The sequence below is a fragment of the Escherichia sp. 93.1518 genome (assembly GCF_013368915.2).
Lineage (GTDB): Bacteria > Pseudomonadota > Gammaproteobacteria > Enterobacterales > Enterobacteriaceae > Escherichia > Escherichia ruysiae.
On record NZ_JABWMT020000027.1, the window covers coordinates 1 to 56650 of the forward strand.

The 56650-nt window shown below is 47.2% G+C and carries 60 protein-coding genes, 5 tRNA genes, 3 pseudogenes and 1 riboswitch (1 of these 69 cut by a window edge); of the genes and pseudogenes, 35 read left to right on the plus strand and 33 right to left on the minus strand.

Features of this window, described 5'->3' with window-relative positions; translation table 11 throughout:
* The first annotated feature begins 129 nt into the window (after positions 1-129).
* Positions 130-1245, plus strand: coding sequence for a porin (locus HEN21_RS17450; protein ID WP_176252121.1), 1116 nt, complete (start codon positions 130-132; stop codon positions 1243-1245).
* An 86-nt stretch (positions 1246-1331) separates the two neighbouring features.
* Here HEN21_RS17450 and HEN21_RS17455 read toward each other — a convergent pair whose 3' ends face one another.
* Complete coding sequence (locus HEN21_RS17455) at positions 1332-1736, minus strand: universal stress protein (RefSeq protein ID WP_105286918.1); 405 nt, start codon at positions 1734-1736, stop codon at positions 1332-1334.
* 572 nt (positions 1737-2308) lie between these two features.
* Between HEN21_RS17455 and hchA the strand changes: the two genes are divergently transcribed.
* Both hchA and HEN21_RS17465 read left to right on the plus strand, forming a co-directional pair.
* Complete coding sequence (gene hchA, locus HEN21_RS17460) at positions 2309-3160, plus strand: glyoxalase III HchA (protein ID WP_105286917.1); 852 nt, start codon at positions 2309-2311, stop codon at positions 3158-3160.
* Positions 3161-3458: 298 nt separating this feature from the next.
* Positions 3459-4517 (plus strand): glycosyltransferase family 9 protein, encoded by a 1059-nt coding sequence (locus tag HEN21_RS17465; protein ID WP_016158471.1) that lies wholly within the window; start codon positions 3459-3461, stop codon positions 4515-4517.
* A gap of 95 nt (positions 4518-4612) precedes the next feature.
* On the opposite strand, the gene HEN21_RS17470 is transcribed toward HEN21_RS17465, so the two are convergent.
* Positions 4613-4688 (minus strand) — tRNA-Asn (locus tag HEN21_RS17470).
* A 100-nt stretch (positions 4689-4788) separates the two neighbouring features.
* Positions 4789-5586 carry a DgsA anti-repressor MtfA gene (mtfA, locus tag HEN21_RS17475; RefSeq protein WP_176252120.1) on the minus strand — a complete coding sequence of 266 codons (798 nt, stop codon included), beginning with the start codon at positions 5584-5586 and terminating at the stop codon, positions 4789-4791.
* 93 nt (positions 5587-5679) lie between these two features.
* On the opposite strand from mtfA, the gene HEN21_RS17480 reads away from it, so the two are divergent.
* From HEN21_RS17480 to amn, 3 genes are all read left to right on the plus strand, one after another.
* Positions 5680-5769, plus strand: a tRNA-Ser gene (locus tag HEN21_RS17480).
* Between the two features lie 342 nt (positions 5770-6111).
* On the plus strand, positions 6112-7428 hold the full coding sequence (shiA, locus tag HEN21_RS17485; RefSeq protein WP_176252119.1) for a shikimate transporter: 1317 nt from the start codon (positions 6112-6114) through the stop codon (positions 7426-7428).
* A gap of 102 nt (positions 7429-7530) precedes the next feature.
* Positions 7531-8985 carry an AMP nucleosidase gene (gene amn, locus HEN21_RS17490; RefSeq protein ID WP_001060211.1) on the plus strand — a complete coding sequence of 485 codons (1455 nt, stop codon included), beginning with the start codon at positions 7531-7533 and terminating at the stop codon, positions 8983-8985.
* An 84-nt stretch (positions 8986-9069) separates the two neighbouring features.
* On the opposite strand, the gene HEN21_RS17495 is transcribed toward amn, so the two are convergent.
* Both HEN21_RS17495 and yeeO read right to left on the minus strand, forming a co-directional pair.
* Positions 9070-9145, minus strand: a tRNA-Asn gene (locus HEN21_RS17495).
* A 100-nt stretch (positions 9146-9245) separates the two neighbouring features.
* Positions 9246-10733 carry a toxic metabolite efflux MATE transporter YeeO gene (gene yeeO, locus HEN21_RS17500; protein WP_286192495.1) on the minus strand — a complete coding sequence of 496 codons (1488 nt, stop codon included), beginning with the start codon at positions 10731-10733 and terminating at the stop codon, positions 9246-9248.
* A 160-nt stretch (positions 10734-10893) separates the two neighbouring features.
* Between yeeO and HEN21_RS17505 the strand changes: the two genes are divergently transcribed.
* The 4 genes from HEN21_RS17505 (at position 10894) to HEN21_RS17520 (ending at position 13154) form a co-directional block, all read left to right on the plus strand.
* Positions 10894-10969: transfer RNA gene (locus tag HEN21_RS17505), tRNA-Asn, on the plus strand.
* A gap of 166 nt (positions 10970-11135) precedes the next feature.
* Positions 11136-12398 carry a tyrosine-type recombinase/integrase gene (locus HEN21_RS17510; protein ID WP_176252508.1) on the plus strand — a complete coding sequence of 421 codons (1263 nt, stop codon included), beginning with the start codon at positions 11136-11138 and terminating at the stop codon, positions 12396-12398.
* A 126-nt stretch (positions 12399-12524) separates the two neighbouring features.
* A complete protein-coding gene (locus HEN21_RS17515; protein WP_176252507.1) occupies positions 12525-12842 on the plus strand; it encodes a type II toxin-antitoxin system RelE/ParE family toxin in 318 nt (105 codons plus the stop codon).
* A 3-nt stretch (positions 12843-12845) separates the two neighbouring features.
* The gene (locus tag HEN21_RS17520) at positions 12846-13154 is read left to right on the plus strand and encodes an addiction module antidote protein (protein WP_016248851.1); all 309 of its coding nucleotides are present in this window, start codon (positions 12846-12848) and stop codon (positions 13152-13154) included.
* A gap of 63 nt (positions 13155-13217) precedes the next feature.
* On the opposite strand, the gene HEN21_RS17525 is transcribed toward HEN21_RS17520, so the two are convergent.
* The gene (locus HEN21_RS17525) at positions 13218-13487 is read right to left on the minus strand and encodes a helix-turn-helix domain-containing protein (protein ID WP_176252506.1); all 270 of its coding nucleotides are present in this window, start codon (positions 13485-13487) and stop codon (positions 13218-13220) included.
* Between the two features lie 95 nt (positions 13488-13582).
* A complete protein-coding gene (locus tag HEN21_RS17530; RefSeq protein ID WP_176252505.1) occupies positions 13583-13849 on the minus strand; it encodes a helix-turn-helix domain-containing protein in 267 nt (88 codons plus the stop codon).
* Positions 13850-13968: 119 nt separating this feature from the next.
* Between HEN21_RS17530 and HEN21_RS17535 the strand changes: the two genes are divergently transcribed.
* Positions 13969-14217 (plus strand): helix-turn-helix domain-containing protein, encoded by a 249-nt coding sequence (locus tag HEN21_RS17535; protein ID WP_176252504.1) that lies wholly within the window; start codon positions 13969-13971, stop codon positions 14215-14217.
* Between the two features lie 476 nt (positions 14218-14693).
* On the opposite strand, the gene HEN21_RS17540 is transcribed toward HEN21_RS17535, so the two are convergent.
* Entirely contained in the window at positions 14694-14936 is a 243-nt protein-coding gene (locus HEN21_RS17540) for a hypothetical protein (RefSeq protein WP_176252484.1), read from the minus strand.
* Positions 14937-15158: 222 nt separating this feature from the next.
* Here HEN21_RS17540 and HEN21_RS17545 point away from each other — a divergent pair, with 222 nt between their 5' ends.
* On the plus strand, positions 15159-16043 hold the full coding sequence (locus HEN21_RS17545) for an integrase domain-containing protein (RefSeq protein WP_176252503.1): 885 nt from the start codon (positions 15159-15161) through the stop codon (positions 16041-16043).
* 44 nt (positions 16044-16087) lie between these two features.
* A pseudogene (locus HEN21_RS23115) lies at positions 16088-16174 on the plus strand (NadS family protein); the annotation flags it as partial.
* 262 nt (positions 16175-16436) lie between these two features.
* Here the strand turns inward: HEN21_RS23115 and HEN21_RS17550 are convergent.
* From HEN21_RS17550 to nac, 4 genes are all read right to left on the minus strand, one after another.
* Positions 16437-17123 carry a retron system putative HNH endonuclease gene (locus tag HEN21_RS17550; RefSeq protein ID WP_286192496.1) on the minus strand — a complete coding sequence of 229 codons (687 nt, stop codon included), beginning with the start codon at positions 17121-17123 and terminating at the stop codon, positions 16437-16439.
* Positions 17124-17187: 64 nt separating this feature from the next.
* Positions 17188-18426, minus strand: coding sequence for an AAA family ATPase (locus HEN21_RS17555; RefSeq protein ID WP_176252501.1), 1239 nt, complete (start codon positions 18424-18426; stop codon positions 17188-17190).
* Positions 18427-19102: 676 nt separating this feature from the next.
* Positions 19103-20053 (minus strand): HTH-type transcriptional regulator Cbl, encoded by a 951-nt coding sequence (gene cbl, locus HEN21_RS17560; RefSeq protein ID WP_001011049.1) that lies wholly within the window; start codon positions 20051-20053, stop codon positions 19103-19105.
* 100 nt (positions 20054-20153) lie between these two features.
* Positions 20154-21071 (minus strand): nitrogen assimilation transcriptional regulator NAC, encoded by a 918-nt coding sequence (nac, locus tag HEN21_RS17565; RefSeq protein ID WP_176252500.1) that lies wholly within the window; start codon positions 21069-21071, stop codon positions 20154-20156.
* A 326-nt stretch (positions 21072-21397) separates the two neighbouring features.
* Here nac and HEN21_RS17570 point away from each other — a divergent pair.
* Positions 21398-21473 (plus strand) — tRNA-Asn (locus tag HEN21_RS17570).
* A 55-nt stretch (positions 21474-21528) separates the two neighbouring features.
* On the opposite strand, the gene ldtA is transcribed toward HEN21_RS17570, so the two are convergent.
* The 7 genes from ldtA to pduF form a co-directional block, all read right to left on the minus strand.
* Positions 21529-22464 (minus strand): L,D-transpeptidase, encoded by a 936-nt coding sequence (gene ldtA, locus HEN21_RS17575; protein ID WP_176252499.1) that lies wholly within the window; start codon positions 22462-22464, stop codon positions 21529-21531.
* 61 nt (positions 22465-22525) lie between these two features.
* The gene (cobT, locus tag HEN21_RS17580) at positions 22526-23605 is read right to left on the minus strand and encodes a nicotinate-nucleotide--dimethylbenzimidazole phosphoribosyltransferase (RefSeq protein WP_176252498.1); all 1080 of its coding nucleotides are present in this window, start codon (positions 23603-23605) and stop codon (positions 22526-22528) included.
* Between the two features lie 11 nt (positions 23606-23616).
* Complete coding sequence (gene cobS, locus HEN21_RS17585) at positions 23617-24360, minus strand: adenosylcobinamide-GDP ribazoletransferase (protein ID WP_176252497.1); 744 nt, start codon at positions 24358-24360, stop codon at positions 23617-23619.
* The gene (gene cobU / locus HEN21_RS17590) at positions 24357-24902 is read right to left on the minus strand and encodes a bifunctional adenosylcobinamide kinase/adenosylcobinamide-phosphate guanylyltransferase (RefSeq protein WP_176252496.1); all 546 of its coding nucleotides are present in this window, start codon (positions 24900-24902) and stop codon (positions 24357-24359) included. The genes cobS and cobU overlap by 4 nt, the downstream gene beginning before the upstream one ends.
* Positions 24903-25036: 134 nt before the next feature.
* A complete protein-coding gene (locus tag HEN21_RS17595) occupies positions 25037-25471 on the minus strand; it encodes a cobalamin biosynthesis protein (RefSeq protein WP_176252495.1) in 435 nt (144 codons plus the stop codon).
* A gap of 218 nt (positions 25472-25689) precedes the next feature.
* Positions 25690-25864: riboswitch (cobalamin riboswitch) on the minus strand.
* A gap of 87 nt (positions 25865-25951) precedes the next feature.
* On the minus strand, positions 25952-26866 hold the full coding sequence (gene pocR, locus HEN21_RS17600; protein ID WP_000622041.1) for a transcriptional regulator PocR: 915 nt from the start codon (positions 26864-26866) through the stop codon (positions 25952-25954).
* 202 nt (positions 26867-27068) lie between these two features.
* Entirely contained in the window at positions 27069-27878 is an 810-nt protein-coding gene (gene pduF, locus HEN21_RS17605; RefSeq protein ID WP_001000031.1) for a propanediol diffusion facilitator PduF, read from the minus strand.
* 511 nt (positions 27879-28389) lie between these two features.
* On the opposite strand from pduF, the gene pduA reads away from it, so the two are divergent.
* The 19 genes and pseudogenes from pduA to HEN21_RS17700 all read left to right on the plus strand — a co-directional run bounded on the left by pduA (position 28390) and on the right by HEN21_RS17700 (position 42908).
* Positions 28390-28674: a propanediol utilization microcompartment protein PduA gene (gene pduA, locus HEN21_RS17610; RefSeq protein ID WP_001183614.1), complete on the plus strand. Its 285-nt coding sequence runs from the start codon at positions 28390-28392 to the stop codon at positions 28672-28674.
* The gene (gene pduB / locus HEN21_RS17615) at positions 28671-29483 is read left to right on the plus strand and encodes a propanediol utilization microcompartment protein PduB (protein WP_000097476.1); all 813 of its coding nucleotides are present in this window, start codon (positions 28671-28673) and stop codon (positions 29481-29483) included. The genes pduA and pduB overlap by 4 nt, the downstream gene beginning before the upstream one ends.
* 18 nt (positions 29484-29501) lie before the next feature.
* Positions 29502-31166, plus strand: a complete 1665-nt coding sequence (gene pduC / locus HEN21_RS17620; protein WP_001256911.1) for a propanediol dehydratase large subunit PduC — start codon at positions 29502-29504, stop codon at positions 31164-31166.
* Positions 31167-31175: 9 nt separating this feature from the next.
* On the plus strand, positions 31176-31832 hold the full coding sequence (locus HEN21_RS17625; protein WP_000405042.1) for a propanediol/glycerol family dehydratase medium subunit: 657 nt from the start codon (positions 31176-31178) through the stop codon (positions 31830-31832).
* Between the two features lie 14 nt (positions 31833-31846).
* The gene (gene pduE, locus HEN21_RS17630) at positions 31847-32365 is read left to right on the plus strand and encodes a propanediol dehydratase small subunit PduE (protein ID WP_001090589.1); all 519 of its coding nucleotides are present in this window, start codon (positions 31847-31849) and stop codon (positions 32363-32365) included.
* 9 nt (positions 32366-32374) lie between these two features.
* On the plus strand, positions 32375-34207 hold the full coding sequence (locus HEN21_RS17635) for a diol dehydratase reactivase subunit alpha (protein WP_176252494.1): 1833 nt from the start codon (positions 32375-32377) through the stop codon (positions 34205-34207).
* Positions 34197-34547, plus strand: coding sequence for a glycerol dehydratase reactivase beta/small subunit family protein (locus HEN21_RS17640; protein WP_175118905.1), 351 nt, complete (start codon positions 34197-34199; stop codon positions 34545-34547). The genes HEN21_RS17635 and HEN21_RS17640 overlap by 11 nt, the downstream gene beginning before the upstream one ends.
* 19 nt (positions 34548-34566) lie before the next feature.
* A complete protein-coding gene (gene pduJ, locus HEN21_RS17645; protein ID WP_176252493.1) occupies positions 34567-34842 on the plus strand; it encodes a propanediol utilization microcompartment protein PduJ in 276 nt (91 codons plus the stop codon).
* 23 nt (positions 34843-34865) lie between these two features.
* Positions 34866-35288: a BMC domain-containing protein gene (locus tag HEN21_RS17650; protein WP_085460831.1), complete on the plus strand. Its 423-nt coding sequence runs from the start codon at positions 34866-34868 to the stop codon at positions 35286-35288.
* Between the two features lie 2 nt (positions 35289-35290).
* A complete protein-coding gene (locus HEN21_RS17655; protein ID WP_000361049.1) occupies positions 35291-35923 on the plus strand; it encodes a phosphate propanoyltransferase in 633 nt (210 codons plus the stop codon).
* Positions 35920-36411 carry a microcompartment protein PduM gene (gene pduM, locus HEN21_RS17660; protein WP_001017044.1) on the plus strand — a complete coding sequence of 164 codons (492 nt, stop codon included), beginning with the start codon at positions 35920-35922 and terminating at the stop codon, positions 36409-36411. Before HEN21_RS17655 ends, pduM begins: the two co-directional genes overlap by 4 nt.
* Before the next feature lie 3 nt (positions 36412-36414).
* Positions 36415-36690: a propanediol utilization microcompartment protein PduN gene (pduN, locus tag HEN21_RS17665; protein WP_000549827.1), complete on the plus strand. Its 276-nt coding sequence runs from the start codon at positions 36415-36417 to the stop codon at positions 36688-36690.
* Between the two features lie 11 nt (positions 36691-36701).
* Entirely contained in the window at positions 36702-37709 is a 1008-nt protein-coding gene (pduO, locus tag HEN21_RS17670) for a two-domain cob(I)yrinic acid a,c-diamide adenosyltransferase PduO (RefSeq protein WP_176252492.1), read from the plus strand.
* Positions 37706-39090, plus strand: a pseudogene (gene pduP, locus HEN21_RS17675) (CoA-acylating propionaldehyde dehydrogenase PduP). Before pduO ends, pduP begins: the two are co-directional and overlap by 4 nt.
* A 10-nt stretch (positions 39091-39100) precedes the next feature.
* On the plus strand, positions 39101-40213 hold the full coding sequence (locus HEN21_RS17680) for a 1-propanol dehydrogenase PduQ (protein WP_176252491.1): 1113 nt from the start codon (positions 39101-39103) through the stop codon (positions 40211-40213).
* Positions 40210-41553: a 4Fe-4S dicluster domain-containing protein gene (locus tag HEN21_RS17685; protein WP_176252490.1), complete on the plus strand. Its 1344-nt coding sequence runs from the start codon at positions 40210-40212 to the stop codon at positions 41551-41553. Before HEN21_RS17680 ends, HEN21_RS17685 begins: the two co-directional genes overlap by 4 nt.
* A 2-nt stretch (positions 41554-41555) precedes the next feature.
* The gene (gene pduT, locus HEN21_RS17690) at positions 41556-42110 is read left to right on the plus strand and encodes a propanediol utilization microcompartment protein PduT (protein WP_105285089.1); all 555 of its coding nucleotides are present in this window, start codon (positions 41556-41558) and stop codon (positions 42108-42110) included.
* Positions 42110-42460, plus strand: coding sequence for a propanediol utilization microcompartment protein PduU (gene pduU, locus HEN21_RS17695; RefSeq protein WP_000209216.1), 351 nt, complete (start codon positions 42110-42112; stop codon positions 42458-42460). Before pduT ends, pduU begins: the two co-directional genes overlap by 1 nt.
* Positions 42461-42464: 4 nt before the next feature.
* Positions 42465-42908, plus strand: a complete 444-nt coding sequence (locus tag HEN21_RS17700; protein ID WP_001189425.1) for a EutP/PduV family microcompartment system protein — start codon at positions 42465-42467, stop codon at positions 42906-42908.
* 101 nt (positions 42909-43009) lie between these two features.
* Here the strand turns inward: HEN21_RS17700 and HEN21_RS17705 are convergent, their stop codons facing one another.
* The 10 genes and pseudogenes from HEN21_RS17705 to HEN21_RS17745 form a co-directional block, all read right to left on the minus strand.
* Complete coding sequence (locus HEN21_RS17705) at positions 43010-43339, minus strand: DUF496 family protein (RefSeq protein WP_000450409.1); 330 nt, start codon at positions 43337-43339, stop codon at positions 43010-43012.
* Between the two features lie 171 nt (positions 43340-43510).
* Positions 43511-44569 (minus strand): FUSC family protein, encoded by a 1059-nt coding sequence (locus HEN21_RS17710; RefSeq protein ID WP_001200874.1) that lies wholly within the window; start codon positions 44567-44569, stop codon positions 43511-43513.
* Positions 44570-44778: 209 nt separating this feature from the next.
* Complete coding sequence (sbmC, locus tag HEN21_RS17715; protein WP_001105400.1) at positions 44779-45252, minus strand: DNA gyrase inhibitor SbmC; 474 nt, start codon at positions 45250-45252, stop codon at positions 44779-44781.
* Positions 45253-45371: 119 nt separating this feature from the next.
* The gene (gene dacD, locus HEN21_RS17720) at positions 45372-46538 is read right to left on the minus strand and encodes a serine-type D-Ala-D-Ala carboxypeptidase DacD (RefSeq protein ID WP_010348818.1); all 1167 of its coding nucleotides are present in this window, start codon (positions 46536-46538) and stop codon (positions 45372-45374) included.
* A 344-nt stretch (positions 46539-46882) separates the two neighbouring features.
* Positions 46883-47134, minus strand: a pseudogene (locus HEN21_RS23620) (S24 family peptidase); the annotation flags it as partial.
* Between the two features lie 145 nt (positions 47135-47279).
* Positions 47280-47567, minus strand: a complete 288-nt coding sequence (locus HEN21_RS17725; protein WP_176252489.1) for a hypothetical protein — start codon at positions 47565-47567, stop codon at positions 47280-47282.
* Positions 47568-50153 carry a phage tailspike protein gene (locus tag HEN21_RS17730; RefSeq protein WP_032229949.1) on the minus strand — a complete coding sequence of 862 codons (2586 nt, stop codon included), beginning with the start codon at positions 50151-50153 and terminating at the stop codon, positions 47568-47570.
* A gap of 379 nt (positions 50154-50532) precedes the next feature.
* Positions 50533-51456: a phage antirepressor N-terminal domain-containing protein gene (locus tag HEN21_RS17735; RefSeq protein WP_176252487.1), complete on the minus strand. Its 924-nt coding sequence runs from the start codon at positions 51454-51456 to the stop codon at positions 50533-50535.
* Positions 51457-51519: 63 nt separating this feature from the next.
* A complete protein-coding gene (locus HEN21_RS17740) occupies positions 51520-51741 on the minus strand; it encodes a hypothetical protein (RefSeq protein WP_021571696.1) in 222 nt (73 codons plus the stop codon).
* Entirely contained in the window at positions 51738-51890 is a 153-nt protein-coding gene (locus tag HEN21_RS17745; protein ID WP_000410309.1) for an Arc family DNA-binding protein, read from the minus strand. The genes HEN21_RS17740 and HEN21_RS17745 overlap by 4 nt, the downstream gene beginning before the upstream one ends.
* Before the next feature lie 109 nt (positions 51891-51999).
* On the opposite strand from HEN21_RS17745, the gene HEN21_RS17750 reads away from it, so the two are divergent.
* Complete coding sequence (locus HEN21_RS17750; RefSeq protein WP_000170104.1) at positions 52000-52254, plus strand: Arc family DNA-binding protein; 255 nt, start codon at positions 52000-52002, stop codon at positions 52252-52254.
* Between the two features lie 12 nt (positions 52255-52266).
* Here HEN21_RS17750 and HEN21_RS17755 read toward each other — a convergent pair whose 3' ends face one another.
* Both HEN21_RS17755 and HEN21_RS17760 read right to left on the minus strand, forming a co-directional pair.
* Positions 52267-52686 (minus strand): hypothetical protein, encoded by a 420-nt coding sequence (locus HEN21_RS17755; RefSeq protein WP_024232777.1) that lies wholly within the window; start codon positions 52684-52686, stop codon positions 52267-52269.
* Between the two features lie 4 nt (positions 52687-52690).
* Positions 52691-53134, minus strand: a complete 444-nt coding sequence (locus HEN21_RS17760; protein ID WP_000954425.1) for a Panacea domain-containing protein — start codon at positions 53132-53134, stop codon at positions 52691-52693.
* Between the two features lie 374 nt (positions 53135-53508).
* On the opposite strand from HEN21_RS17760, the gene HEN21_RS17765 reads away from it, so the two are divergent.
* Positions 53509-53838, plus strand: coding sequence for a hypothetical protein (locus HEN21_RS17765; protein WP_000895335.1), 330 nt, complete (start codon positions 53509-53511; stop codon positions 53836-53838).
* On the opposite strand, the gene HEN21_RS17770 is transcribed toward HEN21_RS17765, so the two are convergent.
* Both HEN21_RS17770 and HEN21_RS17775 read right to left on the minus strand, forming a co-directional pair.
* Positions 53839-55998, minus strand: a complete 2160-nt coding sequence (locus HEN21_RS17770) for a DNA transfer protein (RefSeq protein ID WP_080181806.1) — start codon at positions 55996-55998, stop codon at positions 53839-53841.
* On the minus strand, positions 55998-56650 hold the 3' portion of the coding sequence (locus tag HEN21_RS17775) for a DNA transfer protein (RefSeq protein WP_097418054.1). The gene runs 697 nt beyond the window's last position; only the last 653 of its 1350 coding nucleotides appear in the window; the start codon falls outside the window, past its right edge; its stop codon occupies positions 55998-56000. Before HEN21_RS17775 ends, HEN21_RS17770 begins: the two co-directional genes overlap by 1 nt.

A 56650-nucleotide genomic window follows, 5' to 3' on the forward strand; every position in this document is an offset into this window, starting at 1 on the left:
AAATACATTTGTTACATGTAATCTTTAAAATAAAATGAACTTCATAGAATAGTATCCAAATGTGCTTTTTTTTGGATAACGGCACTTATTGTTATATTCATGAAGATTATAATCACAAGGGAATACATAATGAAAAGAAAAGTTCTGGCAATGCTGGTCCCGGCGTTATTAGTTGCTGGCGCAGCAAATGCGGCTGAAATTTATAATAAAAATGGCAATAAAGTTGATTTCTACGGCAAGATGGTCGGCGAGCGCATCTGGTCGAACACTGATGATAATAACAGCGAAAACGAAGATACTTCCTATGCTCGTTTCGGTGTTAAAGGTGAAACTCAAATCACCAGCGAACTGACTGGTTTTGGTCAGTTTGAATACAACCTCGACGCCAGCAAACCTGAAGGTTCTAACCAGGAAAAAACCCGTTTAACCTTCGCTGGTTTGAAATATAACGAACTCGGATCTTTCGACTATGGTCGTAACTACGGTGTCGCCTACGACGCTGCAGCTTATACCGATATGTTAGTTGAATGGGGTGGTGATTCCTGGGCTTCCGCTGATAACTTTATGAACGGTCGTACCAACGGTGTTGCAACCTATCGTAACTCCGATTTCTTTGGTCTGGTCGATGGTCTGAATTTTGCAGTTCAGTATCAAGGGAAGAACAGCAACCGTAGCGTTACAAAACAAAACGGTGATGGCTATGCGTTGTCTGTAGACTACAACATCGAAGGTTTTGGTTTTGTAGGTGCATATAGCAAATCTGACCGTACTAATGAGCAAGTTGCTGATAGAAACGGTTCTAATGCAGAATTATGGTCTTTGGCAGCAAAATATGATGCTAACAATGTCTACGCTGCTGTGATGTATGGTGAAACTCGTAATATGACACCGACATCAGTTAATACAGGTGGCTTCGACAACGACGGCAACTCGATAATGCATGATCAACTGATCAACGAAACTCAGAACTTTGAAGCCGTTGTTCAGTATCAGTTCGACTTTGGTCTGCGTCCTTCCTTGGGTTATGTTTACTCCAAAGGTAAGGATATCAAAGGCGTCCCAGGCCATAGATATGTTGACGCCGACCGCGTGAACTACATCGAAGTAGGCACCTGGTACTTCTTTAATAAGAATATGAACGTTTATACAGCGTACAAATTCAATATGCTGGATAAAGATGACGCGGCAATTACTGGCGCAGCAACTGATGACCAGTTTGCAGTTGGTATCGTTTACCAGTTCTAATCAGCCAACGCGCCTCGGCGTGTTACTGTAAAACCTAATACCCGCCTGAGTTCGTCACTCATCGAACTCAGGCTTTTTTATCGTCATCAAATCAGCAACAGCGGCACGCTAAACTGCCGTAGCATATCGACAAAACCCAATTCCTGAGTAGCTCCCAGCACAATAACATCTTCCAGTTGCTGTTCAGCCAGCTCTTTCACTCCTTCCGGAAGAGTACCAAAATAAACATAGGTATGGATAAACCCTTCAGGCAAAACCAACTGTTCTGCCAGTGTAGCTAAACGGCGCAAAGCCTGGTCACGTAGCACATATTCCAGACGATGCATGTCAGAAACATATCCCCGCTCCAGTATCCTTACATACTCCGGTATAAAGCCAAGCAAATGAACATGCCCTGATGAAACATTGGCGAAAAATTGCGCATGACAAAACGCTTGCTCTCTATCATCCCGGGAAAAGACATTCACCGGAATAACAATATTTCGGTACATAGAAAATCCCTGAAAACATCTGAATATAAAAAGAATTTACATTATTATTAATTTATCTGTTAAATTTTATACTTACGCCATAAATACAGCATCATTGGGCACATTAAATCAGCTGCGCCTTAGCCACTCCTGGCAGAGCAGCTCCAGGCAGCTCCTGTAATTATCACATCTGATGACATGTAATTAATCATATCTGTCATCAGTTAAACCTTAATCTGGATCATCATTTTTTCGCGACTAACGGCCTTACAGGGCAGTTTCATCATTATTTTTTTGCTAAAAATCTTATCGACGAATCTTGCAATCCCCCACTATGATGAGGGTATGCAATCTCATCTTTTCTGAAAAATGAACTAAAATACATTGCTACACTTTGAGTTTTTTATTGCAAATAAGGTGGAATCGGTGAGATCACTATTCGATAATAGCTGTGTGTTTACCCAACCGTATTTAACATCCTCCCCTACCGCTTTCGGTATATTGACTCATTTTACGCTCCTGGTTAAATATAGCACCCAGCTCAGTCGCGAATATAGTGACTAACCTACCTAAGTAACAATAAGGAATACACTATGACTGTTCAAACAAGTAAGAATCCGCAGATCGATATTGCTGAAGATAATGCGTTCTTCCCTTCAGAATTTTCGCTTAGCCAATATACCAGTCCGGTATCTGACCTTGATGGTGTGGACTATCCAAAACCGTATAGCGGCAAGCACAAAATTCTGGTGATCGCCGCTGACGAACGCTATTTGCCGACCGATAACGGTAAACTGTTCTCAACGGGCAACCATCCGATTGAAACGTTGCTGCCGCTGTATCACCTGTATGCAGCAGGTTTCGAGTTTGAAGTTGCGACCATTTCCGGCCTGATGACGAAGTTTGAATACTGGGCTATGCCGCACAAAGATGAAAAAGTGATGCCATTCTTTGAGCAACATAAATCTTTGTTCCGCAATCCGAAGAAATTAGCAGATGTTGTCGCCAGCTTGAACGCAGACAGCGAGTACGCAGCAATTTTTGTTCCCGGCGGTCATGGCGCTCTCATTGGCTTACCGGAAAGCAAAGAAGTTGCAAGCGCTTTAAAATGGGCAGTTGAAAATGACCGTTTTGTTATCTCCCTCTGCCATGGTCCGGCTGCGTTTCTGGCGCTTCGCCATGGCGATAACCCACTAAACGGTTATTCCATTTGTGCGTTCCCTGACGCCGCAGATAAACAAACGCCAGATATTGGCTATATGCCTGGTCATCTGACCTGGTACTTTGGTGAAGAACTGAAAAAAATGGGAATGAATATCATCAATGATGATATTACTGGCCGGGTACATAAGGATCGTAAACTTCTCACCGGAGACAGTCCTTTTGCGGCAAATGCACTGGGTAAACTCGCAGCACAGGAAATGTTGGCTGCGTACCAGGGTTAATCGGACATCACTTACGGTATAGTAAAAAAGTGGGGGTATTTCCCCCACTTAGATAATCACTCTGATTGCTGACGTTTTATCTCTTCTCTTACCTTCACTTAGCATCGACTTCAGATTGAAATGTACATTGAAGCTATGCAATACAAGTATTTTTGCGATACAAACATAATTTAATTGAATAATTAAAAATTAATAATAGAAATAAATTATGTATTATCTCGCTATTTAGCGATTTTAGAAAACGACTATCTCTGATAAACTCCATCACGTTTTAACCAGTAGGGAAGCGAGGTTGGAAATGTCGTTAGTGTCAATTTTTAGACGCATTGCATTCAGTTATTATGATTATTCATGTAAAAATATCAATATTGCAAATACTGAATTTGTGGTCATTCACATCCCCGACCAAATTGGTGATGCAATGGCTATTTACCCCATAATTAGATCGCTGGAATCACATAAAATAAAACATTTATTGATTGTCACATCTACAATTAATAAAGCCGTTTTTGATTCGCTTTGTCTTAAGGAGACTAAATTAACATTAGTCAGTATGACAATGCAGGATCATGCCAGCTTTAGCGAAATAAAAATTCTGGCGCAAAGTATAAGAGAGCAATACGGTACACCGGATCTCTGCATTGAAGCTATGCGCAAGAAAAACCTGAAGACAATGCTGTTCATAAGTCATTTAAAAGCCAAAACCAATTTACAAGTTGTGGGTTTAACAATGAAATGTTATTCCTCCTTATGTAAATCGGCGTCGAAAATGGACCAGTCTCTTCGGGCGCCAGTACCAATGACATGGGCATTCATGATGCGAGAAGCTGGTTTTCCGCCTGTCCGCCCCTTATTTGAACTGCCTATCAGTGAAGAGGTAAGAAACGAAGTGCGTTATGAACTTACCTCATTGGGTGCATATATTGCTCTTAATCTTGATGGTAGTGTTCAGGAGCGAACTTTTTCAGGCTCAATGGCTAAAAAGCTAATAACCATGATTAAAAATGAAATAAATATGCCAATTGTCATTGTTCATGGCCCGAATGGTACTGAAAAAGCAGTAGAACTAGCGCAGTGTTTTGACAATGTCTATAATTTATCATTACCGCCTTCAATACCACGTTCTGCCGCCGTCATAAAAGATGCTTTTCTCGCAATAACACCTGATACTTCTATTTTACATATGACAAGTGCTTATAATATTCCTGTCATCGCAGTATATGCCGATTATAAAACACGCTGGCCTGCTATGGCAGATATTTCAGAGACGATTGTGGTAGGGAAAAATATTGATCACATCAATCTGGATGAATTCAGAAATACGATAAAAAGAATTATCGCAAAAATTCAGCCCTGATGTAGTTATCAGATTTAAGGGAGGTTAGATACGAACCCGGTTATGGCTAACGTTGAAAAGCAAAAAGCCTGCTCGAAAGCAGGCTTTTCAAAATCTGGCTCCTCTGACTGGACTCGAACCAGTGACATACGGATTAACAGTCCGCCGTTCTACCGACTGAACTACAGAGGAATCGTGAGAACGAGGCGAATATTACTGAGTGGCACTGCGAGTGTCAACACTAAAATTCACACGTTATTTCAATCGGTTAATTAAGCAACAAAATTGATATTTAATGAGCATCTGGTGCTGAATATGTGCCTCGTTCATTCGCATTTCGCAGTCTTTGCAGCGGTTCCTGCTGATAAAATTGGCAGAAACGTTGCCACAGCGAGGGGAAGCGAGGAGCAAAAAGCTCCGGGGCGCTAAAAAAGTATTCGGAAAGCACGGCAAAACATTCTGCAGGGTCACTGGCGGCATAAGCATCGATGCTGGAGGCATTTTCGCCCACTAATTCAATTTCGTCCTGAATGTTATTCATCGCCGCGTGAAGATCGTGTTCCCAGCCCGCGACTTCACGTAAAGGAATAAAGGGGACACCACTGGCGCGATCGCCGTTCCGGGTGTCCAGTTTATGTGCAACTTCGTGGATAATCAGATTAAACCCAGAGGCATCGAAAGAATCCTGTATATCGAGCCAATTCAATACGATGGAGCCTTGCTGCCAGCTTTGACCTGACTGAACGATGCGTTGATTATGTACCAGTCCTATATCGTCTTCCCATTCATCATCTACCACAAATGGCGCTGGGTAAATTAACACTTCATGGAAACCATCCAGCCATTCCAGCCCCAGCTCCATAACAGGTAAACAAAACAGCAAGGCGATACGACCGCTTTTCAAAGCGTCAAGTTCAACCCCTTGTAAAGGAACCAACCGTTTTTGTTGCAAAAAACGTCCAGCAAGAGTGACTAATTTGTTTTGCTCCTGCTCAGTCAAACTTGTCAAAAGAGGTATCGACAAAGCTTCCTTCCACGGAATTGCATCATCATGAACGGTTTCTTGTACTTTCCAGGGCCACTTAATCATCGTTTTGCTCGCAAACTCGTCACTTGAACAAAATTGCACGGACAGGGACTGTTAAAATGCCAAATTTCCTGGCATCATTGCAACAATCTGAACGGAGAGATGCCGGAGCGGCTGAACGGACCGGTCTCGAAAACCGGAGTAGGGGCAACTCTACCGGGGGTTCAAATCCCCCTCTCTCCGCCAATCATTCAAGCAATTAGCCCATCCCGTGTCAGTGACACAAATCTCATTGAGAAAATTCGAAAAATTCATCTGCGAAAATAACGCCAGCAAGTAGCCAGTGCTACCTTAGCGATCACATTTTTCTGTCTTTTGATTTCTAATACGCACCTGAATCCACAATTTTCTTCGTTTCCAGCACATTACAGTAGCCCCTATCCGTCCTCCATGCTCATTTTCGGGTATAAAAATATTTGCAGATGCTCTCTGTCGCGGTAGTCTCATAAGGTTCGTTTATAGATCGACGGCAATGTGAGTTACCTTTTTCCATACTAATTATAAAAAGACAGTACAGACAGGAACACTATGGACTCCACGCTCATCTCCACGCGTCCCGATGAAGGAACGCTTTCGTTAAGTCGCGCCCGACGAGCTGCGCTAGGCAGTTTTGCCGGTGCCGTCGTCGACTGGTACGATTTTTTACTCTATGGCATTACTGCCGCACTGGTATTTAATCGAGAGTTTTTCCCGCAAGTGAGTCCGGCAATGGGAACCCTCGCAGCGTTTGCCACTTTTGGTGTCGGATTCCTTTTCCGTCCGCTTGGAGGTGTCATTTTCGGTCATTTTGGCGACCGCCTGGGGCGTAAACGCATGTTGATGCTGACTGTCTGGATGATGGGGATCGCAACAGCATTGATTGGTATTCTTCCTTCATTCTCGACTATTGGCTGGTGGGCACCGATTTTACTGGTGACGCTGCGTGCTATTCAGGGATTTGCCGTCGGCGGCGAATGGGGAGGCGCAGCATTGCTGTCCGTTGAAAGCGCGCCGAAAAATAAAAAAGCCTTTTACAGTAGCGGTGTACAAGTTGGCTACGGTGTAGGGTTGCTGCTTTCAACTGGACTGGTTTCGCTGATTAGTATGATGACCACTGACGAGCAGTTTTTGAGCTGGGGCTGGCGCATTCCTTTCCTGTTTAGCACCGTACTGGTGCTGGGGGCATTGTGGGTGCGTAATGGCATGGAGGAATCCGCTGAATTTGAGCAACAGCAACATAATCAAGCGGCAGTGAAAAAGCGAATCCCTGTTATCCAGGCACTGTTACTACATCCAGGGGCTTTTCTGAAGATTATTGCGCTGCGACTGTGCGAGTTGCTGACGATGTATATCGTTACCGCCTTTGCGCTTAACTACTCAACTCAGAATATGGGGCTGCCACGCGAATTATTCCTGAATATTGGTTTGCTTGTGGGAGGGTTAAGCTGCCTGACAATTCCCTGTTTTGCCTGGCTTGCCGATCGTTTTGGTCGCCGCAGGGTTTATATCACTGGCGCAGTTATCGGAACCTTAAGCGCGTTTCCTTTCTTCATGGCGCTCGAGGCTCAATCCATTTTCTGGATAGTCTTCTTCTCCATTATGTTGGCGAATATTGCGCATGACATGGTGGTTTGTGTGCAGCAACCGATGTTCACAGAGATGTTTGGTGCCAGTTATCGCTACAGCGGCGCTGGGGTCGGATATCAAGTTGCCAGTGTGGTTGGTGGTGGGTTTACCCCTTTTATTGCCGCCGCCCTCATTACTTATTTTTCCGGGGACTGGCATAGCGTCGCAATTTATTTGCTGGCTGGATGCCTGATTTCCGCAATAACCGCTTTGTTGATGAAAGACAATCAACGCATCTGATGGTCTGGCGAAGATCATTCGATCTTCGCCTTACACTTTTGTTTCACATTCCTGTGACATACTATCGGATAGTGCGGTAATTGTATGGAACAGGAGACACACATGAATAATAAGGGCTCCGGTCTGACCCCAGCTCAGGCACTGGATAAACTTGACGCGCTGTATGAGCAATCTGTAGTCGCTTTACGCAATGCCATTGGAAAATATATTAAAAGTGGTGAATTGCCTGATGAAAACGCCCGCAAGCAAGGTCTTTTTGTCTATCCATCACTGACCGTGACCTGGGACGGCTGCGCCACAAACCCTCCCAAAACACGCGCATTTGGACGTTTTACTCACGCTGGCAGCTATACCACCACTATTACCCGCCCTGCTCTCTTTCGTTCGTATCTCAATGAACAACTAACGTTGCTGTATCAAGATTATGGTGCGCACATCTCCGTGCAACCCTCGCAGCATGAAATCCCCTATCCCTATGTCATTGATGGCTCTGAACTGACACTTGATCGATCGATGAGCGCCGGGTTAACACGTTACTTCCCGACAACAGAACTGGCGCAAATTGGCGATGAAACTGCAGACGGCATTTATCATCCAACGGAATTTTCTCCGCTATCGCATTTTGATGCGCGCCGGGTAGATTTTTCCCTCGCGCGGTTACGCCATTATACCGGCACGCCCGTCGAACATTTTCAGCCATTCGTTTTGTTTACCAACTACACACGTTATGTGGATGAATTCGTTCGTTGGGGGTGCAGCCAGATCCTCGATCCTGATAGTCCCTACATTGCTCTTTCCTGTGCTGGAGGGATATGGATCACCGCCGAAACAGAAGCACCTGAAGAAGCGATTTCTGACCTCGCATGGAAAAAACACCAGATGCCAGCATGGCATTTAATCACTGCCGATGGTCAGGGTATTACTCTGGTGAATATTGGCGTGGGTCCGTCAAATGCTAAAACCATCTGCGATCATCTGGCGGTGCTACGCCCGGATGTCTGGCTGATGATTGGTCACTGCGGTGGATTACGTGAAAGCCAGTCCATTGGTGATTATGTACTTGCACATGCTTATTTACGTGATGACCACGTTCTTGATGCAGTTTTGCCGCCCGATATCCCTATTCCCAGCATTGCTGAAGTGCAACGCGCGCTTTATGACGCCACCAAATTGGTCAGTGGCAGGCCGGGTGAGGAAGTTAAACAGCGGCTACGTACTGGCACTGTGGTAACTACTGATGACAGGAACTGGGAATTGCGTTACTCGGCTTCTGCGCTTCGTTTTAACTTAAGTCGGGCCGTAGCGATTGACATGGAAAGTGCAACCATTGCAGCACAAGGATACCGTTTCCGCGTGCCATACGGGACGCTACTGTGTGTTTCAGATAAACCATTGCATGGTGAGATTAAACTTCCCGGCCAGGCTAACCGTTTTTATGAAGGTGCAATTTCCGAACACTTGCAGATTGGCATCCGGGCAATTGATTTACTGCGCGCTGAAGGCGATCGACTGCATTCCCGTAAACTACGAACCTTTAATGAGCCGCCGTTCCGATAATGGGCTCAGATCCTTTGCGTCAGGAAAAGATGTGAAGGATTTTAAAAGCAAAAAGCCCGCTATCAAAGCGGGCTTTTCAAAATCTGGCTCCTCTGACTGGACTCGAACCAGTGACATACGGATTAACAGTCCGCCGTTCTACCGACTGAACTACAGAGGAATCGTGAGAACGGGGCGAATATTAACGATGCCTATCCGCATTGTCAAAGCCTGTTTTTTAATTTTGAAATCGTTTGCTGAAATATTCTGCGTTTTGTCGTTTATTCCGACACGACTGGCTTTTTTTCACACTTTTCATGTTCAGTGCGAGGATATTTCCATAGCCAGCGCCCAGTCACCATCCGCCAGTAAAACAACACAGCACGCACGGCCCAATCGGCAAACATCCCCATCCAAACGCCAACCACGCCCCAGCCAAGCATAATTCCCAGCGCATAACCTACTACCACTCGGCATCCCCACATGCTCAACATAGAAACCCACATGGCATAGCGGGCATCACGAGCACCTTTAAAACCCGCAGGTAATACCCATGAGGCGGACCAAATAGGCATAAACAACGCGTTTAGCCAAATAAGAATCACAACCACGTGTTTAACCTGGGGATCCTGGGTATAAAACGACGCCATAACCCCGGCAAAAGGAGCCGTTAACCAGGCTATCGCTGTTAACCCAAGGGTGGACAACCAGAAAACATGCCTCAACTGTATTTCTGCTTGCGCTATCTGCCCTACTCCCAGCCTTCGACCAGTAATTATCGTAGAAGCAGAACCGAGCGCACTCCCAGGTAAATTGATAAGAGCCGCAATCGAAAAAGCGATAAAATTCCCGGCAATAACGCTGGTTCCCATACCGGCAACAAACATTTGTGTTAATAACCGACCACTGGTAAATAATACTGATTCAACACTCGCGGGAATACCAATTCCCATAACTTCCCAGATAATGCTGAAATTCAATGGCTTAAAATAGCTCTTTAACGAGATTCGTAGCGCAGGATTAAAGCCAATCGCCAGTACCCACAAAATTGCAATTGCGCCAATATAACGGGAAATAGTTAATCCCAGCCCAGCCCCAACAAACCCCAACCCCTGCCAGGAGAAAAGCCCGTAAATCAATACACCGCTAATAATAATATTAAAAATATTCATGCTACCATTTATAAGTAACGGTATTTTCGTATTCCCGGCACCACGAAGTGCCCCACTGCCAATCAAGGTGATGGCAGCGGCTGGATAACTGAGCACCGTCAGTTCCAGATAAGTCAACGCCAGTGCTTTAACCTCTGTCGTGGCATCACCTGCAACAAAATCGATAATTTGCTCACCAAAATGATGAATGAGAATTGCCAACAGCACGGCAAATAACGTCATGATCACCAGTGATTGCCGTGTTGCTACTCTGGCTCGCCGTCGATCACGTTTACCGAGACTAAATGCCACAACGACAGTAGTACCAAGATCGATAGCAGCGAAAAAGGCCATAATGACCATATTGAAGCTGTCCGCCAACCCAACGCCCGCCATCGCATCTTTTCCCAGCCAACTGACCAGAAAAGTGCTCAGCACGCCCATCAACAGGACACAGGCATTCTCCATAAAGATAGGAACAGCAAGCGGAGTTATTTCGCGCCAGAACAACACTTTGTAACTCTTACGTTTTGAGTGCCAGCGAGTGTGGCGAACAACCTGGCGTAAAGCTGAGGGGATATTCAAAGCCGACCTTAATTGCAGAAAGTGAAACCACATTTCAAATAATGAGGGAGAATCAGAAAAGCTGCAAAGATTTTCGCCGACAAATTGTCTGCAAATGCAACAAACTGTTGATAGAAACGGCAAACGGTTGAGGAATTTAAAAAACAGGTTTGACAAAAGATTTTTCGCCGTTAAGATGTGCCTCAACAGCGATTCCTCTGTAGTTCAGTCGGTAGAACGGCGGACTGTTAATCCGTATGTCACTGGTTCGAGTCCAGTCAGAGGAGCCAGATTCTAGTTTTGAGACATCTCTATGAGTCTCAAGATGGTTAAAAAACAAGAACCTATCTTTACCCGGTTGTCTCGCAAGAGGCTACCGGGTTTCTTGACATCCATAGTTTTTGGGGGCCTAATCGGGGGCCTCACGGTTCGGTGAGCAAACGGAGCCCCCACGCTATGGCATTAACAGACACCGCTATTTGCAAGACTAAACCCTCTGACAAACCCTTCAAAATGACAGACAGTTCTGGACTGTACCTGTTGATCAAACCTAATGGCTCAAAACTCTGGTATATGAAGTACCGCATCGACGGGAAAGAGAAGAAGTTAGCCTTTGGCCCCTACCCGGAGATCTCGCTGTTGCAGGCTCGCCGCCTGCGCGAAACGGCACGCAATAACATTCATGCAGGCGTCGATCCGGCGGCGGTGAAGCAGACGGAGAAACAGAAGCGGAAAAACGGGCAGACGTTCAGCCAGATCGCCACCAACTGGCATGGCGAGCACAAACGCTGGTCTGAGCATTACGCGAAAACCGTTATGCGCAGGCTGGAGATGTATGTTTTCCCGGATATCGGAGATCGCCTTATCGAGGAAATCGAAACGGAAGATTTGTTGTTCACACTGCGTAAGGTGGAGAGCAAAGGTTTTCTGGAAATCACCGCGCGGCTGAAAAACTACGTCACCGATATCATGCACTACGCGATGAAAAAGAAACTGCTCAAAGCGAACCCGGCGCTGTATCTGGACGGTGAGTTTGCCGCGCCAGAAACGAATCACTACCCGGCCCTGTCGCTGGATAAATTGCCTGAGCTTTTAACCCGCACGGATAGCTACTGCGGCAGGCTGATGACAAAATATGCGCTCAAGCTGTCGCTGATGTTTTTTGTACGCTCCAGCGAGCTACGCTTTGCCCGCTGGAGTGAAATCGACTGGCAGCAAAAACTGTGGGTGATCCCGGAAGAACGCGAGCAGATTGAGAACGTGCGTTTCTCGTACCGTGGCTCGAAAATGAAAATTCAGCATATCGTACCGCTGTCGGATCAGGCGATTGCGATCCTGAAACAGATTGAAGCCCTCTCCGGGCATCTGGCCTTTATTTTTCCCGGCGAATATGACCAGGACAAATGCATGAGCGACAACACCGTCAATAAGGCGCTGCGCGTGATGGGCTATGACACCAAAAAGGATGTTTGCGGTCACGGCTTCCGGGCGATGGCCTGCAGTGCGCTGAGTGAATCGGGATTATGGAGCAAACAGGCCATTGAAAAGCAGATGAGCCACCAGGAAACCAACAGCGTTCGCGCCGCGTATATTCACAAGGCTGAATATCTGGAGGAACGGATCGAGATGATGCAGTGGTGGTCTGATTATCTTGATGCAAATAATGACGGGTATATTTCGGCTTACCAGTATGCCCGACGGCTGAAACAGGCGTCGTAAGTTAACAAAACATCAGAGGGGGAAAAGGTATATTCCCCCTTTGTGCGTTTCAAATGTCGATGCTGACTGTAGCTTTTAAACTAAATCACTGGATAAAAAGTAGCTTTTAAGCTACTATCTCATCATATGAAAACAATAAAAACCTACATAACTGCCGACGGGCGGGATCTGTATGCAGAGTTTTTTAAAGGGTTACGCGACCCCATTGCGAAGGCAAAGATCGCTTCCCGGATCAACCGGATGGCTTCGGACAATTTTGGCGACCACAAGCCCTGCCGGGAAGGTGTCTGGGAACTCAGGATAGATCAAGGGGCTGGATATCGGGTCTATTACAGCCTGGTGGAGGGGGAAGTTGTCCTGCTGCTTCTGGCTGGCGACAAGCGCACGCAGGATGCAGATATAGATGAGGCTATTCGCTGCCTCAAAGACTATTTGAAGAGGTGATGTATGGCGAAAGAACGTTTATATGATGATGTCATGGTGGAGGCGCTCAGAGAAGATCCGGCCTTTGCTCAGGCCTATCTGCATCAGGCATTTCTTGATATGGATGAAGATGGCGGCCAGGAGGCTTTTTTACTCGCGTTACGCCACGTTGTTGAAGCGCGTGGAGGAATGGCGACGGTTGCCCAGAAAGCCGGTGTATCGCGTGAATCGCTGTACCGCACGCTCTCCCCGACCGGCAACCCGACACTAAAAACACTCCGCAGCGTTGTCCACGCCGCAGGTTTTCAGTTCTCTGCGCTGGCAAGTGCCTGAACGGATTTACATTTACTGTTAAGGAACCCTGCCTCACCAGCGGGGTTTTTTATTTTCTGCGATCTACCTTTCAGTAGCATCCTTTGCCCATCGGGCATGAAGCTCCAGCACTGCCTGAGCAAAATTATCATCAACCGTGTAGAAATAGCACTCTGGAACGTTAAGTACTTTAGCAAACGCGCACATCATTTCGAATGTCGGTCGGTGTATTCCACTTTCATATTGAGAAATACGGGAACGAGCCGTAGCTTCTTCAATACCTGCCAGTACACCTAACTTTTCCTGAGTGAGATTAGCACTTAAACGAGCGGTTTTAAGACGAACAGGCAACATAGCTATACCACCAATAAGGATATTGACAGCATGTTTAGCATTGCTTTACAGGAGAGTTGCTTAGACTTTCTGAACAAAGGGCTAATAACATCTTCTTACTTTTTTGAATAATGATAGTGGGTTAAATAAAGCGCCAGAATCATTTCAGCAAATTCATCATTAACCGTATAAAAATAACACTCCGGCACATTCAGTACCTTTGCGAACGAACACATCATTTCAAATGTTGGGCGATGTATCCCACCTTCGTACTGGGATTCGCGAGAACGCGCTGTTTCCTCTTCAATACCCGCAAGCACTCCCAATTTTTCCTGAGTCATAGCGGCTCGTAACCGGGCTGTTTTAAGTCGAAAAGGAATCATCTGTTACGCCATCAATGATCATACATTGACTTACTGTTTAGCATTACTTAACATCGTAGTTGTTTAGATATGCTGAACAAATGATATTTATCTGAAACAACAATATAAGGGTGATGGAGATGGTTAATCAGGACTGGCACCCGGCAGATATCATCGCCGGGTTAAGAAAGAAAGGAACGTCACTGGCTGAGGTATCACGTAAAGCGGGGTTGAGTTCTTCCACACTGGCAAATGCACTTTCCCGCCCGTGGCCACGTGGAGAAAAACTCATTGCTGATGCGCTGGAGATATCACCAGAAATAATCTGGCCTTCAAGATACTTTGATGACAATGGTAATCGCCTAGAAAGGATCATGCGAAAGCGATGAACCTGATACAACAAAATCGGCTCTCCCGGTGTGTGGTCAGCCTGTGGCTGAGCGCACACCGGGAGACGACAAGCGAAGCGCGGCAGTGTGCCATTCACAAATTCCCCTTTCTGCGCCAGAAATAACGGTGTAATCTCCCTCCTGCATCATAGTTGTCTAAGACAACGCCCCATGCTTCACGGTCTGAAAGAAGCGCCTGTTTACAGGATGACCAGCCCTTACTGGCGTTGATCTCTGAAAACGCCGGAGACGCCAATCCCTCGCGTCTGAGACTGAAGCTTATACACCGGACGGCTTCATCGTCATCGCTTAACGGCAACGGCCTTCACTGGCTGAACGGCTTACTCATATCCTGCTGATTACCAACGCCCTTTACATGACGCTCTGCGGCCCGCATTGCTGAAGGCTTTGCTGCCGCGTGGCCGTCATCCTGCACCCCGGACGATTCTGTCGTCATCGCTTAACAATAACGGCCTTCACTGGCTGAACGGCTGATTCATACCCTGCTGATTACCGGCACCTTTTACATGACGGGTTGCGGCCTGCATTGCCGAAGGCTTTGCTGCCGCGTGACCGTCATCCTGCACCAGAAACGCAACGTTTACGCCCTGCACCAGACGAGGCGTCACTTTGATCGCGTCAGCGAAAAAGCAAAGTGACGCCGCACAACACACCGCCGCAAGCCCCGGATTATCCGGCCTGCGCCATATTCCCGCCAACTGACATGCCCTTTCCGGGCCAGAGTAAAGGAGAAAAAGATCGATACCGAGGGGGGCAAGACGCCCCGGAGAATTTCCTGCTTCGGCAGGCAGTCTGTACCGCGTACAGCCTGAAACTCCCTAAACCTCAACAAACTGCCACTCCGGCGTGAAGGTATCGTTCTGGCGCAGCCAAAAAGCACACGCCGGAGACTGTTTGTTTTTGTAGGTCAGGGGGAAGTTATGAGCAAATTAAGCAGTGAAATGAAGGCGCTGGCGAAAAAAGCGGGCGGTAGCTTCAAAACGGTGAATGACCGTATCCATATTACAAAACGGTTCAGTGAGCATTTACGGGCGCTGAATATCCAGATCCAGCGGGTGGAGCAGATCAAGGTTCGCCATATTGAATGCTACATTGGGGAACGGCTGGAGCAGGATATCGGTTTACGCACGCTGCAAAATGAGATGGCAGCGTTACGGGCCGTGCTGAGACAGGCGGGACGCCGCCAGGTGGTGGAGCACCCGCGCCTGACCAATAAGGCGCTGGGGCTGTCGGGCGCTTCACGCAACGGTACACGCCGCGCCATCACGCCGGAACATTATGAAAAAGTGATGGAGAACGCCCGTACACAGGATGCGGGGCTGGCGGCAGCGGTGGAGATCGCGCGGCTGATGGGATTACGCTCGCAGGAAGCGGTACAGAGTTCACAGTCGCTGAAAACGTGGCTGAAAGCCATTGAGCGTGGCGAAACCCGGCTGAAAGTGGTGTTCGGCACCAAAGGCGGGCGTCCGCGTTATACGACGATTCTGGACGCTGGCGCAGCCAGACAGGCGCTGGAAAATGCCCTACCTGTCGCAAAACAGCGTAATGGAAAACTGATCGACAAACCCGACCTTAAAACAGCGATGGATCACTGGCACAAACAGGCGGTTAAAATGGGGCTGACGGGTGAATTTTCCCCGCACTCCCTGCGTTATGCCTGGGCGCAGGATGCGATCCGCCATTATCTGGCGCAGGGATTCAGCGAGAAGGAATCACTGGCGCTAACGGCAACGGATTTGGGCCACGGTGACGGGCGCGGGCGCTGGGTGAAGCAGGTGTACGCGCAGGGCTGGACGGAGGAATGATGACCTTCATGAATGGCGTAGAAGAAATCGTTACGCAATAAACCCTGGGAACCAGCGTCAATATCATCAAAAGTTGGGAATCCAGACGGCGTAACCCGACCAAGCTGGCTGCAAAAGTGCTGGCGGCCTAGGTTAATCCCGCTTTCTTTCGGGAACTAGCGGCGTATTGATGGGGTTATGAGCGGAAATGCTTCTCGCTCATAACCGCTGGCGGCTATGAGCGAGGAGCAGACGTTGGTACTAATCTTTCAACAATGAAAAATCGCTAATAAAGCCGTGACATTTCATTGTGTCTATACCACCTTACTCTGCTTTTAGTTTTCAAATAAAAGCGGAAAGTGAAAGATGTCTTTCCGCAACCCAGCTCCGCTCCTCAGCCGCACCTAGAGATCTTCACAAGTTTTCGCTAGTGTATTCCTGCAGACGTTGCTTGGCTTCCTGATATATTTCAGAATTAGCGAGCAGATAGGCACAAAAGTTTGAGAGTCTCGCACTAGGCTGCGACAGCTCTTCAATCGTGCGTAGCGCATCGTTTATCTTTCCTGCTCGTTTCTGCTTATTTGGTGAAGTACGTGCCAAGTCAAACTCTTCCATTGCCTCACGGATGTCAGCCTCAAAAATGCGAAAGCTTACTAAAATATCGCCTCTTGCCGAAAAAAGTCTTTTATCCGACAATCCACACACTTCAATAGTTTTTTTTGCAATGTCATGGTTAACCCCTGCTTTGGGCTCAATCATTATATCTGTATACGTAAAGCAATCACAGGGGTCAAGGTCATAAGGATTTATTATTGGTTGTTGCTGCGTGTCGTGATTAAGTTTTTTGTTATTACATGCCTTACAACTATAAAGGAGATTTGTCCACTCAAAGGCTTTATTCGTATATATAGATTTTGGATAGAAGTGTTCAACCTCGGCAAAACCAGTTTCGGCAGGAATGCCTTCGCAAAAAGCACATTTATGAAAAGAGCTTTCTTTCAGTGCGTTACGTATATCGTCATGACGATAATGCTTTAATGCTGCCTCTTTTTCAGTGACTGGTATTTTCTTGTACTCATCGTACTTATCGACCAGTTCCATAATACTCTGGGTCCATGCTACACGATTGTCACATAAAACCTGTGGTTCAGGTGGTTTAATCAATTTAATCATTTGCTTTTGCTTCCATGCCTGCTATGCGGGTCTTGAGTATGATTAACACCGCATCACCCGGATGACTGATAGATTCAAGACGGGCGTAGTTTTCTTTGAGAGCATCAAGGTTATTCTCCTTGATGTTTTCATAGCAGGATTTCACCAGTATTTCATAATCTTTATTGTCAAGACTTCTCACGCCCATTAGCTCAGTCAAAATTAAATCGGTACTCCAACCTGAATATGCTTTGTCCAAAGGTTGAAATTCATATATTTCATCAGGATATGATGGTGGAAGCATGATTATTTCATTTTCTTTCGCCGAGGCCAGGAGATGGGGAGAGTGAGTTGTCACAATGAATTGTATATTAGGAAATATTGCCGCAATGCCTTGCCTTACAGTCAACTGCCATTCCGGGTGAAGGTGGTTGTCCAACTCATCTATTAGCACAGTTCCACACGCTGTTGTTACATCTCTTTCACCTACTGGTAAGCAAGCCTCTATCCATTCAAATATTGCAATAATAATATATAAAATGGCCTGAAACCCTGATGAAAGTTCCTCAAGGAAGCATTCTTTGCCATAAATTGAAAATATAGGTTCGAGATCACGTCCTGTTTCAATATACTGGAATGAACTGTTAAATGGTCCAACCATTGGTAACGATTTAATCAAATGTTCCCAGTTTGCTTTTTCTTCTTTTGCCCAAGACTTATCTATTACAAAGTATCGATTGATAAGCCACTGTTTTACATCTCGATAAGAATTATTGTAGAGGAAATTTAGTGCGTTAGAACAATAGTCATTTATGCTGGCTTTACTGTCTTTTTCTTTAGAAACACCATTTATGCTTTTATAGCTAATTTTTCTTTGCGCACCAATAACTAATGGAGGTAACTTATATATATTTCCAACATCATTAATATGAAATGACTGCCGCCCTTCTTCAGATGGAGGTGTGATATACCTATGTATCTCGTCACGTCTGTATCTTTTCGCTCGTAAAAAACCGGGTCCCAATCCGAATCTAAATCCTGCACCATTTTCGCTTACGTCTATCCAGTACTCACTGTCATCCTCGTGTCTGGAATATTCACCATTCCAGTGCAAACAATGTGCAATAGATGCAAGAATAGAGGTTTTACCACAACCATTGGGATCAGTGATAAAGTTAAATCGATCATTAAATTTAACGTTAATCTCCGGAAAATGTTTAATATTTTTAACATGCAATCGTTCTATTAGCATTGTTTATTCTTTAAATAGTGTAACAAAAGCTATTTTAGAAAAAATAAAATATACGTATTATGTTGGAAGAACAGTCAAAGCATTTTACTCTAAAACATCCTCCAGATGTGAGTCAAAATGACAACGAGTGCTGGATATTGTGCTGAACTTTGTTGCCCAATAAGGTTGATCCGAACCCGCATTATGGTGATTAAAAAGGCTTGAGTTATCAAAGTCCGTTCCTGGCACATAGCCGACGGTCAAAAGGAAAAGGGTAAAGACCTGCTAAGGGTAACAGCACCTGACCTGAAAGGGCTACAACCCAAAGGGCAGATGCTAGTGCAGAATGATGTAATCCCATCAGAATCTGGCGCAATCATGGACTTTTGCAGCGTCAGGATCAGGTGCAGCCAGCCATATCAAAGCTGGTACAAATTTCTGTTTCCGTATGTCTGGTACATTCCCGCTATACGTCAGGAATAACTGACCTCACATTGGTTACAAAACTGCCGGGTAAGAGTCCCTGAAAATGTGACTTACCTCATCTTTTTAAGCAAAATTATCCTAGGGGCCTTTCTGAGGGCCCTATTTTCATTTATTTCACAAAAACCATTAAAATTCAATATATTACAACAAATCCCGCATCCAGTCAGAGGAGCCAAATTTTGAAAAGCCCGCTTTGATAGCGGGCTTTTTGCTATATCTGATAATCAATTTCCTCTTCACTATTTTCCATCACCTGCCGCTTAATATCCTCAACCGACAATCCAGCATTGCACAGTTCCAGAAAACGCCAGACGTAGTTACGCTGCAGTTGTCCTCGTTTCAGACCCAACCAGACGGTACTGGCATCGAAAAGATGGCGAGTATCCAGACGAATTAAATTCTCTTCCTCTTGCTCACCGCTGGATTGTTCGGCAACTAATCCTATCCCCAAACCGAGGGCGACATAGGTTTTGATGACATCAGAATCCTGAGCACTCAATACAATATCTGCCAGTAAACCTTTGCGGACAAATGCATCATCAATACGCGAGCGGCCTGTAATTCCCTGCCGGTAAGTGATCAACGGCCACTTCGCTATTGATTCCAGCGTCAATGGCGTAATTTGTGTTAAAGGATGATCGACAGGAACGAGCAAACTATGATGCCAACGAAACCAGGGGAAAGCGACGAGTTGGGGATCATTGCTCAAACGCTCACTGGCTATGCCAATATCAGCTCCGCCGTTTTGTAGCAGAGTCGCAATTTCCTGCGGCGTCCCCTGGATAAGCTCGAGTCGCACTTCGGGGAAAAGTTCACGGAAGGCTTTAATGACCCCAGGCAAGCTGTAACGAGCCTGAGTGTGCGTCGTTGCAATAGTGAGTACGCCAGATGTGTCGTTGGTAAACAGGTCTGCAAGCCGACGAACATTACTGGCTTCATTCAGAATACGTTCTGCAATGACCAGTAATGCTTTGCCCGGTTCAGTCATACCAAGCAGCCGCTTGCCACGACGAACGAATATTTCGATACCAAGTTCATCCTCCAGCTCTCGAATATGACGGCTGACGCCTGACTGTGAGGTAAAGAGCATATTCGCGACCTCTGTCAGATTGTAATCCTGACGGGCAGCTTCGCGGACGATCTTTAGTTGTTGGAAATTCACGGTAAACTCCGGGCATATCAGACATCCATTATTGTTAGAGTCTAATGCCCGGCATAACAAATAATAAAAACCCGCATCTTATTCCATCCAGGTATAACGTTTAGCTCACCAATTGCCATTGTCTTTTTTCCATGGCTGGAGAACTAATCACTGACAATAACAGGTCTTTCACTGCCTGCGCCTGTGGCGATAAACCTGATCTGGCGGGTAAGTTTAATGACAACGAGAGACTCATTGAAGGTGTGGTAATACGTGACATCCAACCGTTAACAGCGGCACATAACGAACGTGCGGCCGATTCAGGTAATACTGCAACGCCCATACCGCTGGCAATCGCAGCGGTAAGCGTGGCGATAGACTCAATTTCACCGATGACTTTCGCTGTAAGCCGGCGTAGGGAAAAAGCTTCATCAACACGAAGTCTTACTACACTGTAATCGCTGGGAAGGAAGAGGTTCATTTGCGCTATCGCATTAACATCAACGCTTTGCCCTGGGCAATCCTGAGTTCCGACAAGAAACAGATCTTCTTTTAACAAAGCCTGACTGGATACGCCAGACACAGGGGAATGCTCATAAATCACCGCCATATCAAGCTGGTTGTTTATAAGTTTTTCGTTAAGCACAGCACCGCTATTTTCATGGAGATAGATAACGACCTCTGGAAATTCAGCGCGTACCGCCTGTAATAAAGGCATGGTGATAGATGACGCGGCGGTTCCAGGTGCAAAGCCAATCGAGACTTGACCTGACAATGTCTGACCTACATTATGCACCGCCAGTTGGGCCTGTTCACACTGACATAAAATTGCCCGCGCATGGGTATAGAGAATTTTGCCGGCGTCTGTCGGCGTAACGCCACGTTTTGTGCGAATCAAAAGTTGCTGATTTAGCTCACCTTCCAGCGTGGCAACCTGCTGACTGAGCGCAGGCTGTGCTATATGCAATACTTCAGCAGCCTGAGTCAGGCTACCAATATCTACAATTTTGACGAAGTATTTCAGGCGTCTAAAGTTCATGGTGCCTCCGGTTTTTTTAAGCGTCAGCCCGAGTGCCGACATTACTAACAACCAGATTGCAAGATACTTGCCAGTTTCGTTTTGGCGTTGATACGAAAGCTAATCGCCCGTCAAATAAGAGATTATGATTGTTTCGTCATTGGCTCTTTAAGCCAGGAGAAGCATTTCCTGCCCCATGAAAGGATGTCATGCACCACGATGGAACATGATTAAAAAGATTGAAAGTTCATCGTTTTGTTGAAATTGGCAGCAAACGAACAAAAAAATGCATTTCCCCCTTTGACATCGCCATATACTGCCATTAATATGCGCCCCGTTCTCACGATTCCTCTGTAGTTCAGTCGGTAGAACGGCGGACTGTTAATCCGTATGTCACTGGTTCGAGTCCAGTCAGAGGAGCCAAATTCAAAAAAGCCTGCTTTCGAGCAGGCTTTTTGCTTTTTATACAACAGCTATTTTAAAACATCTGCTTTGAAGCAGAGCTAATTTGCACTGGCATTCCCGATCGACGTTGCAACGCAGCATTCGCGCGATTCACATCGACCTCTTGTCCGTTGATAAACGCCCGCAAGGAAGGCGTCACCGGCAATGGCACTTTTCGGTCGGACTCATATTCTGCACGATTGCGCGACAGCGGCTCATGAACTTCCAGCCACTTTGAACCATCCGGCTCCGTTGTGTATTTCACTGGCTGATCAATAATTTGCACGCGCGTCCCTACCGGAACATTATCAAACAGATATTTGATATCGTCATTGCGCAGACGAATACAGCCCTGGCTTACCCGTAGGCCAATCCCAAAATTGGCATTAGTACCGTGAATGGCATATAACCTGCCGATATAAATAGCGTACAGCCCCATAGGATTATCGGGTCCGGCTGGGACAAATGCAGGCAGGCTCTCCCCACGCTTTGCATATTCACGACGAGTGTTAGGGGTTGGCGTCCAGGTTGGTGCTTCTTGTTTACGCTCAACGGCTGTCACCCAATTACGCGGGGTTTCTCGTCCAGCCTGACCAATACCAATAGGAAACACTTCCACAGTATTACTGTCTGGTGGGTAGTAATACAGACGCATCTCGGCGACGTTAACCACAATCCCTTTTCGCACAGTGGCGGGCAAAATCAGTTGCTGCGGAATGGTGAGCTGCGAACCAGACTTCGGCAAGAAAACATCAGCCCCCGGATTCGCTTCCAGCATATTGCTCAGCCCTTGTCCGTACTGCGCGGCAAAAGTTTCCAGCGGCTGGGAATTGTGATCGGGAACCGTTACTGTAAGTGGCTGCCCCACTAAACGACTCCCCTCTGGGGGTAATGGATAAGTTACCGCCAGGCTATTATGGCTGGCAAAAAGCAGAGCAAATGAACAAAGAATATTTACACGACGCATCATATCCCTTTCCTAAGTCGCGAAAGCCATCCGATAAGTATAGCTTTTATCAGACTTTTCGTTTTTAACTGTTCAATTCTGAAGTTGTATTCCCCGGTAGAATAATATTACTGGCAGCAAGTTCGCCCATGTTGTTGTATATCGTGCAAGCAGCTTCGATGATGGGCATCGCCAGAGCTGCGCCACTCCCCTCACCTAAACGCATTTCCATATTGAGATAAGGCTCCAACTCCAAATGTGCCAGCGCAATACGCGCCCCTTTTTCTGCCGACAAATGGGAAGGAATAAGATACGGTTTGATTGCAGGTGACATCTGACACGCAGCAAGCGCGGCGGCATAAGAAAGAAAGCCATCCAGCAACACGGGTAAACCACAGGAAGCGGCTCCTGAGATCACGCCAGCCATTCCGACCAGATCAAATCCACCGACTTTTGCCAGTACATCAACACCATCCAGCGGATTCGGTTGATTCAACATAATTGCCCGACGAACAACATCAACTTTGTTTGCCAGTTTATCTGTCGGCAGGTTTGCGCCAATACCAACCACCTCTTCGGGATCGCGTCCCGCAATTGTGCTGACTATCGCCGCAGCCGGCGTCGTGTTTGCCATTCCCAGCTCACCCACGCCAAACAGCGTGACGCCATTTTTCGCCAGTTCACGCGTATAACGAATGACTTCCAGAAGCAACTCTTCAGCCTGACAGCGGCTCATTGCAGAACCTGAAGCAATATTGCCGCTACCTCGAGCGACACGCATATTGATAAGTCCGGGTATTGGCTCCGCAGTATCTATCCCTACATCAATTACATGAACTTTAGCCCCCGCCTGTGCTGCCAGAACACACACGCCGGTTGTTCCGCGTAGCATATTTTCGGCCTGAATGGCTGTCACCGCTTTCGGGGAAATAGTGACACCTTCATCCCAGACGCCGTGATCGGCGCACATAACAACTACCGCTTTTTTACCCACATGAGGAACACCATTCAACCCCGGCATTCCTGCCAGTTGTACGGCAAGCGCCTCCAGCCTTCCCAGACTACCGACGGGTTTGAGTAACCCGTCAATATGCCGTTGTACGCGTGACATAGCAGCATGATCGATGGCCGGGATCGTATTCAGTAAATCGGCAAGTGTTTGCATGTTGCTTCTCTTTATAGCAGCGCCAGCAGAAATACCAGCTCACCAAGCTCTATGGCAGCTCCCAGCGTATCGCCGGTTTGCCCGCCCAGAGTACGTTTGAGAAGCTGACCGAGGACGAAAATTGCCACCATCGTCACCACCATAGCAGCCACACCATGCATACCTGGCAGTAATACAGCAGCAAAAATCACGGCTAAACCGAGGGTTACACAGGTTTGTCGCCCATCAATTTTGCCAATGAACACATTGCCAAGCCCTTCTTCCCGGGCATAACGATGACGATACATCAATAATGCGGCAGTCCCACGGCTGACAGCACATGCTGCTGCAAGCGATGCCAGAATCGGCTCACCACGCAGAGCCAGCTCGCTCAAAATCAAAATCTTTCCCAGCACAATAAAAATCAATGCCAGACCGCCGTGGGTGCCTAAACGGCTATCACGCATGATTTCCAACATACGATCTCGGCTACGTGCAGAAAATACGCCATCACAGGTATCTGCAAGACCGTCCAGATGGAATCCTCCGGTCATCAGCGCCAGAACCAGCACGCTAAACAGTGCCGCCAGCGGTACGCCACACCATGCCTGCAACACCATGAATACCAGCCCGCTAATCGCGCCAAGCAATAAACCAATTAAGGGAAAAGTAATGATACCGCGAGAATAATGTTCGAAATCCAGTCCCTGGGACCAACGACGCGGTACAGGCAGACGCGTAATGAAAGAGAGCATCGCCCAAAATAATTTACTCATTTGATTTTTACTCCAATACCCGAAACCACCAGCCACACTTCATCTGCCGCAGCGGCCAGTTGCTGATTCACTCGCCCGGCAATATCACGAAAATGTCGCGCCAGATGATTCTCCGGCACAATACCCATTCCCACTTCATTGGTCACTAATACGACCTTTGCAGGGCAACGTTGACAGGCCGCAATCAACGACTGAATCTCGCCATTTATCGCTTGCTCCATCGCCACATAATCCCATTCTTCAGGGGCTTTATCGCCACTATAATCAAACAACAGATTAGTCACCATTGTCGTAATGCATTCCAGCAATACAGCATTCTGCGGATTAATGTCGGCATTAATTAACTCATCAAGCTGTTGCCAGCGTTCCACCGTGCGCCAGTGCGCCGGACGCCCCTGCCGATGATGCTCAATCCGTGCTGCCATCTCATCATCAAGGATTTGCGAAGTGGCGATATACAGAACCTGTGGAGTATCCCCAATAAGCCTCTCGGCGTGCCGACTCTTCCCGCTCCGTGCACCACCCGTCACCAAAATCATCATACGGACTCCTGGTTCAATTGTATGATGGTATTTATTGACCAGAACTATGGATGCGCCATCGTTGCTGATCGTAATAACATTTCCGCAATTAATACTGCGCGTAATGAAAATAAAAATCCAGCGTTCTCAATCCATTACGAATGAAGGCGGTGTTGTGAAATAGTCCGCTTTCCCTGTGTAAACGTCTGATAGAATGCCTTATTGGCAACATTTTCTCTGTGTTGACACATTTCATTCAGATAATGGATTAATGCTACTGCCCCACCAGCCGGACCAGCCAGCAAACGGGCATTATGCTGTGTGATTAAAATTACCGTCGCGCCATCAGGATGAGAGAAGCTTTCTGGTATGGATGCCCCGTTTTCAGCAATCAATAACAGCACTGAATAATCGGTATACGCGTCTGATAACGATTGAACTGCTCCACCTTTAAAAGGCAAGAAACCTTGCTGCCAGTCCTCACCAACAAAACAGGTCATTGGCAACATTTCAGCCAGATATTTCGCCAGATTAATATCGCCAGAGGAGAGGCAAAAAAGGGCTATCGATTCGGGTTTTATCGTTTTCATATCCCCCGTCCTCCGCTTCGTTTCCTGTAATGACGGTCAGGCTGATATACCATGAAAAACGATTGCCGCGCATTGAGAGCAGCCCAGGTGCCTGTCGGCACTACAATGAATGAACTAAATGATGCCGCCATACCCTGATCCTCTCAGGGTGGTAGGGGTATAAAGACGCGCCAGTACTCAACCGGGCGCTTCCGGACAACCCACTTCCCACCGAAGTTGTTGGTATTGACTGACAGGCTGGTCTTCTGGCTTCGCATCATCCTTCCCCGGCCTTCCCAATCTCGCGATCAGTGGTATTTTCGGGGTTGTCAGCATTACAGCAGCGGGGGCTGCGAGAGATTTTCACCCTCTTCCCAGGCACAAATGTGCCGAACCTGTCAGCGTATGTTATGAGCTGATCTACTTATCCCATAACACGTAAATAACGTTAATTAATATTGCCAGAGTCTATTTAATCATCCCTCATTTTCCACATTAAATTTATGCTGTTTCCGCTGCTACATTTTCACTAATTTGCTGACGATATACCTGCGGAGTCACCTGATACGTCTGGCGAAAAACTTTGCAGAAATAGCTGGTTTGTGAGAAGCCTAAATTACGAGCGATACTGGCGATACTCCAGTCACTATGGCACAGCAGCTCACGGGCGCTGGCCATTCGTTGTTGGTTTACCCACGCATTAAAACCAATCCCATGATATTTCTTAAACAACTTACTGAAATAATAAGGGCTTAGATAAACATGTGAGGCAACATCCTCCAGACGCAAATCGTCTGACAAATGCGCATCGATATAGCGCAATGCTTTTTTCATTTTATTATCATGGGGATTAGGCGCACGGGTCTGACGAACTGACCCCGAATGAGGTTTATTCTCTTTAATAACGACAAAATTGAGTTGCTTTTTGAGGCAATTTTCCACAATCAACTTCAACAAATCAGCAGAGGCCATAACCCGCGAGTAATCCATTTCAGGAACTTTGCGAAACTCATTAAGTAATTCTGGGTCGGCTTGCCAACAATCATCGACATTCAGAATATCGATCAAGTCAACATCATCATTACGCAGGCGAACTTGTCCACACAACACAAAGCCGACTAAATGCCCGGCAATCACCAGGGGAATAGAGAAATCGGTTAACCCTGCATGACAGCGGTAAATACAAGGCTGATCGGATTTAGAAGCTTCCAGACCACCACAACGATCGCTCATGCGACAGCGAGTGCTAAGCTGAGGGTGTTGGCGCATCATCTGACAAAATGGGGTGAAGTTAAACAGCTCGGAGATTTCATCACCGTGGATATTGACCACGACAACCGCAAGACTAGTCGCCTGCGCAAAATCCTGTGCGATTTTATTAATGAGTTCTGAATTAAGTGTCGCCGCAGAAATCATGATAAAACCTCCCAGTTAATTTATTGTTATAGCAAAACAATTGTTTTACATTTAATCTTCACATCATCCTTAATGATTTACTGACGAGAAGCACAACGGACAATAACAAAAGCCTCCATGAAGCGGGAGACTTTTTAATAAGTTCGGAAAGCAGATCACAAACACTAAAAAAATAAACGTTTATAACCGCCAGGTTATTTCACTATTCGCTGATATCTTTAGGCGTAACACTATTGACAGGTAAATTTTGTGCAATAAGAAAGCGATAAATCGCAGCACCCACACAGGCTCCAATGACCGGTGCAATAATGGGTACAATAAAATAAGGAATATTGCGCCCGCCAGTCATTGCAATTTCCCCCCAACCAGCAAGCCAGGTGAAAATTTTTGGCCCAAAATCACGCGCTGGATTCATGGCAAAACCGGTTAATGGTCCGGTAGAAGCACCAATAACAGCGACCAGAATACCAATAAGTAAAGGCGCAAGCGGTCCTTTGGGTACGCCATTACCGTCATCGGTCAACGCCATAATCAACCCCATTAACATGGACGTTATGACCACTTCAACCAATGCAGCCTGCCATACATTTATCGCCGCTGCCGGGTAAGTACTGAAGATACTGGCGAGTTGTAAACTTTCTGCACTACCACGAACCATATTGTGAGCAGATTCAAAATCGGCAAACAAATTGCTGTATAAAAAATATGCCAGAACCGCACCACCAAAGGCTCCCGCTAATTGTGCCACACAAAATGGCAGCACTTTACGACCAGGAAAAGCGGCAAACAACCACAGAGCAATAGTAACCGCCGGGTTAAGATGAGCGCCGGAAATGCCTGCCGTAAGGTAAACAGCAAGTGAAATACCTAACCCCCAAATAATACAAATTTCCCACAGTCCCAGACTTGCACCGGCAAGTTTTAGGGCGCACAAACAACCAATGCCAAAAAAGAGGAACAGTCCGGTGCCCAAAAACTCGGCAACGCATTGCGCCTTGAGTGAATCATTCATAGCGACACCTTTTTCACAGAGTCTTTTTCTTTATCAGCCAACAATGCGCTGATTGTTGTGTATATCGAACGCAACTATAAAAATTGTGCTGAAAAAAATATTGCCAACATGCATACCAGATTCGTGGAAAAATCGCGTTGCTATAGCAAATTATTGTCATCGCCATAGCATTCACCACAGCAATCATCACTATTGTAGTTATGAATATCGCCAAACTGACACAATAAAAAATTGCCATACCTGCATAATAAAATTTAAACAAATATCACAGTTAATTTTAGCAAACCAAACTCGACGAAATATTATTTCAAATTAAAAGCGCCGTCTCAATGCAATTAATTCACATCAAACCACGCAAAAAACAACCAATAAATGAATAACATATATTCTCTGAAAGCAATTTTATAACATTTGCCCTCTATTAATTTTTCTCATTAGCGATTAAGTCAGCCATTCTTTTTCCTCGCTTTTTTTTATAGTCATATCGTCAAAAAATCCAGGCGAGGTCTTTATGCAACAAGAAGCGTTAGGAATGGTAGAAACCAAAGGATTAACTGCCGCCATAGAGGCCGCAGACGCCATGGTGAAATCGGCAAATGTATTGCTGGTCGGCTACGAAAAAATTGGTTCCGGGCTGGTGACCGTCATCGTTCGTGGTGATGTCGGGGCGGTTAAAGCGGCAACAGATGCAGGTGCCGCCGCTGCGCGTAATGTCGGCGAAGTGAAAGCCGTACACGTTATCCCCCGCCCACATACCGATGTCGAAAAAATCTTACCAAAGGGAATTAACCCATGAGCAGCAATGAACTGGTCGAACAGATCATGGCGCAGGTCATCGCACGCGTAGCGACACCGGAGCATGAGGTTCTCCCGGAAACCAATCATCAAACACGAGAGACGGCTATGGCAGAAAAAAGCTGCACGTTAACAGAATTTGTTGGCACCGCTATTGGCGACACTGTAGGTCTGGTCATTGCGAACGTTGATAGCGCCCTGTTGGACGCGATGAAACTTGAAAAACGCTATCGTTCCATTGGCATTCTGGGTGCGCGTATTGGCGCAGGGCCACACATTATGGCCGCTGATGAAGCAGTAAAAGCCACCAACACCGAAGTTATTAGCATTGAACTTCCTCGCGATACCAAAGGCGGTGCCGGACACGGCTCATTAATCCTCTTAGGTGGCAATGATGTTTCCGACGTGAAACGCGGTATTGAAGTTGCCCTGAAAGAACTCGACCGGACCTTTGGTGATGTCTATGCCAACGAAGCCGGGCATCTTGAACTGCAATACACCGCCCGCGCCAGCTATGCACTGGAAAAAGCGTTTGGCGCACCACTGGGTCGCGCTTGCGGCGTTATTGTCGGCGCTCCTGCTGCTGTGGGTGTTCTGATGGCCGACACCGCGCTGAAGTCCGCCAATGTGGATGTCGTGGCATACAGCTCCCCTGCTCATGGCACCAGCTACAGCAATGAAGTCATTCTGATTATCTCGGGTGACTCCGGCGCAGTCCGCCAGGCGGTCATCTCCGCACGCGAAATCGGTAAAACCGTACTTTCGACTCTCGGCGATACGCCGAAAAACGATCGCCCTTCCTACATCTGAATTCCCTGAGGCAGATTCATGAGATCGAAAAGATTTGAAGCACTGGCAAAACGCCCGGTCAACCAGGACGGTTTCGTTAAAGAGTGGATTGAAGAAGGCTTCATTGCTATGGAAAGCCCGAACGATCCTAAACCGTCAATCAAAATTGTTAACGGCGTCGTGACCGAACTAGATGGAAAACCCGCTAGCCAGTTTGACCTGATCGACCACTTTATCGCTCGCTACGGTATCAATCTCGCGCGCGCTGAAGAAGTCATCGCGATGGATTCGGTCAAACTTGCCAATATGTTGTGCGATCCAAATGTCAAACGTAGCGATATTGTTCCCCTGACCACCGCGATGACGCCCGCCAAAATCGTCGAAGTGGTTTCACAGATGAACGTGGTAGAGATGATGATGGCGATGCAGAAAATGCGCGCTCGTCGAACACCATCGCAACAGGCTCACGTCACCAACATCAAAGATAATCCGGTACAAATTGCTGCCGATGCGGCTGAAGGCGCATGGCGCGGATTTGACGAACAGGAAACCACCGTTGCCGTTGCTCGCTATGCACCGTTCAACGCCATCGCTCTGCTGGTCGGTTCACAGGTGGGACGCCCGGGCGTGTTGACCCAGTGTTCACTGGAGGAAGCCACCGAACTGAAACTCGGTATGTTAGGCCATACCTGCTACGCCGAAACGATTTCTGTCTACGGCACGGAACCCGTTTTCACCGACGGCGACGATACACCGTGGTCAAAAGGATTTCTCGCGTCATCTTATGCTTCTCGCGGCTTAAAAATGCGCTTTACTTCCGGCTCCGGCTCTGAAGTACAGATGGGCTACGCTGAAGGAAAATCAATGCTTTATCTCGAGGCTCGTTGCATTTACATCACCAAAGCTGCTGGCGTTCAGGGTCTACAGAATGGTTCCGTAAGCTGCATCGGCGTTCCATCGGCAGTGCCGTCAGGCATCCGCGCAGTACTGGCGGAAAACTTAATTTGTTCATCGCTGGATCTGGAATGCGCCTCCAGTAATGACCAGACCTTTACTCACTCAGATATGCGCCGTACCGCACGTTTTCTGATGCAGTTTCTGCCGGGCACCGACTTTATCTCTTCCGGTTTTTCCGCTGTGCCGAACTACGACAACATGTTTGCCGGTTCAAACGAAGATGCCGAAGACTTCGATGATTACAACGTAATTCAACGTGACCTGAAGGTTGATGGCGGCCTGCGACCGGTGCGCGAAGAAGATGTTATCGCTATCCGCAATAAAGCCGCACGTGCTTTACAGGCTGTCTTTGCCGGTATGGGATTACCGCCTATCACCGATGAAGAGGTCGAAGCGGCAACCTATGCCCACGGTTCGAAAGATATGCCAGAGCGCAACATCGTGGAAGACATCAAGTTCGCCCAGGAAATTATCAATAAAAACCGTAACAGCCTGGAAGTGGTGAAAGCCCTGGCACAAGGCGGTTTCACCGATGTCGCCCAGGACATGCTCAACATGCAAAAAGCGAAACTGACCGGCGACTATCTCCATACCTCAGCCATTATCGTCGATGACGGACAAGTGCTCTCTGCGGTCAATGACGTCAATGATTACGCCGGACCGGCTACGGGTTATCGCCTGCAAGGGGAACGCTGGGAAGAGATCAAAAATATTCCCGGTGCACTTGATCCCAACGAAATTGACTAAGGGTGAGAAATGGAAATTAACGAAAAATTACTACGTCAGATAATCGAAGACGTGCTGGCAGAAATGCAAACCAGCGATAAGTCCGTTTCATTTCGCGCACCGGTCTCTTCCGCGCCGGATAACGAAAGTTTTCTGACCGAAATTGGCGAAGCCCAACAAGGCACTCAGCAAGATGAAGTCATTATCGCTGTAGGTCCGGCGTTTGGTCTGGCGCAGACCGTCAATATTATCGGCATTCCGCATAAAAACATATTGCGCGAAGTGATTGCCGGTATCGAAGAAGAAGGTATTAAAGCCCGTGTGATTCGCTGCTTTAAATCGTCTGATGTCGCCTTCGTGGCGGTTGAAGGCGATCGTCTTAGCGGTTCCGGCATTGCTATTGGTATTCAGTCGAAAGGCACCACGGTTATCCACCAGCAAGGTCTTCCTCCTTTGTCTAACCTGGAGCTTTTCCCACAAGCACCTTTGTTGACGCTGGAAACGTATCGCCAGATTGGCAAAAACGCCGCGCGTTATGCGAAGCGCGAGTCTCCACAACCTGTTCCGACCCTCAATGATCAAATGGCACGACCGAAATACCAGGCCAAGTCCGCCATCTTACATATCAAAGAGACTAAGTACGTGGTCACTGGCAAAAAACCGCAAGAACTGCGCGTGACGTTTTAACAAAGGAAACCTTCATGAATACCGATGCAATTGAGTCGATGGTCAGGGACGTGTTGAACCGAATGAACAGTCTCCAGGATACAGCTCCTGTCTCTGCGCCATCCCACTCATCAACACTGAACGCCAAAGTGAGTGATTACCCGCTGGCAAATAAACATCCAGAATGGGTCAAAACGGCGACTAATAAAACGCTCGACGATTTCACTCTGGAAAATGTACTCAGCGATAAAGTCACCGCCCAGGACATGCGCATAACCCCGGAAACGTTGCGTATTCAGGCCGCGATTGCCAGAGATGCTGGACGCGATCGCCTGGCGATGAATTTTGAACGCGCCGCCGAGCTTACCTCAGTGCCGGATGATCGCATCCTCGAAATCTACAATGCGTTACGCCCTTATCGTTCGACTAAGCAAGAACTCATTGCCATTGCCGACGATCTTGAACGTCGTTATCAGGCCAAAATCTGTGCCGCATTTGTCCGTGAAGCTGCGGAACTCTATGTCGAGCGTAAAAAACTGAAAGGCAACGATTAAGGACGAACTATGCGATATATAGCAGGCATTGATATCGGCAACTCATCCACAGAGGTTGCGCTGGCAATGCTCAATGCGTCTGGCGAAATGTCGTTCGTGAGCAGCGCCCTGGCAGAAACCACCGGAATCAAAGGTACGTTGCGTAACGTACATGGCATTCAGGAGGCGCTCGCACAGGCAACGAAAAAAGTCGGCATCAATGTCAGCGATATTTCGCTTATTCGTATCAACGAAGCAACCCCGGTCATTGGCGATGTGGCGATGGAAACCATTACGGAAACCATTATCACTGAATCAACCATGATCGGTCATAACCCGAAAACTCCAGGCGGAGTGGGGCTGGGTGTGGGACTCACTATCACTCCGCAAGAGTTGTTAACACGCCCGGCGGACACACCGTACATTCTGGTCGTGTCATCGGCATTTGATTTTGCCGATATCGCAACCATGATAAATGCCTCCGTGCGTGCCGGATATCAGCTGACAGGCGTTATTCTGCAACGCGACGATGGCGTGCTGGTCAGTAACCGACTGGAAAACCCTTTACCCATTGTTGATGAAGTCCTCTACATCGATCGTATTCCGCTCGGCATGTTAGCTGCTATTGAAGTCGCCGTTCCCGGGAAAGTTATCGAAACCCTGTCTAACCCATATGGGATAGCCACCGTTTTCGCCCTCAATGCCGAAGAGACTAAAAATATCGTTCCTGTCGCACGGGCGCTAATCGGCAACCGTTCAGCAGTGGTCGTGAAAACACCTTCTGGCGACGTTAAAGCTCGTTCGATACCCGCCGGAAATATCGAATTACTTTCTGCCGGGCGCACGACTCGGGTTGATGTTGCTGCCGGGGCCGATGCCATTATGAAAGCGGTCGGTGAATGCCCAAAACTGGAAAATGTGACGGGCGAACCGGGCACCAACATCGGCGGGATGCTGGAAAATGTTCGCCAGACCATGGCGGAGCTGACCAATAAACCCAGCAACGAAATTTTTATTCAGGATTTGCTGGCGATAGATACATCAGTTCCCGTCAGCGTAACCGGTGGTCTGGCAGGCGAATTTTCACTGGAACAGGCAGTGGGCATCGCCTCTATGGTGAAATCCGACCGTCTGCAAATGGCGATGATTGCCAGCGAAATTAAGCAAAAACTGCATGTTGATGTTCAGGTCGGAGGCGCAGAAGCAGAGGCAGCCATTCAGGGAGCGTTAACTACCCCAGGAACTACACGTCCCCTGGCAATTCTGGACTTAGGCGCAGGTTCTACCGATGCCTCCATCATCAATCAAAAAGGGGAAATGATTGCCACTCACCTTGCGGGAGCGGGCGACATGGTGACGATGATTATTGCCAGGGAACTGGGCTTAAATGATCGCTATCTGGCAGAAGAGATCAAAAAACACCCACTGGCAAAAGTAGAAAGCCTGTTCCACTTACGCCATGAAGACGGCAGCGTTCAGTTCTTCCCTACCCCACTATCCCCCCAGGTATTTGCCCGTGTTTGTGTGGTGAAACCCGACGAACTGGTGCCCATTCCCGGTGATATAACGCTGGAAAAAGTGCGAACCATTCGTCGCAGTGCAAAAGAGCGAGTCTTCGTAACAAATGCCCTGCGCGCACTACGTCAGGTAAGTCCTGGTGGAAATATTCGCGACATTCCGTTCGTCGTACTGGTGGGTGGCTCTTCACTGGATTTCGAAGTCCCGCAGTTAGTCACCGATGCGTTGGCACATTATCGACTGGTCGCCGGGCGGGGGAATATCCGTGGTAGAGAAGGCCCGCGCAATGCGGTGGCTACCGGGCTACTCATCTCCTGGCACAAGGCGTCGGTTCATGGAAAGTAAAGAGCGAGCACCAACCATTGTCGTCACTGAAATCGGTGACTGTATCAATAAATGGAATGAGGTTCTTCTTGGCATTGAAGAGGAAGGTATTCCCTTTCGCATTCAACACATTCCATCAGGTGAAATCATCGATAGCGCCTGGCAGGCTGCTCGTCAGTCTCCCCTGTTGGTTGGCATAGCCTGTGACCGGGAAAAACTGATTGTGCATTACAAAAACTTACCGGCATCAGCGCCACTGTTTACGCTGATGCATCAACAAGATAACCATGCCCGGCGCAGCACCGGCAATAACGCAGCCCGGCTGGTCAAAGGGATTCCCTTCAAGGAATACCACTCATAATCCACAGGAGAAACACCGTATGAATAACGCACTGGGACTGGTTGAAACAAAAGGGTTAGTCGGCGCGATTGAAGCCGCAGACGCCATGGTTAAATCCGCCAACGTACAACTGGTCGGCTATGAAAAGATTGGTTCAGGTCTGATCACAGTGATGGTGCGCGGCGATGTTGGCGCAGTAAAAGCCGCCGTTGACGCGGGGAGCGCCGCCGCAAGCGCCGTTGGCGAAGTGAAATCCAGCCATGTCATCCCACGGCCGCACAGCGATGTTGAGGCCATTTTACCAAAATCTGCATAACCCAATTCGCTAAGGAGCACAGCGTGAAGCAATCACTGGGATTACTTGAAGTCAGTGGTCTGGCACTCGCCATCAGTTGCGCGGATGTTATGGCAAAAGCCGCGTCCATCACGCTGGTTGGTCTTGAGAAGACCAATGGCTCAGGCTGGACGCTCATTAAAATCACCGGTGACGTCGCCTCGGTTAATGCAGCGATCGAGACGGGTGCCAGCTTCGCCGGGCAGCGAAATGGCTTTGTCGCGCACAAAGTGATTGCCCGTCCAGGAGAGGGAATACTGTCCCGCACAACAGAAGCATTGAATGTAAGGGTTGAAGCAAGCGAAACACCAGCAGCCACAGTCACCTCAGAGAGTATCAGTTGTAATTTGTGTCTTGACCCGGCGTGTCAACGGCAAAAAGGTGAGCCACGTTCACTTTGCCTCCACTCCGATAAGCGAGAGGAGTAACAATGGACAAACAAACCTTGCAAGAAACAGTGAGCCAGGTTCTGGATGAGATGCGCGAGCGCCCTATCCCTCTGGGCGTCTCCAGTCGTCATATTCACCTTTCGACTGCGGATTATGTGCGCCTTTTTCCTGAACAACCGATCAGCGAGAAAAAACCGTTATTGCAACCAGGTCAATTCGCTGCTGAACAAGTTGTTACGCTGGTGGGACCAAAAGGCAAATTGCACAACGTTCGCTTGTTGGGACCGCTACGCAACGCAAGCCAGGTGGAAATTTCCCGGACAGATGCCAGAACATTGGGGATCACCGCTCCGCTACGCATGTCAGGCGATCTCAGCGGCACACCGGGGATTCGACTGATAAGCCCGTTTGCCGAACTGGAAATCGCTTCTGGCGTAATTGTCGCGCAACGGCATATCCATATGTCTCCGCTTGATGCCCTGATTTATGGCGTTACGCATGGCGATAAAGTGGCGGTCGCCATTGAAGGTGATGAGCGACGACTGATATTCGATAACGTGGCTGTTCGCGTCTCACCGGATATGCGTCTTGAAATGCATATTGATACCGACGAAGCCAACGCTGCAGGCGCTGATAATCCTGACGTTTTTGCCATGCTGGTGGCGCTGCCATGAATCATGTGCTGATGCAACGCATTGTTGACGAAGTGATTTTTCGCCTGAAACAACGTGCGGAAAAAACACTCACGCTGACCGTTTCGCAACTGCGAGAAGCCAGCGTTCACAAGATAGTTCATCAGTATGCATCGTTACAAATTCGATACGTCGATCTGCCGTTGTTGCGACAGCTTGCAGAGAACGATACGTCAGGCGGAGCAGTAACCCACCTTCACGAGGCGTTAGCATGGGGAATGCACCTTCAATTATCGTTGCAGCGTCATTTACTGAACGCCATTGAATTGAAGACTCTCGCCCGTCTACCGCTAAGCTGGTGCGACGAACAAGGACAACCAATCCACCTTCATCGTGGTCGACTTTTAAGTTATGCCGACGTAGCACCGTTATGCGCGGGGATACTGGTACTACAGCGGAAATGTTGTGTGACCGCACTTGCGCGTGAAGCGGCAATTACCCGAAACATTCAGTTAATCAGGCAGGAGTAACCCATGCATCTGGCTCGAGTCACCGGCGCGGTGGTATCCACGCAAAAATCACCTTCTCTGATCGGGAAAAAACTGCTGTTGGTTCGCCGGGTCAGTGCCGACGGCGAATTGCCTCTCACACCGTTAACCGGCGACGAAGTTGCCGTTGATTCAGTCGGCGCAGGCGTTGGTGAACTGGTACTCCTCAGCAGCGGCTCCAGCGCCAGACATGTTTTTTCCGGCCCCAACGAAGCCATTGATCTGGCAGTGGTCGGCATTGTCGATACGCTTTCACGCTAAGGACTTTAACGATGGCGATTTATACCCGAACAGGTGATTCAGGAAGTACATCTCTATTTACCGGACAGCGTGTCAGTAAAACTCATCGACGTGTCGAAGCCTATGGCACGCTGGATGAACTGAACGCGACGCTCAGTCTGTGTTATTGCGCCACCTCCATCGAAAGCCATCGCATCTTCCTGGAAGCCATTCAGCAACAAATATTTTGGTTTAGCGCCGAACTCGCCAGTGAAAGCGAACAGCCGTCAGCGCAGCAGCGTTACATCGGAACAGAAGAAATTGCCGCGCTGGAAAAAGCGATCGACAGCGCAATGAACGCTGTCCCTCCAGTTCACAGCTTCATTCTGCCTGGTCGTTGTGAAGCCGCGAGCCGTATGCATGTCGCCCGCACGGTAGCCCGGCGGGCTGAAAGACGTCTGGTTGAACTGACAACGGAAACCACCGTCCGGAATGTTTTGTTGCACTATATCAACCGACTTTCCGATTGCCTGTATGCCCTCGCCCGCGTGGAAGACAACGTTGCTCATCAAAACCTGATGATTCAGGAAATCACAAAACGTTATCACGAAGCCAACCACACTCCAGCATTAAAGGAACGCACGATGTCGCTCACTTTTCAGGATCTTCACCAGCTCATTCGTAGCGCGGCAATACGCGCGGATGAACTACATATTCCCGTTGTCATCAGCATTGTTGATGCCAACGGGACAGAAAGTGTTACCTGGCGGATGCCCGATGCCCTGCTGGTCAGCAGTGAACTGGCACCGAAAAAAGCCTGGACCGCCGTGGCGATGAAAACGGCAACACACAAACTTGCTGACGCCGTACAACCCGGAGCGCCGCTTTACGGACTCGAAAGCCATATGCAAGGCAAAGTCGTCACTTTTGGTGGCGGTTTTCCCCTCTGGCGTGACGGAATATTGCTCGGGGGGCTTGGCATCAGCGGTGGTAGCGTTGAACAAGACATGGATATTGCCCAAACCGCAATGGCAGCAATTAACGCAGGAGCAAACCTATGAATCCCACTGAATTAGAAGCGATTATCCGCAATATCCTGCGCGAACAACTGATGCCCAGTGCGTCGCAAATGCAAAGAAATGGGATTTTCCAGACTGTCGATGAGGCCGTCTGCGCGGCACACCTGGCCTTTTTGCGCTTTCAACAGTGTCCGCTTAAAACCCGCAGCGCCATTATCAGCGCCATTCGCGAAGAATTAACGCCCCGCCTTACCGAACTGGCAGAAGAAAGCGCCAGCGAAACGGGAATGGGAAATAAAGAAGATAAGTATCTGAAAAACAAAGCGGCACTTGGTAACACGCCAGGAATTGAAGATTTAACCACCACTGCACTAACCGGTGATGGAGGCATGGTTTTATTTGAATACTCTCCATTTGGTGTTATTGGCTCGGTCACGCCGAGTACCAATCCCACGGAAACCGTCATTAATAACAGCATCAGCATGTTGGCAGCAGGCAATAGCGTCTACTTCAGTCCTCATCCGGGAGCCAAAAACGTATCGCTGAAACTCATTGCCATAATCGAAGACATCGCGTTTCGCTGTAGTGGCATTCATAACCTGATCGTTACCGTATCTGAACCGACCTTTACAGCCACCGAACAGATGATGGCGCACCCTAAAATCAGCGTTCTGGCGATTACCGGCGGTCCGGGTATCGTCGCAATGGGATGAAAAGTGGCAAGAAAGTGATTGGTGCCGGTGCGGGTAACCCGCCGTGTATTGTCGATGAAACGGCGGATATTGTGAAAGCTGCCGAAGACATCATCAACGGCGCTTCTTTCGATTACAACCTGCCGTGTATCGCTGAAAAAAGCCTGATTGTCGTGGCGTCAGTGGCAGAGTATTTAATTCAACAGATGCAAAGTTTTGGCGCCCTTCTTCTTAACCATGAGCAAACTGAAAAATTGCGCGCCGTTTGTCTGCCAGATGGTGTCGCCAATAAAAAACTGGTCGGCAAAAGTCCATGCCATCTTCTGGAAGCGGCTGGAATTCCTCTACCGCAGAAAACGCCACGATTACTGATTGCCGTTGTTGACGCCGATGATAACTGGGTTACCTGTGAACAACTGATGCCGATGCTACCCATTGTGAAAGTCAGCGATTTTGACAGCGCGCTCACCCTGGCGCTGAAAGTCGAAGACGGTTTGCACCACACGGCAATTATGCACTCGCAGAACGTCTCACGACTCAACCTTGCTGCGCGCGTTATGCAAACCTCAATCTTTGTCAAAAACGGTCCCTCCTGGGCTGGTATTGGCGTTGGCGGCGAAGGCTTTACGACCTTCACCATTGCTACACCGACCGGAGAAGGGACAACGTCAGCACGGACTTTTGCCCGCTCACGACGCTGCGTGTTAACCAGTGGCTTTTCCATTCGCTAGAGAAACGGAAATGAATACTTTTTCATTGCAGACACGTTTATACAGTGGTTTGGGAAGTCTCAAAGTCCTTAGCCGTTTCACCAATAAGCACATCTGGATTATTTGCGACGCCTTCCTTGCAGGTTCGCCATTGATTGACACGTTGCGTCAGTCGCTGCCTGATAGCAACCGCATCAGTATTTTTAGCGAAATAACGCCCGATCCAACGATCCAGACCGTGGTAAAAGGCATTGCACAAATGCAGACTTTACGCCCGGATGTAGTTATCGGTTTTGGCGGCGGCTCTGCACTGGACGCCGCAAAAGCGATTGTCTGGTTTAGTCGCCAGTGTGCTATTGAGATTGAAACCTGCGTTGCTATTCCCACCACCAGCGGCACCGGTTCGGAAGTGACCAGCGCCTGTGTCATCAGCGATCCCGATAAAGGGATTAAATATCCTCTTTTCGATAATGCGCTTTATCCGGATATAGCGGTTCTCGATCCCTCACTGGTCGTCAGTGTGCCAGCCGCGATAACTGCCAATACCGGAATGGATGTTTTAACCCATGCCCTTGAAGCTTATGTTTCTCCCCGTGCCAGTGACTTCACGGATGCACTGGCCGAAAAAGCCGTGCAAATTGTTTTTCACTACCTGCCCACAGCAGTGAATAAAGGCGATTGTCTTGCCACTCGCGGCAAAATGCATAATGCATCTACTCTTGCAGGAATGGCCTTTAGTCAGGCTGGGCTTGGGTTAAATCATGCAATTGCCCATCAACTCGGCGGGCAGTTTCATCTGCCACACGGCCTGGCGAATGCGCTCCTGCTCACGACGGTTATTCGTTTTAATGCTGGCGATCCGCGTGCAGCCAAACGCTATGCCCGGCTGGCGAAAACGTGCCATTTATGCCCTGACGATGCCAATGACACCGCAAGCCTGAATGCACTCATTCAACATATTGAACAGATAAAAAAAGCCTGTTCAATGCCGACTCTCGCCAATGCACTGAAAGAAAAAAAAGCAGAATGGTCATCACGTATTCCAGATATGGTTCGGGCTACGCTAGCGGATGCCACACTGCGTACCAATCCACGAGCGGCTGATGCCATCGTTATAGCAGAACTGCTTGAGGAGTTGTTATGAACGGCGAGTTAATGTCCATTGACGAACAGACGATCCGCGAGCGAGTACAGGCAGCAGGCGTCGTGGGTGCTGGTGGCGCAGGCTTTCCAACACATATTAAGCTGCAGGCGCGGGTTGACACTTTCCTGGTGAATGCGGCGGAATGTGAACCAATGTTAAAAGTAGATCAACAGTTAATGGCACAGCAAGCCAGCCGCCTGCTTCGCGGTGTTCACTATGCGATGAAAGCCACCGGAGCCAGTAGCGGAATTATCGCGCTGAAAGAGAAGTATCAACCGGCAATAAACGCACTCACATCATTGCTTCCGACGGATATCCGGCTGCATATTTTGCCCGACGTTTACCCCGCAGGAGACGAAGTGCTGACCATCTGGATGGCAACAGGTCGCCGCGTTCCTCCCGCTGCGTTACCCGTTAGCGTCGGTGTGGTGGTCAATAATGTGCAAACCGTACTGAATATTGCCAGAGCCGTTGAACAACAGTATCCGGTGACGCGACGCACGCTTACTGTTAATGGTGCAGTGGCTAAACCAATAACAGTGACCGTTCCCATCGGGATGTCTTTACGCGAAGTACTGGCGCTGGCAGGCGGCGCAACAGTGGATAATCCTGGTTTTATCAATGGCGGTCCGATGATGGGTAGTTTGATCACATCGCTCGACACGCCAGTCAGCAAAACCACTGGCGGCTTGCTGGTTTTACCCAATTCTCATTCACTCATCCAACGTCGAATGCAGGATGACCGTAGCGTACTTGCCGTCGCGAAAACCGTTTGTGAGCAATGCCGCTTATGTACCGATCTCTGCCCACGTCATTTAATTGGTCACGAACTGTCGCCACATTTGTTAGTACGTGCGGTTAACTATCAACAGCTCGCTACGCCGCAACTGTTACTGACAGCTCTCACCTGTTCGGAATGCAACGTCTGTGCCAGCGTCGCCTGTCCGGTAGGTATTTCGCCGATGCGCATAAACCGCCTGCTTAAGCAGGAATTACGCGCCAAAAATCTCCGCTACGAAGGCGCCTTAAATCCTGAGGATGTCATGGCAAATTATCGGCTGATCCCAGTAAAACGGCTGGTAACCAGACTGGGATTAACCCCGTGGTATCAGGATGCGCCATTGTCTGAACAAGTGCCTCAGCCCGAAAAAGTGACACTATTGTTACGCCAGCATATCGGTGCCAGCGCAATTGCATGTGTACAAAAAGGCGATCGCGTCGTTCGTGGGCAATGTGTAGGCCAAATTCCACACAGCACATTAGGTGCCCCTATTCATGCCAGTATTGATGGCACGATCAGTGATGTGACAGAAAACGCTATTACGGTTGTGAGAGGTTAACCATGTCGAAAGCGGTAGGTATTTTAGAACTTAGCAGTATCGCGAAAGGGATGGAAACCGGCGATGCCATGCTGAAAAGCGCCAATGTTGAGTTACTGGTCAGCAAAACGCTATGCCCTGGGAAATTTCTGCTGATGCTTGGTGGCGATGTCGGTGCGGTGCAACAGGCTATCAACAGCGGCGCTTCCCTTGCAGGTGAAATGCTGGTCGACAGTCTGATCCTCCCTAATATTCACCCCAGTATCCTTCCCGCAATCAGCGGACTGAACCATGTTGAACAGCGTCAGGCTGTCGGTGTGGTCGAAACCTGGAGTGTGGCAGCCTGCATTGATGCTGCCGATTGTGCTGTTAAAGCTGCGAATGTCACTCTCGTTCGCGTGCATATGGCTTTTGGCATTGGGGGGAAATGCTACATGGTGGTTGCTGGCGATATTTCAGATGTTAATAACGCGGTCTCTGTCGCCAGCGAGCGCGCAGGTGAAAAAGGGTTGCTGGTCTATCGCTCGGTGATTGCCCGTCCGCATGAAGCCATGTGGCGTCAGATGGTGGAGGGATAATGACAACTCTGCACACAACTGAACGGATGATTCAGGAATATGTCCCTGGTAAGCAGGTCACGCTGGCTCATGTCATTGCTAATCCAGGGAAGGATCTGTTTAAGAAATTAGGTTTACCAGATACCGTTTCCGCCATTGGCATACTGACGATTACCCCCAGCGAAGCGTCTATTATCGCGTGCGATATCGCTACAAAGTCAGGAGCAGTAGAAATTGGTTTTCTTGATCGTTTCACTGGTGCCGTAGTACTGACTGGCGATGTTTCAGCTATCGAATATGCACTTAATCAGGTTACCCGCACGCTGGGTGAAATGATGCACTTTACCGCCTGCCCCATTACACGGACCTGACGTTATGCAACGTATGATGCTTATTGGTCCCAGTCAGTGCGGAAAAACGTCACTCACGCAATGTCTGCGCGGAGAAGATCTTCAGTATCAGAAAACGCAGGCAATCGTCTGGTCACCGGCCACTATTGACACACCAGGCGAATACCTCGAAAACCGCAGCCTTTACAGCGCACTGCTGGTCAGCGCCTGCGAAGCGGACATTATCGCGCTGGTGCTAAATGCGGACGCACCGTGGTCACCTTTTTCGCCAGGTTTTACCATGTCAATGAATCGCCCGGTCATTGGGATAGTAACCAAAGCGGATTTAGCCAGCGTGGCACAACTATCTTTGGTGAAATGTTGGTTACGGGAAGCTGGAGCGCGCAACGTGTTAGTGACCAGTGCGATTAATAACATCGGAGTTGCAGAACTTTTTGCCTTGCTGCATACAAAAGAAGGCTGTCGCTAATTTCGATATGTTATCAGATGGGAATGATGACTTTTGATACACAGAAAAGAGTCAATGAATAATGAGGGTTGCCGGGCAACCCTCATCAAATAAAGCAGAAATTACTTTGCTTCGCCGTTTTTCATTTCACCCATAGCTTTCAGCTTTTTAGAGATATCGCGGCGTTCTTTGGAAAGCTCTGCATTTTTGATGATGTAATCGTCAACGCGATCTTCATAGTCACCTTTCATGCTGGCGATGATGCCCTGGATTGCTTCTACGCTCATACCAGGCTTAATGTAATCGCTCAGGTTGTCCAGCAGCAGGACACGCTTCTGGTTGTCACGGATCTTTTTCTCAACGTCCTGGATTTCACGTTGCAGTTTGTTCTTACGGCGGAACAGACGAACAAATTCCAGTACGTCCTGGAATGAAGGCTTGGTAGTTTCCATTTTTATACCCCTGATAATGTGAGAGTCGGATTCGTTTAAGCAACCGCTATTCGTTAGGGCCAACATTACTCATAGCTGCCGCAGATGACAATGCTTTTATCCCTTTTCACTATCATACCCTTTATCCTTGCTGAATCGAAGCAGCTGCAAGATGATTCTGAAGTTCAGGAATTATTTGCGCAAGGCCCGGCAAATCAGATTCGATAGCAACTCAAGTTGATGTGCCGTTTCCATGTTCAGCCACACATAGCCATAAATCGGTGTTTCCACGACCTTCAGCTCATGGTGGTTATCGAGCAACTGGCGCAACTCTTCCACAGCATCGTTCAATTTTTCCGTATTGGCAAAAACCGGCTGAGGATTACCTTCGTACAGCGCATGAACAAGGCTCAGCACTATTTGCTGCATCATGTGCTGTGTATCACGCAGTTTTTGCGCGTTCAATAACACGAAATGGCTGGGGCGCGTGGCCCAGTAAGCATTGATTTGCAGCTCCAGCATACAAACCAGATTACGGTTAATAGTCTGGATACCTTCATATATCGATTTTGGAATACGGGTTTCTTTGCTGGCAGGCGCAATCAGCCCACGCATTTTCACGGCATCGGTCAGGAGTTTTTGCAGATGGCTTTCCAGACGTGGGCGTTCAAGTAAGTTCGGTGAGAATGCAGATTGATAGACCCGATTATACTCGGTCAGACTTTTCGCCAGTTGAATGCGCCAGTGGATGAACGCCCGTTGCGGCCAGATACCGGTAAACAGCATTGCCAGTAAAGAGCCGAGGATCACATCGCCACTTCGCCATAATGCCGTATCAATTTCACCTGTTGGGGAACCAACAACAATTGCCAGCGTCACACCAATCAATAAGCCTTGATACGGTTTCTTGCCGAGTGCCAGCCAGCCACAAAGAAACATGGCAGCCGCGCACCAGACTAACATCAGCGGTAAAGAGATTAACTCCAGTCGCAGAGCAATAAGACCTAAAATTGAGCCAAACACCGTACCGCCAATACGTTCAAACGCACGAGGGACGACGTTACCCCAGAACGAAATTGGTCCCATGATCACTACCATAGTGACCAACGGCCAGGTGCTTTCCGGGATAGTAAACAGGCGAATGATGAGAAAGGTGAGCAAGAACGCCAGCGCAACCCGAGTACCATGAACAATGCGGTAATGACGGTAGACTCGAATTTCGAACGGGCTTAAGGACTTATCGGCACGCACGCGGGCACTCCGTGTAAGAGGGAAAAAACGATCATAATGTGCAATCTGACAAACCTGGTGCAATAACGCTATGTAACAACTCTGTCCGGCAAACCGGGAATAGCGGACGTTCCCGGTTTGGTTGTCAGAAAACTGAAGGCGGATCTTACTCTTTTACATAACGAAAAACAGCGTGGCAATCAGGTTAACCTCTGACCCGACGTCATTTATCAGCGCCGTTTTGGCTGCACCGCGACATACATTTCGATATCCCAATAACCATCTTGCGCGCCATTGTTCAGATAAACCTCAAAGCAGGGCTTTGGTAACATTTCGTAAGCACTGTCCTGCAAGAGGCTGTTAAAGAACTGATACCAGGGTTTCGCAAAATCATCACCCACTACGCGAGCTACCGCCACCGCATACTGACCACCCGAAATTTCTGTCAGGATGACGCCCTCACTGTTTTCGGGAAGTGTGAAATTATCTGCCACCGAAACTACGGTGTCACAACGTAACTTTTCGGCAGGTGTTTCATCTGGATTATCGTAATAGACCGCCACCCACTCCTTCGGAACAATATTTTTGTTATCAACCCACATCATCAACTGCTCAAAACCTTGCTTTACCGTTTGTTCCCACGGGCCAACGAGATGGAAACCTGCAACGGTACGTTTATCTTCCTGCTTAATCTCGTAGTTCATGACGCCTCCACTTATACTGGTTTTATATACAGTATGCTTTGTAATATAAAAACCACAAGGAATGAGTGTTGATTATGCGAGCAGACTCGCACTCCTGCCAGTCTGCGGCGTAAGAAAGGTCAGGCTTTATGCTCGAAATAATCACTCAGCCGGGAAAACACACCGCCTTTCCCGACAGATTCCAGGGTGACCAACGGCCAGTGCGCCACCTGTTTATCGCGGTCATAAAGTTCAATTTCCCCTACCCGCTTATGGGCGCTAATTGGCGCGGTCAGTTCTTTACCATCAAGGGTATATTTTGCTTTGATATTAGGAATCTCCGCTTTTGGCAGCACCATCCAGAACTCTTGTTCCGTTCCCAGAGCGATGTTTTCTTTATCGCCATACCAGATTCGTTCTGTGCCAACCTTTTTCCCCCGGTGCAAAATTTGCACCGTAGTAAAGTTCTGTTGCCCCCAACGCAGCAGCTTCCTTGCTTCTTCTTCGCGGCCTTTTGCGCTGTCAGCCCCCATCACCACCGCAATGAGACGACGCTGACCATCCACCGCCGAAGCAATGAGATTAAACCCGGCACCGGAAGTATGTCCGGTTTTCAGGCCGTCAACATTCATGGTTTTATCCCACAATAATCCGTTACGGTTTTGCTGGGTGATACCGTTCCAGGTGAGGCTTTTTTCGCTGTACATATGATAAAACTCAGGCTCGCCGTGGATGATAGCGCGAGAAAGCACGGCTAAATCATAGGCCGAACTGTGCTGACCGGGTGCATCCAGACCATGCACTGTTTCAAAATGCGTATCCTGAAGATGCAACTTCTCAGCATAATTGTTCATCATATCGACAAACTGCCGTTGCCCACCGGCAATATAATCAGCCAGTGCAACACAAGCGTCATTTCCGGAGTCCACAATTAAACCACGGCTTAAATCACGTACCGATACGCGATCGCCCTCTTTCAAAAACATCAGTGAAGACCCGACAAATACCGGATTATCTTTCGCCCACGCATCGCGTCCTACAGTGACAATATCGTCTGGCGTAATGCGATGGCTATCGATTGCACGATCAACAACATAGCCAGTCATCAGCTTAGTCAGGCTGGCAGGATTGCGTTGTTGATGCTCATTACCCGCCGTGAGGATCTGACCGGTTGTGTAATCCATCAAGACCCATGACCCTGCATGAATCTCTGGAGGCTGGGGTGAAAAGGGAATATTTTCCGCCGCAAAACCAGACGATAAATTAAAAACGAACAAAGAAGCAGCAATAATAAGACGGCGTTTCAACAGCAAATCCTCAGGAGTTTCAAATAGCAGTTCTTTTTACGGAAATCCTGATGAACTGGCTGGAATAAAGTGCAAGAAAATGTGACAGTTATCTCATTTTTAATCTGACATTATCAGTTGCCACTCTCTGCCAAATTGTCGCTCTAAAGCTGATTAGCACGGTGATATTTGATACTCTGACACACAGCAGAAATAACGGATTTAACCTAATGATGAATGACGGTAAGCAACAATCTACCTTTTTGTTTCACGATTACGCGCAACACCCCTGAGAACCGCCATGAACAAGGGTTTCATGATTTGTGATTTTAGTTTGGTACGCAATTTGGTACACAACACAATTTTCACTTCAGCGGGTAGTCATCAAACTCACCATAACGAGCATCGTTGATGATGTATGTGATCACCACAAATATCACATCTGGACTAGTTCCGTCTTCATGCGCAGGTATCTGTTCACGCCTCCCTTTCTGCAAATCCTAAAGATGAGATTTTGGGGTTTTGGGATATCTTTTTATCCTCAGTTCTCTATCCATTCTACAAAGCAGTAATGAACCATCACCGTGTGATAGTGAGGCATCCGCTACGTTAAGCGCAGAGAAATGATGCAGTGGTGGTCTGGCTGGATTGATGAAAAGGTGTAGCAACCAACATTGCTATATCTCAGATAGCACAAAGCCTTGCAATCCAGTGCAAAGCTTTGTGTGTCTCAGTTTTGTCTCATAGGTAACTCTGTGTTAACTACGATGCAAGAATCCATACCAATAAGCATCCGATAATTGGGAAAGAAAAATCCAACAAACTTCCCACATCCCACACGCGTGGATCAAAACCTCCCCACCACGGCATGTTGATACGTTTCCCTTTCCCAAACTTTTCTATCCAGCGATATTCTGCCTGGGTGTGTTCACGCGCAATGAAGAACGTACAACCGGCTATCGCACCGTAAGCCCAGTTTCCGGTAAAAAGACCAACCAGAACTTGTGCGACCACAGCGCAAAGTGCGTGATGAATTGGGGTTTTATCCATCTACTCTATCTCTTTTGCTTTTTTAATTATCAATTCAAGCTCTGTTAAACGAGACTCAATGCGTTCACACCTTCTTCGCTGGAATGCAGCCTCCAACCACAAACATTCATCTGGACGCAATCCCCAACGCTCACCAGCATGTACAACCAGTTCCGTGTCACCAGTATCGTATTCTTCAAAGTATTCGTGAACGATGTCTTCTCCTTCAGGGGATTTAGCTATAAATGACACCTTGCGCTGTGCCATTACAGGTTGGTACTCATCATCCCATTTATCATGACATAGCAAGCCAAATCTTGTTCCATCTATCCCCTTTGCAAGAAACGCATCTCTTACCTGCTGTGCAATTGCTCCGAAATGCCAACGAGCAGTATCCGAACCTTTAGCCTTAATATCGGACAACCACTGGTAAACGATAATATTTACGTCACCCCATGCGTCAAGAATTGCATCCTGATCCACCTCCATGATTTCTGAAAGTTGCTCTACTGTCAGTGGCTTTGTTTTCAATGTCTGGTCTGAAGTATTTATTGCCCCATTAGTTGCATATACTTGCGTCCACCGTTTAGATGATGTCCCACATGATGACGTATTATCTTTATTAGCACTTATATAGCCATTAACCTCCGCTGACTGACCGATATACGAATATGAAGATGTTGATAAGGGAGATTTAAATATCCATTGAGCATTGGTAAAGTCATAAATACCGGTATCACCTTTTTCACTAACATGAAAAGTTACATTCCGTAACGTATTCTTTGCATCATAACGGGCGGCTTGTGTTGTTGCCCTCGAAACAGTGAATCCTTTGTCATCAAGGTTTGCCTGCTCTATGACTTCACCACCAGGCATAATTTTACCAAGGCTTAACAAACCAGAGTTAGTGACAATATCATGGGTTGAATCAATGATAATACCAGGCTGATTTCTTGATGTTGTTTTTACATGCATTACCTGTTGTGGCATTAATGTGTAAAATGTAGTTTCTCGCCCACTATCACCATCTGGTATGCCATTTGTATTCCCCATTACAAGGTCATACCCACCTGCAATCATACGGAAAAACATTGCTTCTGGTTCATATGTAAGATTGCTAACATCTGGCGTTCCGGTATCATTTGGATCTGCTATTTCATAGGCTCTTCCTGCACCTGCCTGTATTTGCTGCACCCCAAGATAAACACCATCAAGTGTGTACTGATGCAAATATTTTCTGGTTGAAGAATATGCAGATCCAGCCTGACAAAAATAAATAGCAGTACCGTCACACGCAACTGTTTGCATATCCCTCACAAAATCGGCAATTTCAAATTCAAAAGTTGCTTCATTACGATAATCGTAATTGTACGCCTGCGGGTTAATAAATTTGCTGGTATCAAATACTTTTACATAATAGCGAATTTGATCAGGTGTTGATGGGCTCTCACCTGGGCCAACATAACGTTTTGCTGTAGTAATCAGCCATCGACTCATAGGGTCGGTGCATAAAACATTTACCTGATTCTCGTAACCATCTTCCCATATGAGAAAAAACTCTGGTTCAATTTCACCACCATCAGTAGGGGTGAATCTGGTGATATACTTTGCGCGATCCTCTCCTTTAGCTGTACCAGCTAACCCCCATATCTGTAACTGGCCTCTTGTGTTACGAAAACCAACGCGCCCTATGGTTAAACCAAGACATTGATGTCCTAATTCTCTACTACCTTTAGTCTCCCAAAGAGGAGTTAACTCTTCATTCCCAAACCAATTATAAGCAACAACTTTATTAACTTCATCACCAGAACTAACGCTGCCACTCACATTTACCAAGCAATAAAGAACACTGTCATAATAATCAAGAACAGCACCTTGTATGACAGTATTTTTAATTGTTGCCAGTCGCAACCCTGACTTAACATGATTAGGAGTAGAAGGTCTGAAACCTGTATACATCCCCTTTTTTATAGTTTGTATTCTTTTTTCAGTAAAATCAGCATCTGGCAGTAATCGATTCTCTGTGCGAAAATAGCCATTTATATACTTATTCCCATCAAAAACTTGATCTGTTATATATGTATTACCCCTTAGATCAACAATCCTTCCTGTGATTTGTTTTTCTAACTCTTGAAAAGATAATGTGTCATCGGTGATGCCATCACCTTTTGCTCCCCATCCGCGAGGGTCAGCGTCATCACGCCACCGAGACATCTGCAATTCATGATATTTTTTAGCACCTTCCGGGTCTTCTAATTGTTGTCTTAATTGATCAGGATCGTACTTAAGCACATTCGGAAAATAGAACTGCTGCGTACCATATGCATCGTAAACAGCCATAGAATGGCCTTGCACGGTAACGAATTTGGAAATCTGCCCGTTGTATACCGGGTATCCAGCAGCATTGATAACGATTGGCTGTGGCACCTGAACATAAGTACCATCTTCTCGTTCCAGATATACTGGAATCTGGTTTTCTGGATTTACCGGATCTGTGTCAATCTTACCGATATAAATTTTTCCATTTGCTACGGTTTTAAAAGAGCTAGCCATTGTGAAGAGTTGCGATGGCATACCTATCACAACATTTGGGGTTATATCAGGCATATTAGTCATCCTGTTTGAAGATTTAGATATTGAAGAAAACGGAATGACTGCAGACAAAGATGCAATTGTTTTGAAAAATAATCTTCTATTCATTTTAAAACTATGCAACATGAACAAAACAATTATTTTACAACAAGCAAGAATCTTGATCAACAGACATATGCTTTATGCGTTTAATGCGTCACTTAAAAATAACAAGTACTACTTTTATTCCTATCGTCCATGATTTTCATTTTCAAATATTATTAAATAACAATTCCTATTTATAATATCTGTCATTTAATCTGCTCCAGATAAAAGGAATCGCTGCAGCGTGGCTACGGTGAATTTTGGGCATAAAAAAACCCAGCCGAAGCTGGGTCGTTGCGTTGGTTATCTGTCAGTAGTTATGTACTGAAGGAGGTAATTCTTTATTCTTAAGTCTCATCCATGCGGAAAGATTCGTTGGTCCGTCTGGCTCATTGATATCAACATCTCGTGTGTGGTTTATTAAAACGTCTCTTGCCATTCCGATAACATACGAGAACTCATGACCATAGTCGTAGCATCTGCCGGAATAGTTCGATTGAATTTGTTTTAGCGCCGGATACAGTTCGCGGAATAATGCCTGTGAGCGGTTGGCATAATCCCATAACCATACAAGGCTGTTTGCTTCTTTTGCAGAAAGCTCGTTTGCTTTCTTCTCTTGTTTGCCGATTAACTCGCCTTCAAGCGGAACGCGAGCTGCAAGTGACAGAGCTTCGGTAAACTGCTCATCGCTGATTTCTTTGTATGAACACCCAAAATGAGATTTCAGCGACGACCACATGGTAATCATTGCCTTCGCCTGTTTTTCTTTTGGCAGAGACTGACCGCGACTCATGACGAGTTGTTTAATGGCTTCCTGCTGTTCAGTGGTGATTTTACCCGGCAACGCCTTTTTAGCTTTGCGTGGGTTAACTACATGGCCTTTAGTCCAGTACTCGTAGAGCACATCGTCACACTCTTCCTGATACTGGATTACCTTGGCGCGGATTTCAGGACGGACTTTGTTTGGCTGAATGCTTGAAAGCCAAGCCGCAAACTTACGAAAGGCAAGGCATATCATTAACTGTTTACCGCCAGCAGAAGGTATTTCGATTTCCGAAATACCTTTGACAAATCTCTGTTTTAATTTAACAAATTGAGCAGCCCAAACCATACCCATGCCTTCTACAACGGGTTTCATAGGAACGTAAGGTTCATTGTTAATGCTGACCAAAAAGAGATTTGTTCCGTGGAATGGAACGTTGATTGTATGTTCTGCAATTGCTACACTCGTCATGTCGTTAATTCCTATGCGTGGTTTTACGATACCGAAGCCCTGACTGTAACCGCAGTTGGGGCTTCACTGTTTTTGTAAGTCACTGTAGTTATAAAGCCACTGACCACTCATTCTTGCTTTGATTGACTCTACTGAATCACGGCAAGGAATGATTCCACCTGACATCATTCTGATCTCCGTAAATTCACCGCTCCTTATCGACTCAATGCCATTAACGTTAACTAAAGATTTACCTCTACCAAGTGCATTCTCATAGCCAATCTCATCAACCTCAATAAACCTCATACCGTTATCCCCTCTCTCTTCAGGCTGTCCAGCAATCGCTTAATCACTTCCGAGTTAAACGACCGGCATTCTTCTTTGGCCTTTCCTGTAATCGCATCTTTTAGCGACTGAGGCATTCTCACCAAAATTCTGCTAACTTCTTTTTCCATATCGCCACCACGTGAGTTATTGTGAATCACAAACATATCACCGTGACTATATCAAGTCAAAATTTTTTTGAATACACTGTGATATCAATGTGATTATCACGGTGTAAGTATGACGAAGGTTAGAGACATAGCCCCATATAGCGTAAGAATGCCAGATAGCCTCAAGCGCGACCTGACCATAAGAGCATCGAAAAACGGACGCTCATTAAATTCAGAAATAGTTATGATCTTGCAAGCTGCTATTGATGAAGAAAAATCACCAAGATCAATAGAAGGTTTTGCTCAACAAGAATCTGAAAAATTTAGGGAGGCTCTTCTTAAGACTCTCAGCAGCATGTACGGAGAAGATAAAAAACCCACCTGACGGTGGGTTTTATTAGTGCTTGTATAGGTTGAACTCTCTATCAAGCCATATAACAAAAAATGTCGATCCAAGACGATAACCAACCATGGCTTTCAAATCATCAAATCTAAAAGCCAAGAAATGATCTACGTCTTCCGTTATATGACCGGGGATACCTGCTTTAATTGCACCCCTTGCAATCTTCTCAAATCCAAGCTTATGCCTACCTTGCTGCTTAATCTCTGCCCATGTTAGTTGACTTAATCTGTATAATTTATCAGCTAAGCCAGCTTTCTCATCTTTTTGGCATTTCGTTATGCAGTGAGAGCTTTGGATGTAACAGAATGAAAATTTCGGTTTCTTTTGATCTGAATTCCCCCCTGACTGCGGCCCTAACTTTAACTTACCTGTAGATTCAGCAGGGGGGATAATCCTTTTAGATTTTCTTGCCATCTCGTTAGTTAATCCGAGTTGCAAAGTACTCTGCCATCTCCTTAGAACTAATTTCAGAACCACCAACACCCTCAATATAGTTTGATCTCCATGGTGACTCTTCGTGTGTCATGTTCCTCAGTTTCCAGGCAGAAAATTGCCCAAAAACATCCCAGACTTCTTCTAATAGCTCTAACTGTTCTTCGCTGAATTTTTCAGCATCAAAAGACTCTGGAGAAGGGATAGCGCCATTACCATATTGTTTATAACGGCGATAAAGCTCAGGGACAACAGGGCCATGCATCCAAGCTTCCATCTTATTCTGAAAAAGAGGCTCGCCAAGCAACGCCAATGAAAAACCCTGAGCATAGTAAACAAGCTTTTGTAATTTTAAATTAGAGATTGTGTCACCGCTATCCTCGTCACACCGCGACAGGAAGTAGTCGGCGACATCAAAACAAGTAAGCATGAACACACCTCCATCTTGATAGCCACAGCTAAGTATCCAACTATGTCAAATGTCATTTAATACTATAACAAAGCTATCAGCAATCCTTCGGAGGCTAACTTACAACCACTTTAGCGACATGTTTAAACCATTACGTTTCACATTTACTGCATTTTCGCCGAAGTTACCTATAAGGTAATGTCACATTTCCTGCAAGTTTCATGCAATGTTGAAAAGTGAGCTATTCACTTTTCTATGACACCAAACACCAAAAATAGCACTTTTTGCTAAATCATTCGTCCAAGTTGTGGATGGTTTGTCGTTGACACGTTTTCACACACCACTCCACCAATACATTATCATCTGGTATCCTGAGCAAAACTAAGGAGGTTGGTGTGCTTGAATGGTTTCTGTTGGCTGCATTAGTCGTTTCTGGTTTGGTGTATGAGTATCGAATGCACTCTCTAACAAAAAAAATAGGAATTCTAGAAAACGAATATTGTGCTCTCAAATCCTCACTGGAACGTGAGCAAGGAGACTTAAAAATCTCTCTGTCTAGCATTGAGCGTTCTATAGAGAGCCTAGAGGATAAGGTTGATCGTATAAAGAATGAGGATATTCATGATATTAAGGACGACATATCCTTCTTAAAATCTTGGTTGAAAAATGTTGGTAAAATTGCCACATCAACACGAGATAAGCTCAATCCATCCATGGATGACTAATTACTCCTGTGCCATTCCGCTTAGCGATGCCACAATTCCAGCCCTTGCTAAACGCTGGAACTCTTCGTTTCCTAGTGCCTCGCGTATTGCTTTTACGGCGGCCTTATTTGCCATAAATCTGCGTTCCGCCGCCGCTAATGCTTCTTTGCTTCCGCCTGCTCTTACTGCTTTAGTTGCTTCCTGAACTGCTTTCTCTATCGCATACCGACCACTACGTGTGGTGGCAATTTTAGATACAGCGCCTTTTAACCCAGCGCCAACTAAAGCACCTGCGGCAGCGCCTGCAATGCCTCCTCCAGCGCCACCAACAATGGCACCTGATGTTGAATTGGCAATTGCATTTAACACTGTTGATGTGACGTTGGATAAACCAGCATCCAGATCGCGTAGTACATTGGCAGTTCTACCTGTTCTTTCAATATACTGCTGAGGTTTCACTGCTGCTCTTGCAAGAGTGCCATATGCATCAGCAATTCTTCCAAGCTCTGAGGAATATCGGCTAATGGCTTTTACATTTTGTGGAGTCAGTATCTCTGCGATATGGTTAATTCCTGCTGCATCAGCTTTGCCACCACGTACACCATGCGAGATAGCATCTTGCAACATTGATGATATAGCAGGAACACGCTCTGATTCTGGCAGCGCGCGGATCATAGAATGGAATCCAGCAGGACCATTAAGACCTTTAGCTGACGATGATTGAAGGGATTTTACTCCATTCGTAATCAGTGCATCTGTTGCCAAATCACGCCCGAAAACAGACTCTGCACTCTCTTGTGCTGATAACCTCGCTTTAGACAGATCATTAGCTTTCTGCCAGTCATCAAGAAATCCGCCGTTTTCCGCCATTGTGCGCATATCATCAGTAATTGCCCGGCGTATTTCCCCTGCTCTCCTTGCCGCATTTGCCTCTCCGCTACGCTTATATTTTTGCTCCGCATCAGCAAATTTCGCTCTCCATGCTTTCATGCCATCAAATGTTACTCCACCTTGATTGTTTGCCTGAACAAACTGTTTCATTTCAGGAGTAAGCGGTATGCCAGCAGATCGCTCTGCCTGAATAACGGCATTACCATTTAGCATTCTTGCTTTTTGATTTGGCATTGTTGACCGCACGTCATCCCATGCCGCGCGCTCGGCATCCTTCATCTGATCAAGATTTTGAAGAATCCTTTGTTTTATAGCCGCACTTTTTTCTGATGCCGTTCCAGATGTGGCCCCAAATTCATCAAGGTTTCGACTTAACTTTGATGATATTTCGTTAAATGCTGCCTGATGGGCGTCCTGAACAATTCCAGGTGTTGATGCCAATGCGCCTTCGGCTTGTGCAATTCCACGACTTCCAGATCGCATTCCTGGTGTTAATGCGTTTATATCAATTCCAGCAGACTCAGCCGCTTTTGCTACATCTTCGGACACATTAGCGGCCTGACTGGCAATTGACTGACGCCCAGCACCTGACTTTGCCATCCTAGAAACATCATTAGCAGAATTCAGTGCTGCACCACCAAGAGCCTGTGAAACCCTTGGCGCAATAACGCGCCCGACACCTGAAAGAACGCCTTGAGCACCAATATTGATACCACCGTTAATGGCAGCATTTTGTGCAAAATCACCCTCCTGATTTGCAGCATCAGCAAGAGAACCTGCAATCATGTTTCCTGCGGAACCGATGTCTCCTGCGAGCTTTGCTGGCGCTCCAGCAACTTTTGCCGCTGTGCCAATTGGCAGGAGATACCCACCAATTGTTTCACCGGCTTGCGCCCAAGGGTCTGTCGGTCGATCGACAGGGCGATAAACATCATCCAAAACCTTGGGGCCACCAAGCCCCTGGCTGATTGCATTAATCAGACTTGCGCCACCCTGCAATACGTCAAATGGTATGTTTACCAGACCACGACCAGCCTGTTCTGCAATTTGCCCTGCACTTTGACCACCAGTGAGCCAATCGCCAGCTTGTTGCATCAATGATGGTTCTTCTTTCTGCTGCTGAGGTGGAGGGTATGCTGCATAAAACTGATCTCTTGCTTCAGCCCATTTGTCACCAGCCTTAGGGGCAACAACCTCATCAAAATATTGCGCTTGAGCCTGTGCTTTCTGTTCTTCAGTTAACGCCTGATACTGTGGAGAAGCGATAACATCTTTCCATGCTTTAGCCATTAATCACCCCATAAAGACGAGAAACCGGACTTATTGCTGTCGCTTCCTGATTTTCGCTCACTAACATATGTGTCATAACCTGATGAACTATATCCCATTGATTCAGCCTCCCTTGCTGCAACCTTTTGAAATACAGAATATTGCGATCGGATTTCAGATAACTGTTTTCTGACGACCTCTTCAGGCTGTGTTATATCGAGTTTCGCGATAAGGTTTTCCAGTTTTTGTCCTTCAGCATTGGAGAGGCTACCCATACCTCGCATAGTCTGCACGTTCTGGACAAACGCACCCGACTTTAATTCTTCTATCGCATTACGGTTTGCAAGCCCTTCAGCACTTGTGAAGCCATCTATATTTCTTCCTTCGAAGCGACCGATACCTTCAAGCTCCTTCTTACCAAGCAAAGAATCTATTTTCTCTATCCCTCGCTCACCAGTAATCAACGCATTGTTGTAATTATTGTTGCCATCAAGCCATCTCTTAGCCTGAGACATTCTGGCTGACGTTGCAGCTTTACCGGTTAGCGGATCAATTCCCGTCGCTGCTATCTGTGAGTTAAGAGACAAAACATCCATATCCTGAAGTTGTCCTGCTCTTTCAAGGGCCGCCTGTGACTGCTTAAACACATACTTGTCGTGATTCAGTCTTGCCA

Bases quoted from the DNA above. Each gene is read 5' to 3' on its own strand.
- HEN21_RS17685 (WP_176252490.1), top strand. From the start codon at position 40,210: ATGAACGGCGAGTTAATGTCCATTGACGAACAGACGATCCGCGAGCGA.
- mtfA (WP_176252120.1), bottom strand. From the start codon at position 5,586: ATGATTAAGTGGCCCTGGAAAGTACAAGAAACCGTTCATGATGATGCA.
- cobT (WP_176252498.1), bottom strand. From the start codon at position 23,605: ATGCAAACACTTGCCGATTTACTGAATACGATCCCGGCCATCGATCAT.
- HEN21_RS17465 (WP_016158471.1), top strand. From the start codon at position 3,459: ATGTCGTTAGTGTCAATTTTTAGACGCATTGCATTCAGTTATTATGAT.
- yeeO (WP_286192495.1), bottom strand. From the start codon at position 10,733: ATGTGGTTTCACTTTCTGCAATTAAGGTCGGCTTTGAATATCCCCTCA.
- HEN21_RS17555 (WP_176252501.1), bottom strand. From the start codon at position 18,426: ATGCTAATAGAACGATTGCATGTTAAAAATATTAAACATTTTCCGGAG.
- cobU (WP_176252496.1), bottom strand. From the start codon at position 24,902: ATGATGATTTTGGTGACGGGTGGTGCACGGAGCGGGAAGAGTCGGCAC.
- HEN21_RS17655 (WP_000361049.1), top strand. From the start codon at position 35,291: ATGGACAAACAAACCTTGCAAGAAACAGTGAGCCAGGTTCTGGATGAG.
- pduT (WP_105285089.1), top strand. From the start codon at position 41,556: ATGTCGAAAGCGGTAGGTATTTTAGAACTTAGCAGTATCGCGAAAGGG.
- HEN21_RS17705 (WP_000450409.1), bottom strand. From the start codon at position 43,339: ATGGAAACTACCAAGCCTTCATTCCAGGACGTACTGGAATTTGTTCGT.
- pocR (WP_000622041.1), bottom strand. From the start codon at position 26,866: ATGATTTCTGCGGCGACACTTAATTCAGAACTCATTAATAAAATCGCA.
- pduE (WP_001090589.1), top strand. From the start codon at position 31,847: ATGAATACCGATGCAATTGAGTCGATGGTCAGGGACGTGTTGAACCGA.
- HEN21_RS17635 (WP_176252494.1), top strand. From the start codon at position 32,375: ATGCGATATATAGCAGGCATTGATATCGGCAACTCATCCACAGAGGTT.
- HEN21_RS17640 (WP_175118905.1), top strand. From the start codon at position 34,197: ATGGAAAGTAAAGAGCGAGCACCAACCATTGTCGTCACTGAAATCGGT.
- HEN21_RS17595 (WP_176252495.1), bottom strand. From the start codon at position 25,471: ATGAAAACGATAAAACCCGAATCGATAGCCCTTTTTTGCCTCTCCTCT.
- sbmC (WP_001105400.1), bottom strand. From the start codon at position 45,252: ATGAACTACGAGATTAAGCAGGAAGATAAACGTACCGTTGCAGGTTTC.
- HEN21_RS17725 (WP_176252489.1), bottom strand. From the start codon at position 47,567: ATGGATAAAACCCCAATTCATCACGCACTTTGCGCTGTGGTCGCACAA.
- hchA (WP_105286917.1), top strand. From the start codon at position 2,309: ATGACTGTTCAAACAAGTAAGAATCCGCAGATCGATATTGCTGAAGAT.
- HEN21_RS17750 (WP_000170104.1), top strand. From the start codon at position 52,000: ATGACGAAGGTTAGAGACATAGCCCCATATAGCGTAAGAATGCCAGAT.
- pduO (WP_176252492.1), top strand. From the start codon at position 36,702: ATGGCGATTTATACCCGAACAGGTGATTCAGGAAGTACATCTCTATTT.
- HEN21_RS17550 (WP_286192496.1), bottom strand. From the start codon at position 17,123: ATGGAACTGGTCGATAAGTACGATGAGTACAAGAAAATACCAGTCACT.
- HEN21_RS17525 (WP_176252506.1), bottom strand. From the start codon at position 13,487: ATGTTGCCTGTTCGTCTTAAAACCGCTCGTTTAAGTGCTAATCTCACT.
- HEN21_RS17535 (WP_176252504.1), top strand. From the start codon at position 13,969: ATGGTTAATCAGGACTGGCACCCGGCAGATATCATCGCCGGGTTAAGA.
- HEN21_RS17730 (WP_032229949.1), bottom strand. From the start codon at position 50,153: ATGCCTGATATAACCCCAAATGTTGTGATAGGTATGCCATCGCAACTC.
- HEN21_RS17515 (WP_176252507.1), top strand. From the start codon at position 12,525: ATGAAAACAATAAAAACCTACATAACTGCCGACGGGCGGGATCTGTAT.
- HEN21_RS17760 (WP_000954425.1), bottom strand. From the start codon at position 53,134: ATGCTTACTTGTTTTGATGTCGCCGACTACTTCCTGTCGCGGTGTGAC.
- pduN (WP_000549827.1), top strand. From the start codon at position 36,415: ATGCATCTGGCTCGAGTCACCGGCGCGGTGGTATCCACGCAAAAATCA.
- HEN21_RS17520 (WP_016248851.1), top strand. From the start codon at position 12,846: ATGGCGAAAGAACGTTTATATGATGATGTCATGGTGGAGGCGCTCAGA.
- shiA (WP_176252119.1), top strand. From the start codon at position 6,112: ATGGACTCCACGCTCATCTCCACGCGTCCCGATGAAGGAACGCTTTCG.
- HEN21_RS17755 (WP_024232777.1), bottom strand. From the start codon at position 52,686: ATGGCAAGAAAATCTAAAAGGATTATCCCCCCTGCTGAATCTACAGGT.
- HEN21_RS17770 (WP_080181806.1), bottom strand. From the start codon at position 55,998: ATGGCTAAAGCATGGAAAGATGTTATCGCTTCTCCACAGTATCAGGCG.
- HEN21_RS17530 (WP_176252505.1), bottom strand. From the start codon at position 13,849: ATGATTCCTTTTCGACTTAAAACAGCCCGGTTACGAGCCGCTATGACT.
- HEN21_RS17625 (WP_000405042.1), top strand. From the start codon at position 31,176: ATGGAAATTAACGAAAAATTACTACGTCAGATAATCGAAGACGTGCTG.
- pduC (WP_001256911.1), top strand. From the start codon at position 29,502: ATGAGATCGAAAAGATTTGAAGCACTGGCAAAACGCCCGGTCAACCAG.
- pduF (WP_001000031.1), bottom strand. From the start codon at position 27,878: ATGAATGATTCACTCAAGGCGCAATGCGTTGCCGAGTTTTTGGGCACC.
- HEN21_RS17735 (WP_176252487.1), bottom strand. From the start codon at position 51,456: ATGACGAGTGTAGCAATTGCAGAACATACAATCAACGTTCCATTCCAC.
- pduU (WP_000209216.1), top strand. From the start codon at position 42,110: ATGACAACTCTGCACACAACTGAACGGATGATTCAGGAATATGTCCCT.
- pduA (WP_001183614.1), top strand. From the start codon at position 28,390: ATGCAACAAGAAGCGTTAGGAATGGTAGAAACCAAAGGATTAACTGCC.
- HEN21_RS17700 (WP_001189425.1), top strand. From the start codon at position 42,465: ATGCAACGTATGATGCTTATTGGTCCCAGTCAGTGCGGAAAAACGTCA.
- HEN21_RS17455 (WP_105286918.1), bottom strand. From the start codon at position 1,736: ATGTACCGAAATATTGTTATTCCGGTGAATGTCTTTTCCCGGGATGAT.
- pduB (WP_000097476.1), top strand. From the start codon at position 28,671: ATGAGCAGCAATGAACTGGTCGAACAGATCATGGCGCAGGTCATCGCA.
- HEN21_RS17450 (WP_176252121.1), top strand. From the start codon at position 130: ATGAAAAGAAAAGTTCTGGCAATGCTGGTCCCGGCGTTATTAGTTGCT.
- HEN21_RS17545 (WP_176252503.1), top strand. From the start codon at position 15,159: ATGAGCAAATTAAGCAGTGAAATGAAGGCGCTGGCGAAAAAAGCGGGC.
- HEN21_RS17745 (WP_000410309.1), bottom strand. From the start codon at position 51,890: ATGGAAAAAGAAGTTAGCAGAATTTTGGTGAGAATGCCTCAGTCGCTA.
- nac (WP_176252500.1), bottom strand. From the start codon at position 21,071: ATGAACTTTAGACGCCTGAAATACTTCGTCAAAATTGTAGATATTGGT.
- amn (WP_001060211.1), top strand. From the start codon at position 7,531: ATGAATAATAAGGGCTCCGGTCTGACCCCAGCTCAGGCACTGGATAAA.
- pduJ (WP_176252493.1), top strand. From the start codon at position 34,567: ATGAATAACGCACTGGGACTGGTTGAAACAAAAGGGTTAGTCGGCGCG.
- HEN21_RS17740 (WP_021571696.1), bottom strand. From the start codon at position 51,741: ATGAGGTTTATTGAGGTTGATGAGATTGGCTATGAGAATGCACTTGGT.
- ldtA (WP_176252499.1), bottom strand. From the start codon at position 22,464: ATGATGCGTCGTGTAAATATTCTTTGTTCATTTGCTCTGCTTTTTGCC.
- HEN21_RS17510 (WP_176252508.1), top strand. From the start codon at position 11,136: ATGGCATTAACAGACACCGCTATTTGCAAGACTAAACCCTCTGACAAA.
- pduM (WP_001017044.1), top strand. From the start codon at position 35,920: ATGAATCATGTGCTGATGCAACGCATTGTTGACGAAGTGATTTTTCGC.
- cobS (WP_176252497.1), bottom strand. From the start codon at position 24,360: ATGAGTAAATTATTTTGGGCGATGCTCTCTTTCATTACGCGTCTGCCT.
- HEN21_RS17680 (WP_176252491.1), top strand. From the start codon at position 39,101: ATGAATACTTTTTCATTGCAGACACGTTTATACAGTGGTTTGGGAAGT.